Consider the following 45360-nt stretch of genomic DNA (forward strand, 5'->3'; position numbering starts at 1 on the left):
GGACAGGCGCGATCCGGGCAGGGCGGAGGTCAGGCGCGCGACCGCCTCGCTCGGCCTTAGGCGCTGGTCGCCGATCTGGCGCAGGCTGTCGTCGCCGGCGGGAAGGATCAGGTCGACATCCGGCTCAAGCGTTTCGAACGCGCGACCGGTCTCGACCGCGGCGTCCACCGGGTTGGGCATGAAGGCCGCGAACGCCCCGGGTCCCGCCAGGCCGCGCAGGCCCTCGCCAGCGGTGGTGAGGAACAGGGCGTCCACCACCCCGCGTCGGCTCGCCAGCCGCGCCTGGGTCTTGGGATCGGGCAGGGGATCGATGTTGATGTCGGCGACCACCACGCCGGGGCTCAGGCGACGCGCCTGCGTCAGGCTGGCGTTGGAGATATCGTCGGCGAAGTTGAGCAGGATCAGGTCCGGGCGCACTTCGTCGACCATGTTCAGGAAGGCGTGGTTGCTGGCCTTCACGCCCAAGCTGCGCAGGCCCAGCGGCGCCGAGGTGCGGCTGACCGCCCGGTCGGAGAACTCCACCACCATGTGGCCGGCGCGGATAGCGGCGCGGCTCAGCTTCTGGCGGATGGCGAACAGGTCGACATTGGCGGTGTCGCGCTCGCGCCCCGTCATCCAGTTGAAATCGCCGACGTTGAGAATGCGCATGGACGTGGAGCGGCTCCGGGGCTTTACCCGATCAACCACGGCCCGCGGATGGGCTCAAGGCGGCCCGGCATGGAAGGACGCGCGATGGCGCTGAAGGTTCTCGCGGCTTTGGCGGCGGCGCTATCGCTGTGCGGCATGTCGGTGGCTGCGGCCGAGCCCGCATCGCCGGCCTGGGTGCAGATGGTGCAGGGCGGGGCCGAAGTGCGCGCAGTCAGCGCCGACGGCCATTGCCCAGCCCTGGCGTTCGACGGCGAGCCTGTCGCAATGACATTGCGCATCGCGGCCGATGACGCCTTCCCGGCCGTCTGCCAGGCGTCCGTGCCTAAGGTCGCGCGCCACGCCACGCTCGACGGGACGCCCCTGGCGCTGCCGTTAAGGCGTGAGGTGCGGCGGATCGTGGTGTTCGGCGACACCGGGTGCCGGATCAAGGGGCCGCTGGTCCAGGCCTGCAACGATCCCGAGCAGTGGCCCCTGGCCGAGGTCGCCCGCCGCGCCGCCGAGCGCCACCCCGACCTGGTGATCCATGTGGGCGACTACTACTACCGTGAATCCCCGTGCCCGGTGGGCGACGCACGCTGCGCCGGCAGCCCTTCCGGCGACCGCTGGCCGGCGTGGGAGGCCGACTTCTTCGCGCCGGCCGGGCCTCTGCTGCGCGCGGCGCCGTGGGTGTTCGCGCGCGGCAACCACGAGAGCTGCAAGCGGGGCGGGCTGGGGTGGTTCCGCCTGCTGGACGCAGCCCCTGAGGCCAAGGCCTGTCCCGCCGAGGCCGACGCTTTCGCCGTCCCTCTTGGCGGGCTGAACCTCTATATCGTCGACAGCGCCGACACCGAGGATCGCGACACGCCGCCCAAGCAGGTCGCCGCCTTTTCCCACCAGCTCGACATGCTGGGCGCGGGGCTGGCCAAGTCGCCGGGCTGGATCGTCACCCACCGCCCGGTCTGGGGCCTGACGCCGGTGGTGCGGGTGGGCCCGATCGGCCCGTTGAACGTGTCGCTGAACCTGACCGAGCAAGAGGCGGTCAAGGGCCACGACCTGAACGCCGTACGCATGGTGGTGTCGGGCCATGTCCACGACTTCTCCAGCTTCGACTTCGGCCCGACCCGGCCGGCCCAGCTGCTGGTGGGCACTGGCGGCGATGTGGGCGAGCCGGCCGACTCGCCGAAGATCACCCGCGATGTGGTGGTGATGGACGGCAAGACGGCGCGCAGGCTGGAATTCGACCGCTTCGGCTATCTGGTGCTGGATCGCCAGGGCGAAGGCGCCGACGACTGGGCCGGGGTGTTCTACGACGCCAAGGACCATCCGGTGGTGCGCTGCAGGCTCTACAAGCGGGCCCTGCGCTGCGCGCCCGCGGCCTGATCCCGCGCCTGAGGCCGCGCCGTTCAGCGGGCCGCCTATCGAATAAACAGCCCCGACCGGTATGGACGCCGGTCGGGGCCGCCTGCCTATCCCGCTAGCGGGAGGGCGCGCCTATCGATGGTGACCGCCGCCGCCATGACCGCCGCCACCGCCATGGAAGCCGCCACCGCCATGGCCGCCGCCATGGAACCCGCCGCGATAGCCGCCGCCACGGAAGCCGCGACCGCCGCCCCAGCCGCGCCAGCCATAGCCGCCGCCCCAGCCGAAGCCGCGCCGCCAGGCGTAGCCGCACCAGTAATAGCCAGGGCCGCGCCAGGCGCTGGGGTACCAGCAGTAGTTCCGGCCGCCGAAGACGTACTGGGCGTCGACGAGGGGCGCCGGCTGTCCGACCCGATCCGTTCCGATCACCAGCGGCGCTGTGGGCGCGGCTTCGGCGATGGTGGAAACAGGTAGCGTTCCAAGCATGGAAACCGCCAATGCGGCTCCCGTCACCAGCCTATGCATAGGTTCTCCTCCGATCAAAAGCGCGGCGCGTCTGCCGCTGCATCCTCGCGCCCCGAGGCGCACACCCAAACTTTTCAGTTTCGAAATGAACCGAACCTGAAAGTGGCGATCGGAAACCCGTCAGCTTTGGAAGGCGATCTTTTGGACGAAAGCCGGGCGCTCTTTTTAGGCCTTCGGCTCGAACCCTACCGCGCGTCCCCCGCATAGGGTTTGCCGTCGCTGGACAGCAGCACCGCGATCGGCCGACCGCCCTTGAACTCGGCCAGGATGGCCATGGCGATCACCGTAAGCGGGGTCGACAGGAAGGCGCCCGTCAGTCCCCAGATCGCGCCCCAGAAGGCCAGCGCCAGCAGCACCACCAGCGGGTCGAGGTTTAGGTTCTTCCCCTGCATGCGCGGCTGCAGCACGTGGCTGACGCCGAAGTGGATCGCCTCCATGCCCACCAGCAGCGTGATCGGCTTCCACAGCTCGGGGAACTGGACCAGGGCGAACACCGGGGGGAACAGCACGCCCACGGCCGCCCCGATGGCGGGGATGTAGTTGGCCAGGAAGATGATGAAGGTCCAGAACAGCACGTGCTGCAGCCCCATGGCGTACATCAGCGCCGCCGAGGCCGCGCCGATGATCAGCCCGACGATGGTCTGCACCCAGATGTAGCTCTCCACGCCCTTGCGGACCCGCTCGAACACCCGGTTGGCCTCGGCCATCTCGGCGGGGTCGTTGAACAGCTCGGCGGTCTTGCGCGCGAACCCTTGGCGCGAGGCGATCAGGAAGCCGAGATAGATCAGCACGAACACCGCCTGCTCGCCGGTGAGCTTCAGGGCGCCTGCGATTTTGCCGGCGTAACTGGCCGGGTTCAGGCGGTGGATCAGCTGGTCCACCGTGGGCGTCACCGCCAGGCCCAGTTTGCGCGACCCCTGCTCCAGCAGGATGTTCAGCCGGGCGGCGTAGTCGTGGGACTGGGCCAGGAAGTCCGAGGCGTTGTCGGCGATCATCCAGATGGCGAAGGCGAACAGGGCCACGATCAGCACGATGGCGGTGGGCAGGGCGGCCTTCTTGGGAAAACCCTTGATCCGGTCCTGCAGCACGCGCGCCAGCCCGTCGACCATCAGCAGCAGGAACACCGCCAGCATGAAGGGCGTCAGGATGTGGCGCAGCGCCCAGAAGGCGAATCCGGTCAGGATCACCGCCATCACCACGACGGCGGCCTTGACGGTGGAAAGCTCCCGGGTCGCGGGGCCCATGGCGCGTTTGAGGGTCACGGCGTCCTCGATTCTGACTTAATCATGGCAAGCATGGCACAGAACCATTGCGGCGCGGACAGTTTCGTCCGGGGCTAGCTAAAGCCGCGCGCCGCCGCCGCGTTCCCTCAGGCGGCCGCCGAAACCGCAGCCGCCACCGCGTCCGCCAGCCATTCGGGCGTATCCAAGCAGACCGGTTCGCCATCGACCGTGAGCCCCGCCCCCGCGGCCCGGTCGAGCCGCAGCAGCGCCAGCGCGCGGCCGGCGCCGGTGGAGCGGACTTCGCCCGCCCGCAGCGTCCCCGCCAGCACCTCGGCCCCCGGGGCCGGCGGCGGTCCTTCGAAGGTGATCGGAACCAGACGGGACTTCACCACGCTTCGCCTCTTCATCCGCGAGGTGGTCTCCTGCCCGACGAAACAGCCCTTCCTGAAGTCCACCGCATGCAGCAGGTCCAGGTTGGCCTCCAGCGCGTAGTCCTTGTCCGACAGGGCGTCGCGCAGGATGTCGGGGACGCCGAGCCTCAGGCGGTGGGCGTCGTAGTCCTCCGCCGCTCCCGTGCGCAGGCCGGCCGGGGGCGACGCTTCGCCGACCGTGCGCCACCCAAGCTCCGGAAGGCGCGGATCAAGCCGCCAGCCGGGACCGGGGGCTGGCGTCCCGTCGCCGCCGAACAAGACGTGGATGTCGCCATCCGGGGCCGAGAGCTCGACCTTGGCGCGCAGCCGATACAGCTTCAGCTTGGCCAGCAGGGAGTCGCGGAAGGCGCTGGGGACGTCCAGCGTCGCGCCCTCCGCGTGGCCGAACAGGAACAGGTCGTAGAGCAGCCGCCCCTGCGGCGTCAGCAGGGCGGCGTAGCGAAGCTCTCCGTCCGCCAGGGTTTCCACGTCCTGAGTGATCAAGCCTTGCAGGAAGCTGCGCCACTCGGGGCCCGCCACCGCGATCAGGGCGCGCTCAGGCAGCACGGCGCAGAGGGTCTCGCTGGAGGACGGCGGGTTCATGACGCAGACTTGGGTGTCGAGGCGTCGCCGCGCCAGGGTCATTCGGTGTGGGTGGCGCGCGGCGGAATGCGCTATTAGGACAGGTGTGATGGCGACCGCACGTTTTCCTGTCCTGTTCATCACCGCCAGCCGGGTGGGCGACGCCGTGCTGACCTCAGGTCTGATCCGCCGGCTGTCCGACGAAATCCCGCACGCGCGCTTCACCGTGGTGGCGGCCCCGCTGACCGCCCCGCTGTTTCGCGACCTCCCCAACCTGGACCGGCTGATCCCGCTGGAAAAGGAGAAGGCGAGCCTGCACTGGTTCAAGCTCTGGCGGATGGTGCGCGGGCGCCGATGGGGCCTGATCGTGGACATGCGCGGCTCGGCCCTGTCGCGTTTCCTGAATGCGCGCCGGCGCGCAGTCCGCAAGTCCCTGCCGCCGGGCATGGAGCCGGTCCACAAGGTGATCGAGGCCGCCCGGGTGCTGAGGGTGGAGGACGAACCGCCTGCGCCCTTCCTCTACACCAGCGCCGAGACCGAAGCCGCCGCGCTTGCCATGCTGGCGAGCGGGCAGGGGCCGATCCTGGCCATGGCGCCGGCCGCCAACTGGGTGGGCAAGACCTGGCCGGCGGAGCGTTTCGCCGTGGTCGCCGCCGAGCTGCTGGCCCAAAGCGGCCCGTTGCCCAATGGGCGGCTGCTGCTGCTGGGCGGTCCCAGCGACAGGTTCGCCGCGGAGGCGGTGCGCCGGGTGATCCCTCGGGCCCGGCTGATCGACGCGGTCGGCAAGGTGGACCTGCTCACCGCCTATGCGCTGCTGAAGCACGCGCGCCTGTTCATTGGCAACGACAGCGGCCTGATGCACCTGTCGGCGGCGGCGGGCGCGCCGACCCTGGGTCTGTTCGGCCCGTCGGACGAACGCCTCTATGCGCCGTGGGGCCGCAAGACCCGCGCCTTGCGCGGTCCGCGGGAGTTCGAGGTGTTCAAGCGGATCGACCCGCAGCTGAACCAGGTCGTCTGCCACATGTTCGACCTGCCCACCGCCTGGGTCACGGCGGCGGCGCGGAAACTTCTGGCGGAGACGGAGGAAGACGGGTTGGAAGCGCCGGCCGTGCTTCCCGAACCGTCCGAGGGGGCGATCGTGCTCCCACTTCCCGAAAGGCAAGCGGTGTTGGAAGCCCCGGCCGAGGCCGACGCCATCGAGCCCGGTTCGGATATGGACGAGCCGAGCGCTCCCGCATCTTCCTCTAGCTGAAACTTCAGCCCGTCGGGCGCATCTCCAGCGCGGCGGCGGCGCGCTCCAGCGCCCGGCCCGCCGTTTCGCCGGGACGCAGTTGGGCGGCCCCGGTCTCGAACTCCACCGTGAACGGACGCTCCGCGTCGCCGCCCGGGAAGGCGGTGCAGGCGATCACCGCGGCGATGCGGCTGGCGGCGCTGCGGGCGGCGGTCTCGTCGGCGCCGGGAAGCGCCAGGGCGAACATCTCTGGCCCGATGCGGGCGGCGGTGTCCTCGGCCCGCACCAGGCGGCCGATCATCGATCCGATCTGGGGCAGGGCCTTGTCCATCCAGCCTTCGGCCCGCGCCCGCCGCACCGCCAGCGTATCGCCGACCCGCAGCATGGCCAGCGCCATGGGACGGCGCAGGGTGGTCGCCCGTTCGGTCAGCCGCAGCACGTGGCTGGCGAACAGCGCCTCGGTGAACAGGCCGGTCGCCGGATCGATCAGGCCGGGTCCGCGCACCGATTCGAGCGCCCGCCGGATCGCGCCTTCGCGGCGATAGGCGTGGGCCAGGGCCACCGTGCGGCGGGCGGTCTCGGTTTCCGGGGTGTCGGCGCTGGCGATGTCGGTGAGGCCGCGGCGATAGGCGCTGGCCAGGTCGATCTGGTCCTGCGAGCGCAGGTAGAGCAGGGTCGGCAGGTGGTACAGGCGGCTGTTCCGCCGCATGCCGCCCGCAATCGAAAGCGCTTCGCCCTGGGTCTCGCCGGCCCACAGCACCACCGCGTCGAACGCGCGCTCATGCAGGTAGTCGAAGGCGGTGTAGGCGGTGAAGGCGCCGGTGGTCTCCGCGCCGAGCTGACGCAGGGCGTGGGTCAGGGCCAGGAACTTGGGCGCCGGTTCGCCTACTGTCAGCACCCTGAGCGGCCCGGCCTCGGCCTGCGGGCGAGGTGCGTCGAAGCCGTGCTCGGCGAAGGTGCGTCGGCGTAGCTCGAACTCTTCTTCGGCCGCTGCGATCCGCATCAGCTGTTTCAGGCGCAGCGCGAGTTGGGTGGGGTGGCAGGCGCGCGACAGGCTGAGGTCGAACACGCCCAGGTCGCCGAGATTGTTTCCGGTGGGCACGCTGATGACCGGCAGCAGGCCTGGGGCGCGGATGGCGCGCAGTCGCTCGGCGGTGGCCAGGGCGTCGCGGGGGTCCTCCTCGATCACGATCGCCGCTTCTATGGGCAAGTCTTCCAAGGCCACGGCGGCGGAATGGGCGCCGCGGGCGGTCACGGTGCGCCAACCCAACTCGTCCAGTCCACGGGCGAGCGGCGTCGCAAGCGCTTCGTCGCGCGTTACGATAAGGATGCGGACGTCAGTCGACACAGCTCATCTCGAACCTCACGCGCCGAAACGCCTTTACGCGGCCAGTATGGCGCTGGAATCGTTTATGGATCATACCCCTGAATGAACGGATCGGGTGGATTGACGTCGGCGGCCTCCATTATGAGGCGGCTCGGCGTGTTTCGCCTGGCCGACGCCGGCGGGCGTCCAGCCCTTTCTTGTCGAGGCCCGCTATTTCGAGGCAGCACCTGATCGTTCCGGGACTTGGCGTGCTGCGGCGCGCCCTGTCGCGGCTGTGGGGCCGCGACGTGATGCTGTACGTGGGCGGGGTGTCGTTCTTCGCCCTGCTGGCGGTGTTCCCGGCCCTGACGATTCTCGTCGGCCTCTACAGTCTCCTGGTCGCGCCGGATCAGATCGAGTCCCAGGCCGCCGCCCTGTCCAACCTGATGCCGCCTCAGGCGCAGGACCTGGTGCAGAACGAGCTCGGCCGATTGGTGGGGGCTTCGCGTTCGGCGGTTTCGGTGCAGAGCGCCTTCGCCCTGTGCATCGGCCTGTACGCCGCCCACCGGGGCTTCAAGGCCCTGCTGGCGGGGCTGTCCTTCATTTACGAGGAGGACAATCCGCGCGGGTTCGTACGCTTCAACGTACTGGCCCTGCTGGTGGCGATCGGCGCCTTCGCCATCCTGATCGCCTCGTCCGGCGCCTTCCTGGCGGTGCGGGTGCTGGCCACCACCTTCAAGCTTGAGCTGCTCGGCCAGTCCTGGCTGAACAACGAGTGGATCTGGGAGGCGGCCGGCCTGATGCTCGGCTTCCTGCTGCTGTACCGCTACGCCATGGCCAGCCACGCCCTGGGTTGGCGTTCCTCGGCCATGGGCGGGGTGGTGGCGGCGGCGATGTCGATCCTCGCCTCGTGGGCCTGCGCCTTCTACGTCGGACGGATCGCCAACTATGGGGCCACCTATGGCTCGATCGGAGCGGTCGTGGTGTTCCTGGTCTGGCTGTCGTGGAACGTGAACGCGGTGTTCTTCGGCGGTGCGGTGGCGACCGAGATGGAGCTGGCGCTCAAGCCTGGGACGGCGCACGGGCGGCGTCATCCGCTCGCTTCCGCACCCAGAACCGCAGCACCGGACCTTCCGACGCCATAGCCGTCACCTCGTGGCCGGCTCCGGCGGCGAAATGGGGCACGTCGATCCGGGCCATCGGGTCGTCGGCCACCAGCTCGATTGTTTCACCGGCTGCGAGGGTCTCCAGGGCGCGCCGCAGCCGTAGCGTAGGCGTGGGACAGCGATGGCCGCGCGCGTCCACCACCCGGGCCGTCTCGACGCCGATCGGGTCCGTCATGAAGGCCGCGCCTATTCCGGCGGCGTGCGCGGCTGGCCCATCGGCGCGCTTCCCAGCGGCTCCACCGGATTGGAGACGTTGGTCAGGGCCTTGTCGGCCTTCATGGCGTCGGCCAGGGTGCGGATCGGCTCCTCGTCGGCGGTGGTGAACGTGAGCTGGTAGGGGATGGCCGAACGCCGGCTGTAATTGCTGAAGTCCACCAACGGTGGCTGGTTGAACCAGACGGAATAGGTCTTGCCCGGCAGGGTGCGGCAGATCAGGACGAAGCTGCGCTGGTCGTCCAGCAGGCGCGGGGTCTGGGCGCAGTCCGGATACAGGCCCTTGGGGCTGGGGACGTACGACCAGCCGTCGACCCTCATCTTCTCGCTGAAGGTGACCCGCAGCACCAGCAAGCCGGGCGTCACCTTGGCGTTCAGCGCCGGGAAGGTGCTCTCCACGTGCGGTGTGGTTCGGGTGGCCCGAACCGTGATGTCTTGAGTTCGGGTGTTGAGCTCGGCCGCCGAAGGGGCGTCGGCCGGCGCATGTGAAGTCCCCTTCGGCGCGTCCGCGGCGATCGCCCCTAAGGCGCAGAGGGCGACGGCCAGAAGTGGGAAGGCGCACGGCGCGTGCGCCTCAGCCGTTCGGGGTAGATTGAAAAGACGGGCGAAAATGGCGGCTACCCCAGGTTCCGTGCGAACTGATCAAGCGCGCTCGGAACGGTTTTATCAAGGCCGCCGCCCTTTTGCGTATCTGCGTCGTCTTAGCCGCTCCGAGAAGCGAAAAACCACCAACCTCGGAGCGCGGTCAGAAGTTTCGACCCGATCTCAAAGACCGAGATCGCTTAGGCTCGGATGATCCGCGGGCCGCGGGCCGCTGCGGTCCCAATGGTATTTCCGTTCGTCCGGCCGGATCGACAGGTCGTTGATGCTGGCGTGGCGCGCGCGCATCAGGCCGTTCTCGTCGAACTCCCAGTTCTCGTTGCCGTAGGCGCGGAACCACTGGCCGCCTTCATCGTGGTACTCGTAGGCGAAGCGCACGGCGATGCGGTTTTCCGTGTACGCCCACAGCTCCTTGATCAGCCGGTAATCCAGTTCGCGCGCCCACTTGCGGGTGAGGAACGTCACGATGTCGGCCCGCCCGTTCAGGAACTCCGAGCGGTTGCGCCAGCGGCTGTCCACCGTATAGGCCAACGACACGCGCTCGGGGTTGCAGGTGTTCCAGCCGTCCTCCGCGCCTCGGACCTTCTGGATCGCCGTCTCCCGCGTGAACGGCGGCAGGGGCGGGCGGGATTGGACCGTGTCGTTCATAGGTCTGTTCCTCGGCTTTGCGCGGACTTGCGCGTCTTAGTCTCGCCGCGCGAACTTTCCAATGCGTGCGAGGCGAAGGACGCGATAACGATAATTCATTCGGCCGCTGATTTCCGGGTTGCGTGCATCGACGGCTCATGTCGCGCCTGATAAAATCTCACATGTGTAGATTTGGATCGATCACGTGTCGGCGCAGCTTCGTCTAAGCCTTCAGCGTTCGCCCTCCTACGCGCGTGCGGCTTTCACTGTGTCGCAGTCGAACAGCGCCGCGACGCGGGTGCTGGACGCATGGCCGGACTGGCGCGGCGGCGCCTTGGTGCTGGTGGGGCCGCCCGGGTCGGGCAAGACCCACCTCGCCGCGATCTGGGCCAGGCGCGTCGGCGCCCAAATGATCTCGCCCAATGGCCCCGAACCCGAAGGCCTGGATCGGCCGATCCTGGTGGACGACGCCGATCAACACCTGCAGGGCGAGGCCCTGTTTCATCTGATCAACCTGGCCGCCCAGCACGGGTCCAGCCTGCTGATGACTGCGCGCGCGCCGCCCAGCCAGTGGCCGGCGGACCTGCCAGACCTGCGTTCGCGCCTCAACGCCCTGCCGGTTGCCGAACTGCTGGAGCCCGACGATGCGGTGCTGACCGCCATGCTGGCCAAGTTCTTCCGTGAGCGGAGCATTCGCCCATCCGACGAGCTTCTGGCCTACCTGTTGCGCCGGATCGAGCGTTCCGCTGTCCACGCCCAAGAGATCGTGGTCAAGTTGGATGAAGCCGCCGACGCCGCCCAGCGTCCGTTGACCCGGGCGCTGGCGCGGCAGGTCCTGGAAGACATGAGTGAGGACGACGATGAGAACGCCGATCATGCCCAGCCGGTCTGAGCGCCCTTGACCCGCCGCCCGAAGCTCGCGGTCATCAAACGGTCGCCGCCCGATGTCTATGATGAGAGTATGAGCGAGATCGTCCACCTCGAACCCGAGGCCGCGCCTGCGCCCTCTTTGCCGCCGTCCGACAAGCTCAAGCTTGATCCGGTTCTGCTGCATTCGCCCGAGCGGTTCTTCAACCGGGAACTCTCGTGGTTGCGCTTCAACGAGCGCGTGCTGGAGGAGAGCGAGAACCGCGGCCATCCGCTCTTGGAACGGCTGCGCTTCCTGTCGATCTCGGCCAACAACCTCGATGAATTCTACATGGTGCGCATCGCCGGCCTTAAGGGTCAGGTGCGTGAAGGCGTGCGCGTGGTCAGCCAGGACGGCATGAGCCCCGTCGAACAACTCACCCGCGTCAGCAGCGCCGCCACCGAACTGATGACCGCCCAGCAGCGTATCTGGAAAACCCTCAGGGGCGAGCTGGCCAAGGAGAAGATCCTGGTCGTGGACGCTACCACGGTCACGCCGGCGGAGCGCAAGGCGCTGGAGGCGACATTCCTGGCCGAGCTGTTCCCGGTGCTGACGCCGCTGGCCGTCGATCCGGCCCACCCGTTCCCGTTCATGCCCAACCTGGCCTTCGCCCTGGCGCTGAAGCTGAAGCGGCGCTCGGACGGCAAGTCGTTCTACGCGCTCGCGCCCGTGCCCAACCAGGTGAAGCGGTTCTGGCCGCTACGCTACGAGGACCCCCGCAAGTCGCCGCGCGCCGAGCGCCGCTACATTGCGCTGGAAAGCCTGCTGGCCATGTTCCTGGACCGGCTGTTCCCCGACTGCGAGGTGCAGGCCCAGGGCCTGTTCCAGATCATCCGCGACAGCGACGTGGAGCTGGAGGAAGAGGCCGAAGACCTGGTGCGCGAGTTCGAGGCCCTGCTGCGCCAGCGTCGCCGGGGTTCGGTGGTGCGCATCGCGCTCGAAGCCTCGATGCCGGAAGAGCTGCAGGACCTGATCCTGCGCAACCTGCACTGCCACCCCGAAGAGGTGGTGCGCACCGACGGTCTGCTCGGCCTGTCGCAGCTGAACGAACTGATCCCGTCCAACCGGCCGGACCTGAAGTTCCCGCCCTACGAGCCGCGCTTCCCGGAGCGGGTGCTGGAGCATGGCGGGGACTGTTTCGCCGCCATCCAGGAAAAGGACATCCTGGTCCACCACCCCTATGAGAGCTTCGACGTGGTGGTGCAGTTCCTGCGCCAGGCGGCCGCCGACCCCAACGTGCTGGCGATCAAGCAGACCCTGTACCGCACCAGCCACGACAGCCCCATCGTCGCCGCCCTGATCGATGCGGCCGACCGGGGCAAGAACGTCACCGCCCTGGTGGAGATCAAGGCCCGCTTCGACGAGGCCGCCAACCTGAAATGGGCGCGCGACCTGGAACGCGCGGGCGTCCACGTCGTGTTCGGCTTCATCGAGTACAAGACCCACGCCAAGATCTCGGTGGTGGTGCGGCGCGAGGCGGCAGGCCTGAAGACCTACTGCCACTTCGGCACCGGCAACTACCATCCGATCACCGCCAAGATCTACACCGACCTGTCGCTGTTCACCTGCGATCCCGACCTCGGTCGCGACGCCAGCAAGGTGTTCAACTACATCACCGGCTACGCCCCGCCGGATCATCTGGACAAGCTGGCGATCTCGCCGATCTCGCTCAAGCCGTCGCTGCTGGATCAGATCGGGCGCGAGGCCGACCACGCCCGCGCCGGCAAGCCCGCCGCCATCTGGGCCAAGCTCAATTCCCTGGTCGACCCCGAGGTGATCGACGCCCTGTACGCCGCCAGCCAGGCGGGGGTGCGGATCGACCTGGTGGTGCGCGGCATCTGCTGCCTGCGGCCTGGCCTGGCCGGCCTGTCGGAGAACATCCACGTCAAGAGCATCGTCGGCCGCTTCCTGGAGCATGGCCGGGTGATCTGTTTCGCCAACGGTTGCGAGATGCCGAGCCCGCAGACTCGGGTGTTCATCTCTTCGGCCGACTGGATGCCGCGCAACCTCGACCGCCGGATCGAGACCCTGGTCCCGGTGGAGAACCCCACCGTCCATCAGCAGGTGCTGGACCAGATCATGGTCGCCAACCTCAACGACGAGGCCCAGACCTGGACGCTGGCCGCCGACGGCGTCTACAAGCGCTACGACACCAGCGAAATCCGCAAGCCTTTCTCGGCGCACGAATACTTCATGACCAATCCCAGCCTGTCCGGCCGCGGCCGCAACGTGAAGATCCTGCCGCGCGCGTTCGAGCACGTGGGGCCGAGGCGATAGTCCCAGCCGCTCCCACGCGTTCGGACATGTGGGCCTCGGGCGATCGGCCGAGTCGCGACGTCGCGGTCCTGGACGTGGGATCGAACTCGGTCCGCCTGGTGATGTATCGCCTGGAAGGCCGGGCGATCTGGACGGTGTTCAACGAAAAGGTGCTGGCGGGTCTTGGCCGTAGCGTCGGTGAGACCGGCGCCCTGTCGCCCGAGGGGGTGACGGCGGCGATGTCGGCGCTGCGCCGATTCCATGCGGTGCTCGACGGCTCCAGCTCCATCCAGGTGTTCAGCGCCGCCACCGCCGCCGTGCGCCAAGCCAAGGACGGCCCGGCCTTCGTCGCCCGCGTGCGCGCCGAGACCGGCCTGGATATCCGCGTCCTGTCCGGCGAGGAGGAGGCGCACTTCTCCGCCCTCGGCGTCGCCGCCGGCCAGCCCGATGCGAACGGGGTGGTGGGCGATCTGGGCGGCTCCAGCCTGGAACTGGTGCGCATCGCGGAAGGTCTTCCCGGCCCTGGCGTGACCCTGCCGCTCGGTCCCTTCGCCCTGGGAGCACCGGCGCCGATCGAGCCGTTGGCGACCGCCCGCGCCATCCGCGCCCGGTTGGCCAGATGCGCCGACGCCTACACCAGCGACACCTTCTATGCGGTCGGCGGGGCCTGGCGGAACATCGCCCTGATCCACATGGAGGCGACCGGCTATCCGCTGCGGATCGTGCACCAGTACGAGATGGGGGCCCGCGACGCGCTGGATGCGGCGCGCTTCGTCGCCCAGCAGTCCCGCGCCTCGCTGGAGCGGATGCCCGGCGTCTCCAAGAAGCGGGCCGAGACGCTGCCCTACGCCGCCCTGGTGCTGGAGGCGCTGGTCGAGACCCTGCAACTTCAGCGCGTCTGCTTCTCCGCCTATGGCCTGCGCGAGGGTCTGCTGCTCGACGCCATGTCCCCGGAACTGCGAGCCCAGGACCCGCTGGTCGAGGGTTGCGCCGCGCTCGGCGCGCGCATGGGCGCCAGCGACAGCCTCGGTCCGGCGCTGGAGGACTGGCTGCGTCCGTTGTGGACCGCGTTGCCGCCCCTGTTCGAGGGATCGCCGCCGCGCGACGCCCTGCTGCTCGCCGCCGCTTGCCGGCTGGCCGACCTGGGCGCGCGCCTGCATCCCGATCACCGTGCCGATCTCGCCTTCGACCAGGTGCTGCGCGCGCCGATCGCGGGGCAGAGCCACCCCGAGCGCGCCTACCTGGCCGCCGCGGTGTTCTCGCGCCATACCTCCCAAGTGGCGATCCGGCCGGACAGCGGATTGGCCCGGGTGCTGACCCCCGAGCGGCTGACCCGTGCGCGGGCGCTGGGTGCGGCGATGCGGCTGGCCTGCGACCTGTCGGGCCGCAGCGAGACCCTGCTCGCCGTCTGCAGCCTCGAACTTCGCGACGGCGTGCTGACGCTCACGCTCAAGCCGGGCGCGGCCGACCTGCTGCTGGGCGAGCAGACCCGCAAGCGCCTGTCCGCCCTAGCCGGCGTGCTGGGCTGCGGCCACCGGATCGAGTCGCCGGGCGCCTGAACCTTCTTCCGCATTGACGTCGCCTGGAAACCGACTCGATTGTGCAAAATGTTCATGTTATGTTCCGTTTCCATTGCTACCGGAGATCGACATGGCGCTTCCCTTCCTGCGCAAGTTCACCACCGCCGGGCCGGAGGGCGATGGGCGCTAGGCCTATGTCAACGCCGACGGCGCCTTCATCGGCTGTGGCACGCCCCTGCTGGAACGCGACGCCTACGGGCGCTGGACGCCGCGCGACACCGCCGTGCTCGAAGGGCTGCTGACCAAGGGCTACGGCGTCCCGGTTGCGCTCGGCGGGCGGGCGGGCAGGGCGGCTGCGCAGCATCGCCGAGGCGCTGAACAAGGGCGACCTTGCCCTGGCCGAAATCTCCCTGGTCTATCTGGAGCTGCCGCCCCTGCCGAGCGACGCCCACGCCCAGGCCATGGCGAAGGCCAACGACCTGCTGTCCAAATACAACCGCGATCAGCCGCGCGCGCCCAAGGGCGACCCGGACGGCGGCCAGTGGGTCGGCGGCGGCGACGCCGGAGGCGGTCACGCCTCTGGCGCACACGAGGGTGGCGCTCATGCGGGGATCATCCTGGCTGTCGATCGGGAAGACCCGACCCACGCCAAGAAGCGTCGCTTCATCGAGGCGCATCTGGCCGACGCGCAGAAGGGAGCCGCCGAATTGCATGTCCCAGTGGAAAATATTCTTGGGATAACCGCACTAGAATCGGGATGGGGCACAGGGGATTTTGTTCAAGGCGGAAAGAATAATTATTTTGGAGCAGAATGGCCCGCTCCATTTTCTGGAAAACCTGTTTCAGCGGCGGGCAATCCCAAAAGGCTTATGGCGACCTTTTCCAGCTACAAGCAAAGTTTAGATAGTTTTATACGGAAAAATAAATCTCACCTATTTGGTGTTTCTGATCCAAGTTCTTTTGCAAAAATTGCACAGGAAATTGGAAAATTCAGGATAAATACCGAAACTGGAGAGCCGGAGCCACACTACACCAATAGTGTGGTTGCGACCATCCGTAGTGTCCGCCGTATGCTCGGCGAGAAGATCGCTTAGGAGCCGTGCCATGAGATTTCAAAAAAAGGTGTGGTGTGCGTTGAGCATATTCATCTGGGCATGCTCAAGTACGGTTCGGGCCGAAATCCCAAAGAAATTAACAGAACCGCAAGCTTATAAGCTTCTTAGAGGACTTTACGGAAATCTTCATGGGGGATTTTTTGATTACAGTCCTGATGTAGATAAGATTTTCTATGCATATCAAGGTATAGGTCGCCCTGGAACCGAAGGTGGATTCGGATTTTTTTCCGTCAATCCTTGGACGGGAGATGTTTGGGCGCTTTGGGGATGTTATAAGCTGAAGATGCCGGAGCTGCGGGCAGCGAAAGCCGAAATCCGCCGCCGCTTTACGGCTGCGGAGCTGAAACAGTACGATCGCCTGAGCCGTTTGAAGCCGGATTGCATCGTCGAGGACTGAAAGGCGGTTCAGCCCCCGCTCGCCGCCTTCGCCGTGGGCTGCGGCGCGATCTCGGCCACGCGCACCCGCGCGCCGTCGAGCACCAGGGCCAGTTCGCCGCGCTTGAGGCGCAGGGCGTCCTCGCCGAACACCTCGCGCCGCCAGCCGGTCAGGGCGCCGACGCCGGCGTTGTCGTCGGCGGCGATCTTCTCCAGGTCCGAGACGGTCGCGATCAACTTGGACGCCACGCCCGCATCCTCGGCCCGCGCCTTCAGCAGCACCTTGAGCAGCTCCACCGTCGCCCCGGCCGATTGCGGCGGCGGGGGCGGGCGCTCGACCACGGGGGCGTAGGCCTCCGGGTCCCGCAGCGCCTCGCGGATGGCGGCCAGCAGGTCCGGCCCGAACTTGGAGCCGGCGAATCCCTTGGGCACCGAGCGCAGGCGGTTGAGCCCGTCGGCGTCCAGCGGCGCCTGGGTGGCGATCTCGTCCATCGCCTCGTCCTTGAGGATGCGGCCGCGCGGCTGGTCGCGGGTCTGGGCGGTGCGCTCGCGCCACGCCGCCACGCCCTTGAACACCGCCAGGTATTTGGGGGTGAACTTGCGCGGTTTCAGCCGCCGCCAGGCCTTTTCCGGATCGACGTCGTAGAAGGACGGGTCGGTCAAGGCCGCCATCTCCTCCGCCACCCAGACCAGCCGTCCGGCCTTCTCCAGCCGTTCGCGCAGCTTGGGGAAGAACTTGGCCAGGTGCGTCACGTCCGCCAGGGCGTAGTCGAGCTGGGCCTCCGATAGCGGCCGGCGGCTCCAGTCGGTGAAGCGGCTGGACTTGTCCAGGTCGATGCGCAGCATCTGGCGCACCAGCGCGTCGTACGCGATCTGCTCGCCGAATCCCGCCGCCATCGCCGCCACCTGGGTGTCGAACAACGGGCGCGGGATCGCCTTGAGATTGTTGAAGATTTCCACGTCCTGGCGGGCGGCGTGGAACACCTTGAGGATGCGTTCGTCGCGCATCAGCTCCAGGAACGGCTCCAGGTCCAGGTCCGGCGCCAGGGGGTCGATCACCCCGCCGTGCTCGGGTCCGGCGGCCTGGATCAGGCACAGATTGGGCCAGTAGGTGGTCTCGCGCATGAACTCCGTGTCCACGGCGATGAAGGGCTGGTCGGCGAGATAGGCGCAAAATGCCTCTAGCTCGGCGTTGGAAGTGATCGGCGTCATGGGCTAGCTATAGCTCGCTTCGCCCCGGCTCCAAGGGAATCGTGGCGAATACGTGTTCCGATGGAAAGTGTTGCATGACGGACCAGCCCAACGGCCTAACCTACGCGCAGGCTGGCGTGGATATCGACGCCGGCGAGGCGCTGGTCGACGCCATCAAGCCGCTGGCGCGCTCCACCCGGCGTCCGGGGGCGGATGCGAGCCTGGGCGGTTTCGGCGCCCTGTTCGACCTGAAGGCGGCGGGATTCAAAGACCCGCTGCTGGTTGTCACCACCGACGGGGTCGGCACCAAGCTGAAGATCGCCATCGAGACCGGCCGCCACGACACCGTGGGGATCGACCTGGTCGGTATGTGCGTCAACGACCTGTTGGCTCAGGGCGCCGAGCCGCTGCTGTTCCTGGACTACTACGCCACCGGCAAGCTGGACGTGGCCGCCGCCAAGGCCGTGGTCTCCGGCATCGCCGAGGGCTGCCGCCAGGCCGGCTGCGCGCTGGTGGGCGGCGAGACGGCCGAGATGCCCGGCATGTACGGCGATGGGGACTACGACCTAGCCGGGTTCTCGGTCGGCGCGGTCGAGCGGGGCCATGTGCTGCCCGACCTGAACGGCCAGCGTGTGGGCGACCTGCTGATCGGGCTGGGCTCGTCGGGGCCGCACTCCAACGGCTATTCGCTGATCCGCCGTATCGTCGAGCGTTCGGGGCTGGGCTGGGATGCGCCGGCGCCGTTCGAGCCGGGCGTCAGCCTGGTGGAGGCGCTGATGCGCCCGACCCGCATCTATGTGAAGAGCGTGCTCCCGCTGCTGAAGTCCGGCGCGATCAAGGGCTGCGCCCACATCACCGGCGGCGGCCTGATCGAGAACCCGCCGCGCGCCATCGCCGAGACCCTGCGTCCGCGCTTCGACTGGAACGCCTGGGAGTTGCCGCCGGTGTTCGCCTGGCTGAAGGAGACGGGCGGGGTGTCGGACACCGAGATGCGGCGCACCTTCAACTGCGGCGTCGGCCTGGTGCTGATCGTCGCCCCGGCCGAGGCCGAACCGGTGATGGCCGCCCTGCTCAACGCGGGCGAGAGCGCCTTCGTCATGGGTGAGCTCGCCGCAGCATGAGTCGTGTTCGTGTCGCCGTCCTGGTCTCCGGCCGGGGCAGCAATCTCGCCTCGCTGATCGCGGCGGCGAAGGCCGAGGACTATCCGGCCGAGATCGTCCTGGTGTTGTCCAACAATCCCGAAGCCGGCGGCCTGGAGCTGGCGCGGGCGGCGGGGATCGCGGCGCTGGCCATCGACCATCGCCCGTTCAAGAAGGACCGCGCGGCCCACGAGGCGCTGATCCAGTCGACCCTGGAGGCGGCCGGCGTGGAGCTGGTGGCGCTGGCCGGCTACATGCGGGTGCTGACCGGCGCCTTCACCCGCGCCTGGGAAGGCCGGATGATCAACATCCACCCCAGCCTGCTGCCCCACTTCCCCGGCCTGCATACCCACGAACGGGCGCTGGAAGCCGGCCACGACCGCCATGGCTGCACCGTGCATTGGGTGGTGGAGGGGGTCGATGAAGGCCCGGTGATCGGCCAGGCCGAGGTTCCGGTGCTGGCCGGCGACACGCCCGACGTCCTGGCTGCGCGCGTGCTGGAAGCCGAGCACCGGCTGTACCCGGAATGCCTGGCGAAGGCGGTGCGCTCTCTTTCCTCCCCTGTGTAGCGGGGGAGGGGACCAGCCGCAGGCTGGTGGAGGGCGCTCGTCGAGCGCAGCGGATTGTAGCCCCCTCCGTCGGCTTCGCCGCCACCTCCCCGCTGCGCAGGGGAGGAGAAGATTTATCCCCGCCCAACACCCCCCGGCGTGAACGCGCCGCCGCCGGTCTGGGCGCGGTGGCGGAGCATGGCGTCGGCTAGCACGCACGCCGTCATCGCCTCGGCCACAGGGGCGGCGCGCAGGCCGACGCAGGGGTCGTGGCGGCCGGTGGTGCGCACCTCGACCTCCTCCCCGGCTTCGTTCAGCGAGCGGCGCGGGGTCAGGATCGAGGAGGTGGGTTTCAGCGCCATGCGGGCGACCACGGTTTGGCCGGTCGAGATTCCGCCCAGCACGCCGCCGGCGTTGTTGGAGTGGAACAGCACCCCGTCGTTGCCCATCGTCATCTCGTCGGCGTTCTCTTCACCGCTGAGCGCCGCCGCCGCGAACCCAGCCCCGATCTCCACGCCCTTGACCGCGTTGATCGACATCAGGGCGCCGGCCAGTTCGGCGTCGAGCTTGCCGTAGATCGGCGCGCCCCAGCCGGCGGGCACCCCCTCGGCATGTACCTCGACGACGGCGCCGGTGGACGAGCCCGCCTTGCGCACGGTCTCCAGGTAGTCGGTCCATAGCGGAACGGACTGTGCGTCCGGGCACCAGAAGGGGTTGGCCTCGGTCTCGGCCCAGTCCCAGCGGCCTGGGTCGATGCGGTGGGGGCCGATCTGCACCAGGACGGCGCGGATCACGACGCCCGCGCCCAGCACCTTGCGCGCCACCGCCCCCGCCGCCACCCGCGCGGCCGTCTCACGCGCCGAGGACCGGCCGCCGCCGCGATAGTCGCGCACGCCGTACTTGGCGAAGTAGGGGTAGTCGGCATGGCCGGGGCGGAACTGGGTGGCGATGTCGCCATAGTCCTTGGAGCGCTGGTCCACGTTCTCGATCATCAGCGAGATCGGCGTGCCGGTGGTGACCGGACCCCCCGTGCGCGCGTCCTCGAACACGCCGGACAGGATGCGCACGGCGTCGGGTTCGCGGCGCTGGGTGACGAAGCGGCTGGTGCCCGGTTTACGCCGGTCTAGCCAGTGCTGCACCTCGGCCTCGGTCAGCGGCAGGCCGGGAGGACAGCCGTCGACCACGCAACCGAGCGCTGGCCCATGGCTTTCACCCCAGGTGGTGACGCGGAACAGATGGCCGAAGCTGTTGTGCGACATGGCTTGGCCTTCTATCGAACCGCTCAACTCATCACAAATCCGGCGTGCGGTGAATTCGGAGGGTGTCCATGCAATCGGCTGAGCAACTCGAGGCCGAACAGGTGGACGAACGCCTGTTCCAGGGCGACGAGCCCTTCGCCCTGTTCGATCGCTGGTTCGCGGACGCCAAGGCGGGCGAGCCGAACGACCCCAACGCCATGGCGCTGGGAACCGCCGACGCGGACGGCCTGCCGGACGTGCGCATGGTGCTGCTGAAGGGCCACGATGCGCGGGGCTTCGTCTTCTACACCAACATCGACAGCGCCAAGGGGCTGGAGCTGGCCGCCAATCCCAAGGCGTCGCTGCTGTTCCATTGGAAGTCGCTGCGTCGCCAGGTGCGGGTGCGCGGGCCGGTCGAGCCGGTCTCCGACGCGGAAAGCGACGCCTATTTCGCCAGCCGGCCGCGTGGCAGCCAGGTCGGCGCCTGGGCCTCGGCCCAGTCGCGACCGCTGCAATCGCGCGCGGAGCTGGAGCAGGCGGTGGAGCAGGTCGAGGCGCGCTTCGGCGACGCCCCGCCGCCGCGTCCGGACTTCTGGCGCGGCTATCGCGTGCAGCCGCTGGCCATCGAGTTCTGGCGCGACCGGCGCTCTCGCCTGCACGACCGCATGGTGTTCCGCCGCGAGGGACTGGACGCGCCCTGGACCACGCTCAGGCTCTATCCGTGAGCGGCTGGACGCGCGGGGAGGTCGATCCCGAGCTCGACGCCTGGATGGCGGCTGGCGCGGGGGGCGACGAGGCGTGTTGTGCGCGCCACGAGACCCCGATCGCCAAGGTCTACGTCTTCGCCGAGCGTGTGTTGAAGCTGAAGAAGCCGGTGGACTTCGGTTTCCTGGACTTCAGCACGCTGGACAAGCGCGAGTGGGCGACCCGGCGCGAACTGGATTTCAACCGCCGTATTGCGCCTGACGTCTACCGCGCCGTCCATGCGGTGACCCGCGGCGCGGATGGCGCGTTGAGTCTCGGCGGGCGGGGCGAGACACAGGAGTGGGTGATCGAGATGCGGCCTTTCGACAGCGACGCGATCCTGGCCAAGCATCCGGAGCGGATCGACGGCCCTCTGGCCGAGCGGCTGGGACGCGAGATCGCCCGCGTGCAGGCCGAGGCGCCGCTGACGCCGGAAGGGCGCGGCGCGGCGGGGCTGGAATATGTGACCGGCTCCAACGCCGAGCAGCTGCGTAGCCTGAGCCAGGAACTCGGGGCCGAGGCGGTGGAGAAGCTGATCGCCGACACCCAGGCGGCCTTCGTCCGCCACGCCGGCCTGCTGGATCGCCGCCGCGATGCGGGTCTGGTGCGACGCTGCCATGGCGACTTGCATCTGGGCAACATCGTCGTGGAGGACGGCCAGCCGATCCTGTTCGACTGCATCGAGTTCAGCGACGTGCTGAGCGAGATCGACGTGATGTACGACGTCGCCTTCCTGCTGATGGACCTGGGCTTCCGGGGCTGCGCGGAGGCCGCCAACCGGGTGCTGAACGGTTGGCTGGACGAGGGGGCGCGCAGCTTCGACGCCACCCAGATGGAGGGTCTGGTCGCGCTGCCGCTGTTCCTGTCGGTGCGTGCGGCGGTGCGGGCGCACGTGACCGGCCACGCGGGCGAGCTGGGGGCGGCGCGCAAATATATCGAAGCGGCGCAGCGTTACCTGGAGCCGCCCAAGCCCGGCCTGTGCGCCATCGGCGGCCTCTCGGGATCGGGCAAGTCGACCTTCGCGCGGGCTCTGGCCGTGCGCCGGTGGGGCGCACCGGGGGCGGTGGTGCTGCGCTCCGACGAGGTTCGCAAGCGTATGGCTGGGGTCGCGTCCACCGACCGCCTGCCTAAGGAGAGCTATACCGAGGAACAGGCCCAGAAGGTCTACGACCAGATGTTCGCCGAGACCCGCCCGGCGCTGGACGCCGGCTGGCCGGTGATCCTGGACGCCACCTTCCTGAAGCTGGAGGAGCGGGTGGCGGCACGCACCCTGACCCTTTCCGCTGGCATGGGCTTCCAAGGGCTCTGGATGGAGGGGCCGCCCGAGGTGCTGCGCAAGCGGGTGAGCGAGCGCCGCGGCGACGCCTCGGATGCGGACGAGCCGGTGCTGGACATCCAGCTCGCCCAGAACCTCGGGAACATCGACTGGGAACGTATTGACGCGACGGCTCCCAAGGAGGCGCAGTTGGCTGCTGCGGAAAAGGACCAGACATGACTTCGACGGGGGGAAGCGTTTCACACGGCCTGACGGGGCGGGTGGTGCGGCTGCGGCGCTGGATCGGTATCGCGGCGGTGGTCTGCGCGGTCGCCGCGCCCTTGCTGGTGCTGCTGGGCGCCGTGGGCTCCAAGTCCGGCTGGTTCGACATCCATGTGGGCTTCGACTGGATGGCGGTGCGTATCGCCCCGGCGCTGGCCATCGTCGGCGCTGCCCTAGGCGCATTGGCCCTGATCGGCGCGCTCGTCCCCCCGCGCGGGGGTGTGGTGATAGCCCTGGTCGCCGTAGCCCTGGGCGCGCTGGTGGCGGGGAGCGCGGCCTGGTGGCGGGCCGCTGCCGTGCGCAGTCCTCCGGTGCACGACACCGCCACCGACTGGAACGATCCGCTGATGTTCTCGGCCGCGATGATGATCGCGCGCGGACCCGACACCAATCCGATCGGCAGCGACCCCCTGGTGCCCTTTAGCCGGTTCACCGCTCTGCTGGCCGGCCAGAGGGTGGCTGTGGTCAACGCCAAGACCTGCCCGGCCGCCACGCCCATCACCCTGACCTCGCCGCCGGACCAGGCCTACGCCCGGTTGAAGGCGGCGGCGCTGCGGGTGGGATTGAAGCTGGTGGGCGACGACTCCGCGCCGGACGCCTCTGGGCGACGGAGGCTGGAGGGAACGGCGACCGGCTTCTGGTTCGGGTTCAAGGACGACCTGGCGGCCCGGCTGACGGCGGCGGGGTCGGGGACGCGCATCGACCTGCGGGTCTCAAGCCGGATTGGCCTGACCGACTTCGGACGCGGATGCCGGCTGATCGGGCGGGTCAGGCGGGCTGTGGGTGGGTAGGGCGAAGGACGCTTCGCCCGTTCGTCACCGGAAGCTGTCGTCTGGCACGATCTGCACGGGCGCGCCGTAGAGGCGGCGGGGATGCTGGAAGCGGTTGTCCGGGCGCTCGAGGAAGGAGCGGTGCTCCAGCACTGCGCGCCACTCCGATGGGGTCAGTCTCAGGGGCGCCGGTTCTCGGGCGCCCCTGCCGGTCGCGGCTTGATCGAGCACGGGATGTCCCTCGTCATCTGGGGTAATGGCGCCCATCGAACGTATCCCTCTGAATCTCGTTGCGGCTTATGAGGGGTAAATCCGCCGAGATAGCGTCCGACACTTGACGAATTGAGGCGATCTGTTGCCAAATCAAATAGTTGTGTGATCGGAGAGGCCCGGCAGGCGATAGCTCGCCTCCATTGTCGCCGCCCCGTCGACGGCGATCTGGCCGCCCGCCGCCATGTGGATCAGGTGCGCCCACACCGAGCGGCGCGCGGCGGGGAACAGCCGCTTGTCGATGCCCGCATAGAGGCGCGGCGTCAGTTCGGCGATGGTGCGCGGGCCCGCCGTCAGCTCCTTCAGGATTTGCCGTTCTCGGCGCAGGCGGTGGTCGCGATAGGCGTCGATGAAGGACGAGACTTCCCGCACCGGCGGCCCGTGGGTGGGCCACAGCACGTCGAACCCGCGGGCTTGAACCTTGTCGAGGCTGGCGTAGTAGGCGCCCATGTCCCCATCCGGCGGGCTGATCACCGTGGTGGACCAGCCCATGATGTGGTCGCCGCAGAACAGGGCGTTCTCTTCCGTCAGCGCATAGCAGACATGGTTGGAGGCGTGGCCGGGGGTGGCGATCGCCTGTAGCGTCCAGCCGGGACCGGCTATGGTCTGACCATCCTCCACCTCCATATCGGGCCGGAAGGCGACCTCGTCCGCTTCGCCCTCGCTCGAGGGCTCGGGGGGCGAAGACCGCCCGACGATCACCCCACCGGCCAGTTCCTGCAGCGGATGGGCGAGGGGGGAGTGGTCGGCGTGGGTGTGGGTGGTCAGGATGTGGGTGAGCCTGCGCCCTTCCAGCGCCTTCATCAGCGCGGCGAGGTGTTCGTCCAGCAGCGGCCCGGGGTCGATCACCGCCACTTCGTCGCCGCCCACCAGGTAGGTGCCGGTGCCCAGATAGGTGAACGGGCCTGGATTGTTGGCCACGATCCGCTGGATGCGCGGCGAGACCTGGTCCGGCCGCCCGTACTCGAACGTCATCTCGCGCTGGAAAGGGATCATCGCGCGCGGCCCGCCGTTTGCCCCTGGGGTCTCGAATATGGGGTTCGGGAGGCGGTCATGGCGGTTGCAGCGATGCTTTTCGTCTCGAAACGGCTCACCCTGGTGGCGGCGGCCCTGTTGTGTCTCATGGCGGGGCGCCTCCTGGCCGATGTGAGTTCAGCTTCCGCCGCTTCCCCGACCGAGGTGCGGGTGGCGATCACGCGCTAGCGCCTAGCGCAGCAAGGGCGAGAGGTCGTAGCCGGCTTCCCCCGCCAACTCCACGATCTCGGTCTTGGGCCGCCTGCCGAGCGTGGCTTCCCCCATCGCCCAGATCGTCACCGACCGCGTGCCCGAACGGCAGAAGGCCAGCACCGGGCCTGCCGCGCCGCTGACGGCTGTGTGCATCGCCTCTATCTGGGCTGGGGCGGCCATGCCGCTCACCGGAATGTGAACATAGCTCATGCCGGCCGCTTCGGCGGCCTTGGCCATCTGTGCGCCGGTCGGTTGGCCGGGGGCTTCGCCGTCCGGGCGGTTGTTGACGATCAGCTTGAAGCCAAGGGCCGACGCCGTCGCCATCTCCTCCGGAAGCAGTTGCGGGGCGACGGAGAAGTCGTCGGTCACGCGGCGGATGTCGGCCATGATGTCGGGTCCTTGGTCGGTCGGGCGGTGGTCCTAGCATATAGCTGCGGCCGCTTCGAAACCCAGGGGCCGCGCGCAGCTTGACCCCGGGGTTGAAACCCCGACGCAAGCGCGTACCACTTCCAACCGCAGGACACCTCGCGTTTCGAGGGGCCGCGAGGAGCCGGACGCGTGAGCGATCCCGACCCACATTGCGGATCGTTCGCGTCGCTGCTATCTGCGTGTCACGGTTGACGTATAGGTAAACCAAAAGACGTTAGCGAAGCCTCGGCCGACCAACGGCCGGGCTGAGGCTTAGGGAGCTTTATTCGATGAAGAACGTGGTCATCGCGGGCTATGCGCGCTCGCCGTTCCATTTCGCCGGCAAGGGCGAGCTGACGCGGGTGCGCCCCGACGACCTGGCGGCCCAGGTGGTGCGCGAACTGGTCGCCCGCACCAAGGTGAACCCCGCCGACATCGAGGACCTGATCATCGGCTGCGCCTTCCCAGAGGGCGAGCAGGGCTTCAACGTCGGCCGGCTGGTGGCCCAGCTCGCCGGCCTGTCCGTGACCGTCGCGGGCGTGACGGTGAACCGCTTCTGCGGCTCGTCGATGCAGTCGGTGCACATGGCCGCTGGCCAGATCGCGCTCGGCGCCGGGGAGGTGTTCATCTGCGCGGGCGTAGAGAGCATGAGCCGCGTGCCCATGGGCGGCTACAACCCGCTGCCCAACCCGGAACTGGCCAAGACCACCGCCGCCTATATCAGCATGGGCGAGACGGCCGAGAACGTCGCGCGCAAGTACCAGATCCCCCGCGCCGTCCAGGAAGCCTTCGCCGTGCGTAGCCAGAGGCTCGCCTCCGAGGCCCAGGCCGGCGGTCGGCTCGACGCCGAGATCGTGCCGATCAAGACCAAGGCCGGGGTCGTGGACAAGGACGGCTGCATCCGCTCCGGCACCACCGCCGAAGCGTTGGCCGGCCTGAAGCCCGCCTTCGAACAGGACGGCACCGTCACCGCCGGCACCGCCTCGCCGCTGACCGACGGCGCCTCCGCGGTGCTGGTGACCAGCGAGGACTACGCTCGCGCCCACGGCCTGGAAATCCTTGCCCGCATCAAGAGCGTCGGCGTGTCGGGCTGCGCGCCCGAGATCATGGGCATCGGCCCGGTCGCCGCCAGCCGCAAGGCGCTGGAGCGTGGCGGTGTCTCGGTTGGCGAACTCAGCATCGTCGAATTGAACGAGGCCTTCGCCAGCCAGGCCCTCGCCTGCGCGGGCGAACTCGGTCTGAAGGAAGAGATCATCAACATCGACGGCGGGGCCATCGCGCTGGGCCACCCGCTCGGCGCCACCGGCGCACGCATCGTCGGCAAGGCGGCGTCCCTGCTCAAGCGCGAGGGCGGCAAGTATGCGCTCGCCACCCAGTGCATCGGCGGCGGCCAGGGCATCGCCACCCTGCTGGAGGCCGTCTGAGCCATGGCTGACCAGAACAAGTCCGAGGGGATCAAGAAGGTCTGCGTCATCGGCGCAGGCGTGATGGGGGCGGGCATCGCCGCCCAGGTGGCCAATGGCGGGACGCCGGTGCTGCTGCTCGACATCGTCAAGGTCGGCGAGGCCGATCGCGACGCGGTGGCCAAGGGCGCGGTGGCCAAGCTGCTGAAGACCGATCCGGCGGCCTTCATGTCCAAGGCCGCCGCCAAGCTGGTCGAGACCGGCAATATCGAGGACCACCTCGAGCGCATCGCCGAGTGCGACTGGGTGGTCGAGGCGATCATCGAACGGCTGGACCTGAAGCAGTCGCTCTACAAGCGCATCGACGCGGAGCGGAAGCCCGGGACCGCGATCAGCTCCAACACCTCCACCATCCCGCTGGGCCAGCTGGTGGAGGGCCTGCCGGACAGCTTCCAGCGGGACTTCCTGATCACCCACTTCTTCAACCCGCCGCGCTACATGCGCCTGCTGGAGATCGTCACCGGGCCGAAGACCGACGCGGCGCTCGCCGCCAAGGTTGGATCGTTCTGCGACCTGACGCTGGGCAAGACCGTGGTGCGGGCCAAGGACACCCCCGGCTTCATCGCCAATCGCATCGGCACCTACTGGATGCAGCAGGCGGTCAACCAAGCCATGGACCTGGGCCTGACGGTCGAGGAAGCGGATGCGGTGCTCGGCAAGCCGCTGGGCTTCCCCAAGACCGGCGTGTTCGGCCTGCTCGATTTGGTCGGGCTCGACCTGATGCCGCACATCAACGCCAGCATGAAGGCCACCCTGCCGCCGGGCGACGCCTTCCACGCGACCAACCGCGACGTGCCGCTGATCGCCAAGATGATCACCGACGGCTACACCGGCCGCAAGGGCAAGGGCGGCTTCTATCGGTTGAACAAGGCCGCCGGTAAGGTGAAGGAGTCCATCGGGCTGACCACTGGCGAATACGCCCCGTCCAAGCCCGTGACCCTGCCGTCCGCCCTGGCCAAAGACGCCCGTGCGCTGTTGGCGTCGGACGACAAGCTCGGCCAGTTCGCCTGGAAGACCATGGCCCCGACCCTGGCCTACGCCGCCAGCCTGGTTCCCGAGATCAGCGACGACATCGTCGGCGCCGACACGGCGATGAAGCTGGGCTTCAACTGGAAGTTCGGACCCTTCGAGCTGCTCGACAAGCTCGGCCCCAAGGCCGTGGCCGAGCGGCTGGAGAAGGACGGCGCGGCCGTGCCAGACCTGCTCCGCAAGCTGGGCGAGGGGACCTTCTACAAGATCGAGGCGGGCAAGCGCCTGTTCTTCGGGACCGACGGCCAGTACCACGAGGTCAAGGTCCCCGAGGGCGTGCTCAAGCTGGAGGACGTCAAGCGCGTCTCCCAGCCGCTGCTGAAGAGCGGCTCGGCCGCGGCCTGGGACATCGGCGACGGCGTGGTCTGCTTCGAATTCACTGGCAAGATGAACGCGCTCGACGAGGGGGTGATCGGCCTGCTCGGCAAGACGCTGTCCCTGGTCAAGGCCAAGCACAAGGCGCTGGTGGTCTATACCGACGCCGACAACTTCTCGGTCGGGGCCAACCTGGGGCTGGCCCTGTTCGCCGCCAACATCGCCGCCTGGGGTGAGATCGAGCGCTCGATCAGCGGCGGCCAGCAGGCCTACAAGGCGCTGAAATACGCGCCCTTCCCGGTGGTCGCGGCGCCGGCAGGCATGGCGCTCGGCGGCGGCTGCGAGATCTGCCTGCACTCGGATGCGATCCAGGCTCACGCCGAGACCTATATGGGCCTGGTCGAGTGCGGCGTGGGCGTGATCCCCGGCTGGGGTGGCTGCGGCGAGATGATCGACCGCTGGAAGTCCGCGCCCGGCATGCCCAAGGGCCCGATGCCGGCGGTGACCAAGGTGTTCGAGACCATCTCGACCGCCACGGTGTCTAAGTCGGCGGCCGAGGCCAAGGAGCTGATGTTCCTGCGCCCGACCGACGGGATCACCATGAACCGCGACCGCCTGCTGGCCGACGCCAAGGCCAAGGCGCTGGCCCTGGTGGAGAACTACGCCCCGCCGCCCAAGCCCGAGTTCCGCCTGCCCAGCGCCGGCGGAAAGACGGCGATGGATATGGCGGTGGACGGCTTCCACAAGCAGGGCAAGGCCACCGACCATGATGTGACGGTCGCCGACGCGCTGGCCACCGTCCTGTCCGGCGGCGACTACGACCTGGTCGACGTCGTCACCGAGCAGCAGGTGCTCGACCTGGAACGCGCCGCCTTCCTGCGCCTGCTGAAAACCCCCCAGACCCTGGCCCGTGTCGAGCACATGCTCGAGACCGGCAAGCCGTTGAGGAACTGAGACGATGCAGACCTACAATGCACCGCTCCGCGACATGCGCTTCGTGCTGCACGAGCTGCACGGCCTGGAGAAGCTCAACGCCTTTCCGAAATACGCCGACTTCACCCCCGACGTGGTCGACAGCGTGCTGGAGGAAGCGGCCAAGATCGCCTCCGAGGTGCTGCTGCCCCTGAACGCCACGGGCGATCAGGAAGGCTGCGTGCTCGAGAATGGCGTCGTGCGCACCCCCAAGGGCTTCAAGGAAGCCTACAACGTGTTCCGCGAAGGCGGCTGGGCCTCGCTGGCGTCCGATCCCGAATGGGGCGGCCAGGGCCTGCCGGAAAGTGTGAATAAGCTGGTGGAGGAGATGATCTCCGCCACCAACTGCGCCTTCGGCCTCTATCCGGGCCTGACCCACGGCGCCACCCGCGCGTTGGAGGGCCACGGCTCCGAGGAGCTGAAGCAGACCTACCTGCCGAAGATGATCGAGGGGACCTGGTCCGGCTCGATGTGTTTGACCGAGGCGCACTGCGGCACCGACCTGGGCCTGCTGCGCACCCGCGCCACGCCCAACGAGGACGGCAGCTATCGCATCGACGGCTCGAAGATCTTCATCTCGGCCGGCGAGCACGACCTGACCGAGAACATCGTCCACCTGGTGCTGGCCAAGATCCCCGGCGGCCCGTCGGGCGTGAAGGGTATCAGCCTGTTCCTGGTGCCCAAGTTCCTGCCGAATGCGGATGGCACGGTGGGGCCGCGCAACGGCGTGGTCTGCACCGGCATCGAGCACAAGATGGGCCTGAAGGGCTCGGCCACCTGCCAACTCACCTTCGAGGACGCCCAGGGCTGGCTGATCGGCCAGCCGCACAAGGGCATGCAGGCCATGTTCACGATGATGAACGTAGAGCGCCTGTCGGTCGGCGTGCAGGGCCTGGGCATCGGCGAGGCCGCCTACCAGGCCGGCGTGGCCTACGCCAAGGACCGGCTGCAAGGCCGTTCGCTCTCCGGCGCCAAGCGGCCCGATCTGGCTGCCGACCCGATCATCGTCCATCCCGACGTGCGCCGGATGCTGATGACCATGCGGGTCTATGCCGAGGGTTCGCGCGCGGTCGGCGGTTGGGTCGCTCACGCCATGGATGTGAGCGAGGCCACCGACGATCCGGCGCTGAAGGAGGAGATGGAGGACTTCATCGCCCTGATGACCCCGGTGGTGAAGGCGCTATTCACCGACCTCGGATTCGAGGCGTCGAACCTCGCGGTGCAGGTCTATGGCGGCCACGGCTACATCCGCGAGCACGGGGTGGAGCAGTACGTTCGCGACTGCCGCATCTCGCAGCTCTATGAGGGCACCAACGGCATCCAGGCGCTCGACCTGGTCGGGCGTAAGCTGCCCGCCCACATGGGCCGCTATCTGCGCCGCTTCTTCCATCCGGTCTCGGAGTTCATCGAGGCCAACCGCGACGACGCCGCCGTCGGCAAACTGGTCGAGCAGCTGGAGCGCGCCTTCGGGGCGTTGCAGCTCTCCACCGGCCAGATCGCCCAGGCCTCGCTGAAGGACCCGGAGGAGGCCGGCGCCGCGGCGACCGACTACCTGCGCCTGATCGGGCTGGTGGCCATGGGCTACATGTTCGTCAAGTCGGCCAAGATCGCCGCGGAGAAGGCGCCGACCGCCAACGGCGACGCAGGCTTCTACGCCGATAAGATCACCAGCGCCCGCTTCTTCGTCGACCGCATCCTGCCTCAGGCCACCGCCCTGTTCTTGGCCATCAAGTCGGGCAAGGCCTCGATGATGGCGCTCGAGGAGGCTGCGTTCTGAGCGTGGCTCCAAGTCCGGCCCCGGCTTCGACCCCGGCGGCAGCGGCCGAGCCGCCACCGGGGTTCGTGGAACTTCCCGCCCTGGGGCTCGGCGGTTTCGACGCCCTGGCCCGGCCGTGGTTCCTCAAGGACGAGGACGGATCGCTGGTCGGCGGCTTCCGGGTCATGCCGCACATGGCCAACCCCAACGGGGTCTGCCACGGCGGGATGCTGGCGACCTTCTGCGACGTGCACATGTCGGTGGCGACGGTCTACCGGCATGCCGAGCTCGCGCCGCGCCTGCTGCCCACCGTCAGCCTGTCGCTGGACTACCTCCAGCCGATCCCGCTGGGCGCCTGGGTGCAGGGACGGGCGCAACTGTTGAGGGCGGGCCGTCGGCTAGCCTTCATCCAGGAGCTGCTGACCGTGGACGGCGTCCCCGCCGTGCGCGCCAGCGGCACGTTCAGCGTGCCCTCCGCCGATACGGGCGGGGACGAGATGCGTAGGCGGTTACGGGGTTTGCTGGGCACGTGAGGCTCCTTCTCCCCTTGCGGGAGAAGGAAGGGGCCCGCGTCGCGGAGCGGCGTGGGAAGGTTGAGGGGTCTTGCTGCGTTTTCAGCCGGAAGCCGAACATCGACCCCTCATCCTCCCAGCAAAAGCTGGGCCCCTCCCTCCCCGCAAGGGGAGAGGCGTTAAGCGAGCGCCCCATCCGCCCGATACCGCACGTCCTGCACCCCATGCCCGGCGTCCAGCGCGATCACCGCATCCGCCCGCGCCGGCATCTCCGCCAGGATGTGGCGGGTCAGGCGCTCGTAGTGCTGGATGAAGCGGGCGATCTGCGCGTCGCTCATCACCCGGTCGCCGCCCTGCGATCCCAGCCGGGCGCGCAGCTTGTGTTCCTGCAGAGTGCGCCAGGCCAGCACCTGCCCGAAGCCCGGCGCCTGGATCAGCACCAGGGCGTCCAGCCGGCCGAACAGGCGTTGGTACTCCGCCCCCAGCCGCGCATCGACCTCGCGCCGCCACGCGCCGCTAGCATCCTCGTCGCGTTCCAGGGCGTTGATCGGCGTGTCCAGGACGGCGGCCTCTTCGGGCTTCGCACCAATGCACCAGCCCTCGAACAGCACCACGTCCACCGGCGCCTGCACACGGGGCCAGGTCTCCAGCGGCGCGCGAGTGTCGACCGACTTGTCGAAGCGGGGCAGGGCGACGGGGCCGACGGCGCCCGAGGTCAGGGCGTCCAGCACCCGTTCGCCCAGCGCCACATCGTGGGTGCCCGGAACCCCGCGCGTGGCGAATAGCGGGTGACGGCTTTCGGCCAGCGCCGCGCGCGCCTCTCGGGTCAGGTAGAGGTCGTCCAACGACAACACGGCGACCGTCCGCCCTTGCAGCTCCAGCAGGCCCTGGACGAAGGCGGCCATGGTCGACTTGCCGCTACCTTGTGAGCCGCAGACCCCCACGATCACTGGTCGCGCCAGCTTCCCGCGCAGGTGTTCGATCCGCAGGGCGAGCGGGGCGAGCACCTCGCGCGCCGTCCGCGCGTAGCTGTCGGGCAGGGCGTGCTCGGCGATCAGACCGGCGATCGCGGTCTCGGTGCGCGGGTCCATGCGGGTCGGCTCAGCCGAGCTTGGCGATCCGCCCGCTGCGGCGGACGGCGGTGTCGTACAGCACCGGATTGGTGAACACCGAGACTTCGCACAGGATGTCGCCGCCCTCCGCGTCCGCCCACAGGTAGTTCCGTTCCACCTGCACCGGCCGGCCCGACGGCGCGAAGCCTTCATAGGTGTCGCCCCAGGGCAGGATGGCCTTCAGCTCGCGCCACGACAGGGTCATGGCCCGCGTCAGCTCGTCGTCGGCCATCTGTGCGAATTCGGCTAGCTGTTCGAATTGCGGAGGAGCAGGCACGGCGGTTTCCCGGATTTTTTAACGGTGGCGGCGTGATGACGCTTCGTGAACGCGACCGATCCCTGTTAGCAGCGCCCACAGCCTGAGAGAAACCACCCTTATGCTCCGTCGTCTCTACGAACGCATCCTGGCGCTGGCCGGCAGCCGCTGGGCCCTGCCCGCGCTTGCGGCGGTGGCCTTCGCCGAGAGCTCCTTCTTGCCGATCCCGCCCGACGCCCTGCTGGGGCCGATGGTGCTGGCGCGGCGCGACCGGGCGTGGCTCTACGCCTTCGTGGCCACGGCGGGCTCGGTGCTGGGCGGCATCCTGGGCTACGCCATCGGCTATTATCTGGCGCCCTTAGGCATCAAGCTGCTCTCGATGATGGGCCATAGCGGGGGGCTCGAGAGCTTCCACGTCTGGTACGCTAAGTTCGGCCTGTGGGTGATCCTGATCAAGGGCTTGACGCCCATCCCCTACAAGCTGGTGACCATCGCCTCGGGCCTGGCCAAGTTCAACCTGCCGATGTTCATCGCCGCCTCGATCGCCACGCGCGGCGCCCGCTTCTTCCTGGAGGCGGCCCTGCTCCAGCATCCCAAGGCCAAGGCCATCGTCGACCGGCACCTGATCCTGCTGCTGGCGCTGGGCGTGCTGCTGGTGGTGATCGCCTTCGTCGCGGTGAAGCTTATCGGCTGAGGCGCCTTCCACAGGGCCAGGGCTCCGATTAGATATCGCGCCATGGCATGGCAGTCGAAATACAAGAACGTCAAACCGACCACCCCCACGTGGTTCATCCTGGCCGCGATCGCCTCGGCGGCGATGCTGGCCATCGCCCACGGCTTCGAGACCTTCGGCCATCTGGCCCCGTGCGAGCTGTGCCTGCACCAGCGCGAGGGCTACTGGGCCGAGCTCTGGGTCAGCGTCATCGGCTACGGCGTCGCGCGGTGGCGCCACACGCTCGCCAAGCCCCTGCTGCTGCTGGTGGCCCTGGTGTTCCTGGGCGAGACGGTGATGGCCGCCTATCACGCCGGGGTGGAGTGGAAGTGGTGGCCCGGCCCCGCCCGCTGCACCGGCGGTCGCCAGTCGACGGCGGACCTGTCGGCCAGCATGGCGTTGCTGCTGAGCGGGGCCAAGACCCACATCGTGCGCTGTGACGAGGCCGCGTGGCGGATGCTGGGCGTATCGATGGCCGGCTGGAACGCCCTGGTCGCGCTGGCGCTGACGGTCGCCAGCGTCGTGGCGGCGATGCGGGTTAGGCGCCGGCGATGAGCGCCAAGCCTCCCGCCCGTCCGGGTCCCGGCGCGGCCAGCGCGCGGTTGGCGGAAATCCTGCGGGTGGATCACGCGGGCGAGTTGGGCGCGGTGTCGATCTATCGCGGCCAGCAGGCTGTGTTCGGCTCGGCCCGGCGCGACATGCCCATCGCCGAACAGCTCGGTGAGATGCAGGCGCACGAGGCCGCCCATTTGGAGGCCTTCGACAAGCTGCTGACCGCGCGGCGGGTGCGCCCGACCTTGCTGGCGCCGCTGTGGCGGATGGCGGGCTTTGCGCTCGGCGCCGGAACGGCCCTGCTGGGCGAGAAGGCCGCCCACGCCTGCACCGAGGCGGTGGAGTCGGTGATCGAGCAGCACTACGCCGACCAGATCGAGGAGCTGCGGGTCCGCGAACCCAAGCTGGCCGAGGACCTCGTCCGCTATCGCGACGACGAACTGGCCCACCGCGACCAGGCGGTGGAGAACGGCGCCCGCCAAGCCCCCGGCTACGCCTTGCTGTCCTCGGTGATCCGCAGCGGGTGTAGGGCGGCGATCAAGCTGGCGGAGAAGGTCTAGGGCTAGTTCGGCGCCAGGATTGGGCGGTTCGTTCAATCCGCTGAGGGCGGCGCCGTCGTGCAGCCCAGCCGGAAAGATGAAATTCGGCCACCCCGCCGGTCACGGTGGGCGGAGAGCGAGTGGGATGATCGACTTGTCCGAAGGCCCCGACTGCCCAATCTGCCAGACGCCGGGGCAAGGTCCGCTGATGTCCCTGGCCTTCCGGCGCAAGGTGCACCTGCCGGACCAGACCCGTCTCTATGCCTGCCGCGACTGCGACTTGGCGTTCTCATGGCCGAGGGACCCGGACAGCTACAAGCGCCATTACGGACAGGTGGCCAACGACTTCACCACGGGCGTGGAGACGTTCCGGAACCTGGAACAACTGGAGCGTCTGTCGCGTGTCATCGCCAGACGTGGGCTGAGGCGAATCCTGGACTTTGGCTGCGGCGGCGGCGGCCTGGTATCGGGCCTGGCGGGCCGCCATCCGGACGCGGACTTCGTCGGATATGACGTGAACGGAGGGTTTCCTCCTGCTTCCGCCAACCTGGCCTTCACCCAGACCCTACCGGAGGGCGCTTTCGATCTGGTCATTCTCAGCCACGTGCTGGAACACGCGCCCGATCCCGTAGGCATGGTTCGCCACATCGAATCCAGGCTGCAGCCGCGTCATCTGTACGTCGAGACGCCCGATCCGCAGGGCTACGCATCCCGCGATCAGCCCCAGCATCTTTATTATGTGGACCGGCTGCACATCAATCACTTCGGCCTCAACTCTCTGACCCGGACGTTGGGCGGGGGCTACGGACTGGTCGAATACGGGCGATACGACATGCCCTATGAGGTCGGACCGGTTTATCCGGCTCAGTACGCCCTGTTCACCGTGGCCCAGCGCGATGTCGAGGGTTCGCTGATGGACTATCTGGCCGATCAGGCCCGCAGGGCGGCGACCCTGAGAACCCGGATCGAGGACCAGCGGTTCTACATCTACGGGTTCGGCGACAACTTCTTCCGCAACCGCTCGCCCAGCGGGCCCCTCGCGGGCCTGGACGCCAACATCCTGGGCGTCATCGACCGCAACATCGAGGCTCTGCGCACCGAGCTTCCGGAGAGTTGGGCCGCCGTGCATCCCAACGATCTGGGCTCGATAAACGGCAAACTGATCGTCTGCACCGTCACCCAGTCGGGTGGGCTCGCGGCCCTATTCGCAGCGCTCTGCCCGGACAGCGAAGTGATCCACCTCTAGGGGATCGCTCTCCGCGTCCTCAAGCGGCTACCGATCAACGCCTGAGGGTCGAAAGCCGCCCTCTGCATCCCCGACTGCCGCTCACCCCTTCGCCAGCGGGTGCGCCTTTTCCACGGTCTGGCGCAGGCGTTCGGTGGTGACGTGGGTGTAGATCTGGGTAGTGGCGATGTCGGCGTGGCCGAGCAGGGTCTGCACCGCGCGCAGGTCCGCCCCGCCCTCCAGCAGGTGAGTGGCGAAGGCGTGGCGAAGCACGTGAGGGCTGATCCGCACCGGATCGATTCCCGCCCGCGCCGCCGCCTCGTCCAGCAGCTGCCCCACCCGCCGGGGTGTCATCCGCTTGGATGCGCCGTGCGAGCAGAACAGCCAGGGATTGGCCTTGTCGCCCCTGGGCAGGAAGCCCCGCCGGTAGTCGAGATAGGTCTTCAGCGCGATGCGCGCCGGTCCGTTCAGGGGCGCTAGCCGTTCCTTGCCGCCCTTGCCCTTGACGATCAGATAGGCCGGATCGCGCGCCACCGCCTGTAGGGTCAGCCCCGTCAGCTCCGACACCCGCAGGCCCGCCGCGTAGAGCACCTCCACCATGCAGGCCAGCCGCGCGGCCTCGGGCGGCTCCAGGGCTTCGGCTGAGGCGATCAGCCGTTCGATTTCCTCGCGCGAGACCAGCTTGGGCAGGGCGCGGGGCTTCTTGGGCGCATCGACCCGGCGCGAGGGGTCGTCCTTGCGCCAGCCCTCCTCCAGGGCGAAGCGGAAGAATTGGCGCACCGCCGCGCGCCGTCGCGAGGCGGTGGCCGCCGACAGGCCGCGCGCGCCGAGATCGGCGAAATAGGCCTCAACCTGCTCCATCGAGGCCTTTTCCAGCGTCGCGCCGCATGTGCGGACGAAGGCGTCGGCGTCGGCGAGGTCGCGGCCATAGGCGAGCAGGGTGTTGCGGGCCGCCGCGCGCTCGGCCGACATCATCTCCAGGAAGGTCTCGATGTGGGGTGTCGGCATGGTTGGCTGTCGGTGGGCGAACAGGGTTGGCGAGCTGAGGGCGGGGACGTGGCGCAGGTTGGGCCGTTCGTGTTAAGTCCTGGTGTCTTATGGCGGAGCTGCAACACGCTTACCCGGAGACGGAGGCTTCCTCCGCAGTCCGGCCCCACCCGCGCCTGGCGGCGCGGTCCATCGTGCTTGTCGGGCTGATGGGCGCGGGCAAGACCACGGTGGGTCGGGCCCTGGCCGGCGCGCTCAGGATGCCGTTCCGCGACGCCGACCATGAGATCGAAGACGCCTACCGCGGCGCCATCGCCGAAATCTTCGCCGAGCGTGGCGAGGCCGAGTTCCGCGACGGCGAGCGCCGGGTGATCAGCCGCCTGCTGAGCCAGGAGCCGCCCCACGTGCTGGCCACCGGCGGAGGGGCCTTCATGCAGGCCGACACCCGCGCGGTGGTCCAGGCCCATGCGCTTTCGGTCTGGCTGAAGGTCGATCTCGACGTGCTGGTGCGCCGCGTCTCGCGCAAGTCCAACCGGCCGCTGCTCAAGGGTCGCGATCCGCGCCAGGTCTTGAGCACCTTGGCCGAGCAGCGCTATCCCCACTATGCCGAGGCGACGCTGACGGTGGAGGCCGGCGACGCCAGTTGCGCCGCCTCGGTGAACGCGGTGATCGACGCCATCAACGCCCACCTGTACGCCGCCGACGCCAGCACGGCCGCCGGAGAAGGTCTGTCTTGAACGCCACCGAACATCCGCGCCGCGTGCGTGTCGGCCTGGGCGAGCGCGACTACGAGGTGGTGATCGGGCCGGGCCTGATCGACCGCGCTGGTCGCTTGCTGACGCCATTTCTGCCCAGGCGCCGCACGGTGATCGTCACCGACGCCAATGTCGCCGCCCACCATGGCGAACGGCTGGCCTCGGCCTTGGAGGCGGGTGGGATCGCGGTCGACATGATCGCCCTGCCGCCGGGCGAGGAGACCAAGAGCTTCGCCGGGCTGGAAGATCTCTGCGCGCGCCTGCTGGCGCTGAAGCTGGACCGGGGCGACGTGCTGACCGTGTTTGGCGGCGGGGTGGTGGGCGACCTCGCCGGGTTCGCGGCCGCCATCTACAAGCGCGGCATCGATTTCGTGCAGATCCCGACCACCCTGCTGGCCCAGGTCGACAGCTCCGTCGGCGGCAAGACAGCCATCGACACGCCTGCCGGCAAGAACCTGATCGGCGCCTTCCACCAGCCCCGCGCGGTGCTGGCCGACCTCGACGTCCTGGCCACCCTGCCGGCGCGCGAGGTGCGGGCCGGTTACGCCGAGGTGCTCAAGTACGGCCTGTTGGGCGACGCGGACTTCTTCGACTGGCTGGAGGCCAATGGCGAGGCGGTGCTGCGGCTGGAGACCGGCCCGCTGGCCTACGCCATCGCCCGCTCGGTGGAGATGAAGGCGGAGATCGTGGTCGAGGACGAGCGCGAGGTCGGCCGCCGCGCCCTGCTCAACCTCGGCCACACCTTCGCCCACGCGCTGGAGAGCGAGACCGGATTCGGCTCGGCCCTGCTGCACGGCGAGGCGGTGGGGATCGGCTGCGCGCTGGCCTTCCGCCTGTCGGCCGAACTCGGCCTCTGCTCGCCCGAGGACGCCCAGCGCGCCGAATGCACCATCGCCAAGGCCGGCCTGCCGACCCGCCTGCACGCCCTGTCCAGCGCGCCGTTCCAGGCCGACCGCCTGCTCGACCACATGCAGCAGGACAAGAAGGCCGAGGGGGGCCGGCTGGTGTTCGTGCTGGCGCGCGCCATCGGCCAGGCCTTCACCGCCAAGGACGTGGATCGCGACGCGGTCCTGCGCTTCCTGATCGCCGAAGGCGCGCGGCCCTGACGCGCCCAGCCCAGCTGTTGCAGCCCTCATGATCGCCATCTTCCTCGTCGGCTTCCTGGTGCTGGGGCTGCTCTGCGTCTCGGGCCTGTTCTCGGCGGCCGAGACCGCCCTGACCGCCGCCAGCAAGCCGCGCATGCACCAGCTCGAACGCGACGGCGACAAGGCGGCCCGGCGGGTCAACCTGCTGATCGACGACCAGGAGCGGATGATCGGCTCGGTCCTGCTCGGCAACAACGTGCTGAACATCCTGCTGTCGTCGCTGGTCACCGAGCTGCTGGCCCATTCGATTCCCGGCGCGGAGGGGGTGGCGATCGCCACGGGCCTGGTGACGGTGCTGGTGCTGGTGTTCGCCGAGGTGTTGCCCAAGACCCTGGCCATCGGACGTCCCGACGAGGTGGCGCGCGGCCTATCCTGGCCGACCCTGGTGGTGGTGCGGGTGTTCGGTCCGGTCATCGCCGCGATCCAGGTCTGCATCCGTGCGGTGATGAAGCTGTTCGGCGTGGACCTATCGGACCTGTCCGACGCCGCCTTCGCCCAGGCCGAGATCCGCGGCGCCATCGACTACCACCACGACGAGGGCCTGGTGGAGAGCCGCGACCGTCGGATGCTGGGCGGGGTGCTGGACCTGGCCGACATGGACGTCTCCCAGGTCATGGTCCACCGCAAGAACATCGTCATGCTGGACGCCGACGAACCCGCGCGGATGGTGGTCGCCCAGGCGCTGGAGGCGCCCTACACCCGCATGCCGCTGTATCGGGGCGAGACCGAGAACATCGTCGGGGTGCTGCACGCCAAGGACCTCGCCCGGGCCATGGAGGCGTCGGGCGGCGACCTGGACTCCATCGACATCGCCAAGGTCGCCACCGAGCCCTGGTTCATCCCCGACACCACCAACCTGAAGGACCAGCTCAACGCCTTCCTCAAGCAGCGCAACCACTTCGCCCTGATCGTGGACGAATACGGCGCGCTGCGGGGGCTGGTGACGCTGGAGGACATCCTCGAGGAGATCGTCGGCGAGATCGAGGACGAGCACGACTTCGTGGTGGAGGGCGTGCGCCGCCAGGCCGACGGCTCGGTGAACCTGGACGGCTCGGTGGCGATCCGCGACCTGAACCGCGCGCTCGACTGGGACCTGCCCGACGACGACTGGGTGACGGTGGCGGGCCTGGTGATCCACGAGGCCCAGACCATCCCGGAGCCCGGCCAGACCTTCATCTTCCACGGACACCGCTTCCAGGTGCTCCGTCGGCAGAGGAACCAGATCACCGCGCTCAGGGTCAGTCCGCCGTTGGAAGAGGCGGGGTGAGGGGCTGCCTGCGATGGAGCGACGGTCGGACCGAAGCGGCGCATTGACGCAAAGCGACCGATGGCTTCCTCATCCGCCTATCCCCGCAAAGGCGGGGATCCAGGTGAAGGCCGCCGGCGTTTGTGGGTGGATTTGAAGCCTCGCCTTCGCGGGGGTGCGCGGTTTAAAAGTTAAGCGCTTCGCTTCCCTTCCGGCTTTCGCGCCAGAGGTCTCGACGCCAGCTCTACGATGCGATCTCCGCCATCTAGCCGCCTTCTCCCGGTGCGAAAGCCTGTACGGACAAGGCGTGGACCGGGCCGGCGAGTTCGGCGGCCAGGACCGCGTAGACCTGCCGCTGACGTTGAAGCCGGCCGACGCCGGTGAACGCCGAGGTGGTTATCTTAACGGTGAAGTGGCTTTCTCCACCCGCGCGGGCTCCGGAGTGGCCAGCGTGTTTATCGCTGTCGTCGACGACCTCCAGCCGTTCGGGGGCGAAGGCGGCGGTCAGCTTTGTGGTAATCTCTTGGGCCATGGTCGTCATAATGATCCCGTCAATGCTTGAACGTGAAAAGTTCAGCCGCATACTTCGCGCATGAGCGGCGCGTTCGAATACCGGCCCAAGTTCGTGGACATCCGCATCCGGCCCCCCAAGGCCGCGGCGGAGGCCAAAGCCGAACGTGAGGACGTAAACCATCTCAAGCCCGGAGAGCGGCGCTGCGAATGGCCGGACTGCCCGTCCAAGGCCATCTCACGCGCGCCGAAGTCGCGGGAGATGATGAACGAGCACTACTGGTTCTGCCAGCCCCACGCGGCCGAGTACAATCGCAACTGGGACTTCTTCGCCGGCATGAGCGAAGGCCAGGTCGCCGCCGCCCAGGCCTCGCGCCTCACCGGCGACCGGCCGACCTGGGAATTCAAGGCGTCGCGGATGTCGCGCGAGGCGGCGTCGATCGCCGCCAAGATGGGTACCGCGAACGGCAAGGGCGCGGGCGCCTATTCCGATCCGCTGGGCGTCTTCCAAGGCGTCCACACGCACAAGCCGGAAGCCACCACCCGCCAGCTTGGGCGGCTGGAGCGGCGGGCGCTGGAGGAGATGGACCTGGACGAGCGCGCCGACAGCGCCGCGATCCGGATCCGCTATCTGGAGCTGGTCAAGCGTTTCCACCCCGATTCAAACGGTGGCGACCGTTCCACCGAGCAGAAGCTCGCCAAGGTGCTGCGGGCCTACAAGACGCTGAAGGCCTCGAAGCTGGTCTGAGGAGGCCCGCATGGGACCGATCCTGATCGTGGGCGCGGGTCCGACCGGGCTGGCCGCCGCCCTTTTCCTCTCCGTCGCCGGCGTCGCCTGCCGCATCGTCGACCGGGCCGACGAACCCGCGCAGCTTTCCAAGGCGTTGGCGGTCAATCCCCGCACCCTGGAGCTGCTGGAGCCGACCGGGGTCAGCGCCAGGATCATGGCCGAGGGTCGCCCGATCCATCACTTCCAATTGCGCCGGGGCGGTGCGGTGGTGCTGACCATGGACCTGGACGAACTGGGCGCGGCCTATCCCATGACCGCCTTGCCGCAGGCCCGCACCGAGGCGCTGCTGGCCGAAGCGCTGGCGGCCTATGGCGTGCATGCCGAACGCGGCGTGTCCTTGAGCGACCTGTCCCAGACGGTCGACAAGGTGGTCGCGGTCCTGGCCCATCCCGGCGGCCGGGTCGAGACGGCGGAGACGCCGCTGCTGTTCGCCGCCGACGGCGCCCACAGCCGGGTGCGCCACGTGCTGGACATCGGTTTCCCGGGCTCGGCCTTCCCCGAGCCCTGGCGGCTGGTCGACGTCCGTTTCGAGGCCCCGGTCGAGGGGGCGGAAGGCTATGTCGAGTTGCATCCCCACGGCCTGGTCTTCGCCCTGGCGTTCGACCCGGCGCACTGGCGCATCATCTCCACCGTCGGCGATCCGTTGAATCATCTGCCCGCCGGGGCGGTGGTCAAGGACGTGCCCTGGGCGTCGGACTTCCACATTTCCCACCGCATCGCCGACACCCTGGCCGTCGGGCGGGTGGCGTTGGGCGGCGACGCGGCGCACCTGCATTCCCCGGTCGGCGCGCGCGGCATGAACCTCGGCATCGAGGACGCCTATGTCTTCGCCCATATCGCCAAGGAGGTGCTCGACGGTGCGCCGGAGCGGCTGCAGGACTATGGCCGCCTGCGCCACGTGGTGGACAAGGGCGTGGTGCAGCGGATCGAAGCGATCAGCCGGATGGCGCGCGGGGAAGGGCTATGGAGCGTGGTGCGCGAGGTCGCCCCGCACCTCGCCGGCTCGCTGCCGCCCCTGCGCCGGATGATGGAACAGACAGTCTGCGGGCTGGACCACGCCGTGCAGCTTTCCTAAGTGGTCTGTGTTGATTAGACAGGCCCGGCCATGGCGTTAGACACAGCTCCCCACGACACGCTCCTTTCCGTCACACCGGATCGTCAGGTCTCCCTGCGCGACGCGTTCGGCGTCGACTCCGACATGATGGTCCCCGCGTTCAGCGAGGCCGACTCGCACGTGCCGGACCTGGACCCGAATTATCGCTTCGATCCCCAGACGACGCTGGCGATCTGCGCGGGCTTCGCCTTCGACCGGCGGGTGATGGTCCAGGGCTATCACGGCACCGGCAAGTCGACCCACATCGAGCAGGTGGCGGCCCGGCTGAACTGGCCGCTGGTGCGGGTGAACCTGGACGCTCACGTCTCGCGCATCGACTTGGTCGGCAAGGACGCCATCGTCCTGAAGGACGGCAAGCAGGTCACCGAATTTCGGGAAGGCATGCTGCCTTGGGCGATCCAGCGGCCCATCGCCCTGGTGTTCGACGAGTACGACGCGGGCCGCCCGGATGTGATGTTCGTGATCCAGCGGGTGCTGGAGGCCCAGGGTAAGCTGACCCTGCTGGACCAGAACCGCGTGATCCGGCCTAATCCCTATTTCCGCCTGTTCGCCACCACCAACACCATCGGGCTGGGCGACACCACGGGCCTGTACCACGGCACCCAGCAGATCAATCAGGGCCAGATGGACCGCTGGTCGATCGTCACCACCCTGAACTACCTCGCTCACGAGGTGGAGGCCGAGATCGTGCTGGCCAAGTCGCCGGGCTACGACACGCCCGAGGGCCGGCGCGAGATCAACGCCATGGTCCGCGTCGCCGACATGACCCGCAACGCCTTCATGAATGGCGACATCTCCACCGTCATGAGCCCGCGCACGGTGATTACCTGGGCCCAGAACACCACCATCTTCGGGGATGTGGGCCTGGCCTTCCGTCTGACCTTCCTGAACAAGTGCGACGAGCTGGAGCGGGCCACGGTGGCGGAGTTCTACCAGCGCGCCTTCGGGACCGACCTGCCGGAATCGGCGCTTCGGGTGAAGGTCGCCTAGGCCGGCGCGCTGCGGACATCCGTCGCACCCATCTTACAATCCTGTGGGTTGAAGGTCAGAATCCAAGGCGCGATACCTAGGTCATGCCGCACAGACGGCTGACCGATCGGGAGTTCGGCTATGGACATCATCATCTACAGCCTCGAGACCGCGCGTGTGATCCACGAAGCGCCCGTCGCGACCCCGGTGGAAGCCCCCGCCAAGGCGGCCTGAGTCGGCGATGGCCCATGGCCGCTGGACTCCGAGTGAACAAAGCTTAATCGAACAGCGTTGCGGGCGGTCTGGAACCGTCCGTTCGGCTCGCCAAATAAGGGGCGGGCGGCGGAACGCCCGCCTTCGAGGATGATCGACTAATGACCCCGGAAGAACGCTCCCTTCTGGCCCACTTCCTTCAGGACCTGACCCAGACCCGTGGCGGGTTGAAGGACGCCGAGGCGTCCGACCTGATCGAGCGCACCGTCCGCGCCAATCCGGATGCCGCCTATGTGCTGGTCCAGCACGCCATCATCGCCGATCAGGCGCTGCACGCGGCGCAGGCGCGCGTGGTCGAGCTGGAGAGCCAACTGCGTTCCGGGTCGCAGCCCCAGGGCGGCGGCGCCAGCTTCCTCGGCGGCGGTCAGCCCGCCCAGCCGCAGTACGCGCAACAACCTTATGGCCAGCAAGGATACGCCCAGCAACAGCCCTATCCGCAGCAGGGCTATCCTCAACAAGCCTATGGGCAGCAGCCCTACGGCGCCCAGCCGCAGGCGCCGCCGCAACAGGCGGGCGGTCTGCTCGGCGGCCTGTTCGGTGGCGGTGGCGGCGGCCAGCCGGCCCAGCCTGGCGGCTTCGGCAGCTTCCTACGCACGGCGGGCACCACCGCGGCGGGTGTGGCCGGCGGCGAGATGCTGTTCAGCGGCCTGTCCAACATGTTCGGCGGCGGCCATCATGGCGGCGGCGGATGGGGCGGCGGCCAGCCCGTGGAGAACGTCACCATCAACGAGTATGGCGACGGCGACAGGGGCGGTGGTTATGACGACGGCGGCTACGACGACGGCGACACCTACTGAGCCCCGCCAGGCGGGACGGGTTTTTAACGAACGCGGCGTAGGCTGATCATCGATGAGCAGCCGAAACCGCCCGCCTTCCGTAGCCGATGACGACGCGCCGGCCGGCAAGTCGCTGGTCCCTGTCGACGAGCCTCCTGCTCCGAAGCGGGAAGGCGTACGGAGAGCCATCATGTCCGCCGCCGAGGCGCATCTCCTGGCCCAGGCCGAGCGCCGGCGAGGTCTGAAGGCCGGGCCGCAGGCCGTGGCGGCGGCGAAGTCGGCCTACACCGAGGCGGAATGGTCCGGCGAAGCCGACCGGCGTCGCCCGCTGGGCGCGATCACACGCAAGCGCGTCTGACGGAGGCGACCGCGCCGTCCACCTCTGGCGCGGGTCTTGCTGGGGCCTTCGGATACGATCCGGGGCGCCCATGTTCAGATACCTGTCTTTCGGGAGTTCGGCGTTCGGCGCCACGGCCTTGCGGACCTTCGACGTCCTGTTGGCGACCCTGATCTTCACCGCCCTGACCTAAGCCTGCGCCTCCGGCGGACCGGCGCCGCGGTGCGGGCAAAAAAAAGCCGCACCCGAAGGCGCGGCTAAAGTTCATAGGGAGGAAACGCCCAGGAAGGGCGACAACGTCGAAACGTTGGTGAGGACTATCTACTTCGCACCGCAGCATAAGGCAAGGGGAAATGTCGTTTTTCCGCGCAAAGGCGCATGGAATTGCCGGATTGTAAGGCCTGCGGCGGAAAAGTGGCCGCCGCGCCTAGTTTTTGCTTTGTTGCGTCGCACCATTTCCGGGTTCGGCATCGCCGTACAACCAGTCCAAATGTGCAGCTGAGCCGTCGGCGCCGGGGGCGCTGGCTCTCGCCGCAAAGAAGGTGGCGCGACGTAATGGGCGCGGCAGGTGGAACAGGCGGCCATTACGCCTCGCCCAGTTGCGGACGCGGGCGGTGCGGGGCCGCCGCTCGGCGCCATAGCTGGCCAGGGCGCTAATCGGATCGTCCCCGCCGTCCAGCCAACGCGCGAGCGCGCAGGCGTCCTCGATCGCCATGCCCGCGCCTTGCGCCAGGAATGGAACGGTCGGGTGGGCGGCGTCGCCGAGCAGGGCGATGCGGCCGAGACTCCAATGGGTCAGGGGCGGGCGGTCATGGATCGCCCAGCGCCAGCAGGTCTTGGTTTCCGCGATAAGCGCCGAGACCGGCTCGGGCCAGCCGATGAAATCGGCGGCGAGCCGGTC

General features: G+C 68.6%; 48 protein-coding genes. 30 read left to right on the top strand and 18 right to left on the bottom strand.

Annotated features, from left to right (window positions below; genetic code table 11):
• On the bottom strand, window positions 1-648 hold a 648-nt coding region (locus GSQ87_RS20505; RefSeq protein WP_216839506.1), incomplete at its 3' end, for a hypothetical protein.
• 84 nt (window positions 649-732) lie between these two features.
• On the opposite strand from GSQ87_RS20505, the gene GSQ87_RS20510 reads away from it, so the two are divergent.
• A complete protein-coding gene (locus GSQ87_RS20510; RefSeq protein WP_158918236.1) occupies window positions 733-2007 on the top strand; it encodes a metallophosphoesterase in 1275 nt (424 codons plus the stop codon).
• 111 nt (window positions 2008-2118) lie between these two features.
• Here GSQ87_RS20510 and GSQ87_RS23010 read toward each other — a convergent pair whose 3' ends face one another.
• The 3 genes from GSQ87_RS23010 to GSQ87_RS20525 all read right to left on the bottom strand — a co-directional run bounded on the left by GSQ87_RS23010 (window position 2119) and on the right by GSQ87_RS20525 (window position 4747).
• On the bottom strand, window positions 2119-2511 hold the full coding sequence (locus tag GSQ87_RS23010) for a hypothetical protein (RefSeq protein WP_158918238.1): 393 nt from the start codon (window positions 2509-2511) through the stop codon (window positions 2119-2121).
• Window positions 2512-2696: 185 nt separating this feature from the next.
• Window positions 2697-3773, bottom strand: coding sequence for an AI-2E family transporter (locus GSQ87_RS20520; protein WP_254063182.1), 1077 nt, complete (start codon window positions 3771-3773; stop codon window positions 2697-2699).
• 107 nt (window positions 3774-3880) lie between these two features.
• On the bottom strand, window positions 3881-4747 hold the full coding sequence (locus GSQ87_RS20525) for a folate-binding protein YgfZ (RefSeq protein WP_158918240.1): 867 nt from the start codon (window positions 4745-4747) through the stop codon (window positions 3881-3883).
• A gap of 88 nt (window positions 4748-4835) precedes the next feature.
• On the opposite strand from GSQ87_RS20525, the gene GSQ87_RS20530 reads away from it, so the two are divergent.
• Window positions 4836-5978 (top strand): glycosyltransferase family 9 protein, encoded by a 1143-nt coding sequence (locus tag GSQ87_RS20530; RefSeq protein WP_158918242.1) that lies wholly within the window; start codon window positions 4836-4838, stop codon window positions 5976-5978.
• A 4-nt stretch (window positions 5979-5982) separates the two neighbouring features.
• Here the strand turns inward: GSQ87_RS20530 and GSQ87_RS20535 are convergent, their stop codons facing one another.
• A complete protein-coding gene (locus tag GSQ87_RS20535; RefSeq protein ID WP_158918244.1) occupies window positions 5983-7305 on the bottom strand; it encodes a diguanylate cyclase domain-containing protein in 1323 nt (440 codons plus the stop codon).
• A 227-nt stretch (window positions 7306-7532) separates the two neighbouring features.
• Between GSQ87_RS20535 and GSQ87_RS20540 the strand changes: the two genes are divergently transcribed.
• A complete protein-coding gene (locus GSQ87_RS20540; protein WP_254063183.1) occupies window positions 7533-8408 on the top strand; it encodes a YihY/virulence factor BrkB family protein in 876 nt (291 codons plus the stop codon).
• Here the strand turns inward: GSQ87_RS20540 and GSQ87_RS20545 are convergent.
• The 3 genes from GSQ87_RS20545 to GSQ87_RS20555 form a co-directional block, all read right to left on the bottom strand.
• The gene (locus GSQ87_RS20545; RefSeq protein WP_158918246.1) at window positions 8326-8604 is read right to left on the bottom strand and encodes a sulfurtransferase TusA family protein; all 279 of its coding nucleotides are present in this window, start codon (window positions 8602-8604) and stop codon (window positions 8326-8328) included. The two genes, GSQ87_RS20540 and GSQ87_RS20545, sit on opposite strands and share 83 nt — an antisense overlap.
• A gap of 11 nt (window positions 8605-8615) precedes the next feature.
• A complete protein-coding gene (locus GSQ87_RS20550; protein ID WP_158918248.1) occupies window positions 8616-9041 on the bottom strand; it encodes a hypothetical protein in 426 nt (141 codons plus the stop codon).
• Between the two features lie 366 nt (window positions 9042-9407).
• A complete protein-coding gene (locus GSQ87_RS20555; protein ID WP_158918250.1) occupies window positions 9408-9890 on the bottom strand; it encodes a nuclear transport factor 2 family protein in 483 nt (160 codons plus the stop codon).
• 184 nt (window positions 9891-10074) lie between these two features.
• Between GSQ87_RS20555 and GSQ87_RS20560 the strand changes: the two genes are divergently transcribed.
• The 5 genes from GSQ87_RS20560 (at window position 10075) to GSQ87_RS20580 (ending at window position 16064) form a co-directional block, all read left to right on the top strand.
• On the top strand, window positions 10075-10761 hold the full coding sequence (locus GSQ87_RS20560; protein WP_158918252.1) for an AAA family ATPase: 687 nt from the start codon (window positions 10075-10077) through the stop codon (window positions 10759-10761).
• Between the two features lie 69 nt (window positions 10762-10830).
• Window positions 10831-13053 carry an RNA degradosome polyphosphate kinase gene (locus GSQ87_RS20565; RefSeq protein ID WP_158918254.1) on the top strand — a complete coding sequence of 741 codons (2223 nt, stop codon included), beginning with the start codon at window positions 10831-10833 and terminating at the stop codon, window positions 13051-13053.
• A 26-nt stretch (window positions 13054-13079) separates the two neighbouring features.
• A complete protein-coding gene (locus tag GSQ87_RS20570) occupies window positions 13080-14591 on the top strand; it encodes a Ppx/GppA family phosphatase (protein WP_158918256.1) in 1512 nt (503 codons plus the stop codon).
• Between the two features lie 284 nt (window positions 14592-14875).
• Window positions 14876-15646 carry a glucosaminidase domain-containing protein gene (locus GSQ87_RS20575; protein WP_158918258.1) on the top strand — a complete coding sequence of 257 codons (771 nt, stop codon included), beginning with the start codon at window positions 14876-14878 and terminating at the stop codon, window positions 15644-15646.
• A gap of 10 nt (window positions 15647-15656) precedes the next feature.
• Window positions 15657-16064, top strand: coding sequence for a hypothetical protein (locus tag GSQ87_RS20580; RefSeq protein ID WP_158918259.1), 408 nt, complete (start codon window positions 15657-15659; stop codon window positions 16062-16064).
• Between the two features lie 8 nt (window positions 16065-16072).
• Here the strand turns inward: GSQ87_RS20580 and rnd are convergent, their stop codons facing one another.
• A complete protein-coding gene (rnd, locus tag GSQ87_RS20585) occupies window positions 16073-17254 on the bottom strand; it encodes a ribonuclease D (RefSeq protein WP_158918261.1) in 1182 nt (393 codons plus the stop codon).
• 74 nt (window positions 17255-17328) lie between these two features.
• On the opposite strand from rnd, the gene purM reads away from it, so the two are divergent.
• Together purM and purN are read left to right on the top strand one after the other, a co-directional pair.
• Entirely contained in the window at window positions 17329-18354 is a 1026-nt protein-coding gene (gene purM / locus GSQ87_RS20590) for a phosphoribosylformylglycinamidine cyclo-ligase (RefSeq protein ID WP_158918263.1), read from the top strand.
• Window positions 18351-18941, top strand: coding sequence for a phosphoribosylglycinamide formyltransferase (gene purN / locus GSQ87_RS20595; RefSeq protein WP_158918265.1), 591 nt, complete (start codon window positions 18351-18353; stop codon window positions 18939-18941). The genes purM and purN overlap by 4 nt, the downstream gene beginning before the upstream one ends.
• Before the next feature lie 113 nt (window positions 18942-19054).
• Here the strand turns inward: purN and aroC are convergent, their stop codons facing one another.
• Window positions 19055-20179: a chorismate synthase gene (aroC, locus tag GSQ87_RS20600; RefSeq protein WP_158918267.1), complete on the bottom strand. Its 1125-nt coding sequence runs from the start codon at window positions 20177-20179 to the stop codon at window positions 19055-19057.
• A 68-nt stretch (window positions 20180-20247) separates the two neighbouring features.
• Between aroC and pdxH the strand changes: the two genes are divergently transcribed.
• The 3 genes from pdxH to GSQ87_RS20615 are packed head-to-tail and all read left to right on the top strand — an operon-like array spanning window position 20248 to window position 23230.
• Window positions 20248-20883 carry a pyridoxamine 5'-phosphate oxidase gene (gene pdxH, locus GSQ87_RS20605; RefSeq protein WP_158918269.1) on the top strand — a complete coding sequence of 212 codons (636 nt, stop codon included), beginning with the start codon at window positions 20248-20250 and terminating at the stop codon, window positions 20881-20883.
• Window positions 20880-22397: a bifunctional aminoglycoside phosphotransferase/ATP-binding protein gene (locus GSQ87_RS20610; protein ID WP_158918271.1), complete on the top strand. Its 1518-nt coding sequence runs from the start codon at window positions 20880-20882 to the stop codon at window positions 22395-22397. The genes pdxH and GSQ87_RS20610 overlap by 4 nt, the downstream gene beginning before the upstream one ends.
• On the top strand, window positions 22394-23230 hold the full coding sequence (locus tag GSQ87_RS20615) for a DUF1499 domain-containing protein (RefSeq protein WP_158918273.1): 837 nt from the start codon (window positions 22394-22396) through the stop codon (window positions 23228-23230). The genes GSQ87_RS20610 and GSQ87_RS20615 overlap by 4 nt, the downstream gene beginning before the upstream one ends.
• Before the next feature lie 24 nt (window positions 23231-23254).
• Here the strand turns inward: GSQ87_RS20615 and GSQ87_RS20620 are convergent, their stop codons facing one another.
• On the bottom strand, window positions 23255-23476 hold the full coding sequence (locus tag GSQ87_RS20620; protein ID WP_158918275.1) for a hypothetical protein: 222 nt from the start codon (window positions 23474-23476) through the stop codon (window positions 23255-23257).
• A 96-nt stretch (window positions 23477-23572) separates the two neighbouring features.
• A complete protein-coding gene (locus tag GSQ87_RS20625; RefSeq protein WP_158918277.1) occupies window positions 23573-24475 on the bottom strand; it encodes an MBL fold metallo-hydrolase in 903 nt (300 codons plus the stop codon).
• A 57-nt stretch (window positions 24476-24532) separates the two neighbouring features.
• Here GSQ87_RS20625 and GSQ87_RS20630 point away from each other — a divergent pair, with 57 nt between their 5' ends.
• Window positions 24533-24682: a hypothetical protein gene (locus GSQ87_RS20630; protein ID WP_158918279.1), complete on the top strand. Its 150-nt coding sequence runs from the start codon at window positions 24533-24535 to the stop codon at window positions 24680-24682.
• Window positions 24683-24685: 3 nt separating this feature from the next.
• Here the strand turns inward: GSQ87_RS20630 and GSQ87_RS20635 are convergent, their stop codons facing one another.
• Window positions 24686-25093, bottom strand: a complete 408-nt coding sequence (locus GSQ87_RS20635) for a TIGR01244 family sulfur transferase (protein ID WP_158918281.1) — start codon at window positions 25091-25093, stop codon at window positions 24686-24688.
• 311 nt (window positions 25094-25404) lie between these two features.
• On the opposite strand from GSQ87_RS20635, the gene GSQ87_RS20640 reads away from it, so the two are divergent.
• The 4 genes from GSQ87_RS20640 to GSQ87_RS20655 all read left to right on the top strand — a co-directional run bounded on the left by GSQ87_RS20640 (window position 25405) and on the right by GSQ87_RS20655 (window position 31182).
• Complete coding sequence (locus GSQ87_RS20640; protein ID WP_158918284.1) at window positions 25405-26538, top strand: thiolase family protein; 1134 nt, start codon at window positions 25405-25407, stop codon at window positions 26536-26538.
• Between the two features lie 3 nt (window positions 26539-26541).
• The gene (locus tag GSQ87_RS20645; RefSeq protein WP_158918286.1) at window positions 26542-28875 is read left to right on the top strand and encodes a 3-hydroxyacyl-CoA dehydrogenase/enoyl-CoA hydratase family protein; all 2334 of its coding nucleotides are present in this window, start codon (window positions 26542-26544) and stop codon (window positions 28873-28875) included.
• Window positions 28876-28879: 4 nt separating this feature from the next.
• Complete coding sequence (locus GSQ87_RS20650; protein WP_158918288.1) at window positions 28880-30670, top strand: acyl-CoA dehydrogenase C-terminal domain-containing protein; 1791 nt, start codon at window positions 28880-28882, stop codon at window positions 30668-30670.
• Window positions 30671-30735: 65 nt separating this feature from the next.
• Window positions 30736-31182 (top strand): PaaI family thioesterase, encoded by a 447-nt coding sequence (locus GSQ87_RS20655; protein ID WP_158918290.1) that lies wholly within the window; start codon window positions 30736-30738, stop codon window positions 31180-31182.
• A gap of 158 nt (window positions 31183-31340) precedes the next feature.
• Here GSQ87_RS20655 and GSQ87_RS20660 read toward each other — a convergent pair whose 3' ends face one another.
• Both GSQ87_RS20660 and GSQ87_RS20665 read right to left on the bottom strand, forming a co-directional pair.
• Window positions 31341-32252 carry a kinase gene (locus GSQ87_RS20660; protein WP_158918292.1) on the bottom strand — a complete coding sequence of 304 codons (912 nt, stop codon included), beginning with the start codon at window positions 32250-32252 and terminating at the stop codon, window positions 31341-31343.
• Window positions 32253-32262: 10 nt separating this feature from the next.
• Window positions 32263-32505, bottom strand: a complete 243-nt coding sequence (locus GSQ87_RS20665) for a hypothetical protein (protein ID WP_254063184.1) — start codon at window positions 32503-32505, stop codon at window positions 32263-32265.
• 145 nt (window positions 32506-32650) lie between these two features.
• Between GSQ87_RS20665 and GSQ87_RS20670 the strand changes: the two genes are divergently transcribed.
• The 4 genes from GSQ87_RS20670 (at window position 32651) to GSQ87_RS20685 (ending at window position 35578) form a co-directional block, all read left to right on the top strand.
• Window positions 32651-33223: a YqaA family protein gene (locus GSQ87_RS20670; protein WP_158918294.1), complete on the top strand. Its 573-nt coding sequence runs from the start codon at window positions 32651-32653 to the stop codon at window positions 33221-33223.
• Between the two features lie 42 nt (window positions 33224-33265).
• Window positions 33266-33796: a disulfide bond formation protein B gene (locus GSQ87_RS20675; protein WP_158918296.1), complete on the top strand. Its 531-nt coding sequence runs from the start codon at window positions 33266-33268 to the stop codon at window positions 33794-33796.
• Entirely contained in the window at window positions 33793-34353 is a 561-nt protein-coding gene (locus GSQ87_RS20680; RefSeq protein WP_158918298.1) for a demethoxyubiquinone hydroxylase family protein, read from the top strand. The genes GSQ87_RS20675 and GSQ87_RS20680 overlap by 4 nt, the downstream gene beginning before the upstream one ends.
• 124 nt (window positions 34354-34477) lie before the next feature.
• A complete protein-coding gene (locus GSQ87_RS20685) occupies window positions 34478-35578 on the top strand; it encodes a bifunctional 2-polyprenyl-6-hydroxyphenol methylase/3-demethylubiquinol 3-O-methyltransferase UbiG (RefSeq protein ID WP_158918300.1) in 1101 nt (366 codons plus the stop codon).
• Between the two features lie 81 nt (window positions 35579-35659).
• Here the strand turns inward: GSQ87_RS20685 and GSQ87_RS20690 are convergent, their stop codons facing one another.
• Window positions 35660-36565: a site-specific tyrosine recombinase XerD gene (locus tag GSQ87_RS20690; RefSeq protein WP_158918302.1), complete on the bottom strand. Its 906-nt coding sequence runs from the start codon at window positions 36563-36565 to the stop codon at window positions 35660-35662.
• Window positions 36566-36654: 89 nt separating this feature from the next.
• Here GSQ87_RS20690 and GSQ87_RS20695 point away from each other — a divergent pair, with 89 nt between their 5' ends.
• From GSQ87_RS20695 to GSQ87_RS20705, 3 genes are read left to right on the top strand one after another with little or no spacing between them, the layout of a single operon-like run.
• A complete protein-coding gene (locus GSQ87_RS20695; RefSeq protein ID WP_158918304.1) occupies window positions 36655-37281 on the top strand; it encodes a shikimate kinase in 627 nt (208 codons plus the stop codon).
• Window positions 37278-38405, top strand: coding sequence for a 3-dehydroquinate synthase (aroB, locus tag GSQ87_RS20700; protein WP_158918306.1), 1128 nt, complete (start codon window positions 37278-37280; stop codon window positions 38403-38405). The genes GSQ87_RS20695 and aroB overlap by 4 nt, the downstream gene beginning before the upstream one ends.
• A 28-nt stretch (window positions 38406-38433) precedes the next feature.
• Window positions 38434-39711, top strand: coding sequence for an HlyC/CorC family transporter (locus GSQ87_RS20705; RefSeq protein ID WP_158918308.1), 1278 nt, complete (start codon window positions 38434-38436; stop codon window positions 39709-39711).
• A gap of 244 nt (window positions 39712-39955) precedes the next feature.
• Here GSQ87_RS20705 and GSQ87_RS20710 read toward each other — a convergent pair whose 3' ends face one another.
• Window positions 39956-40273 carry a BolA family protein gene (locus GSQ87_RS20710; protein WP_371416711.1) on the bottom strand — a complete coding sequence of 106 codons (318 nt, stop codon included), beginning with the start codon at window positions 40271-40273 and terminating at the stop codon, window positions 39956-39958.
• A 9-nt stretch (window positions 40274-40282) separates the two neighbouring features.
• On the opposite strand from GSQ87_RS20710, the gene GSQ87_RS20715 reads away from it, so the two are divergent.
• From GSQ87_RS20715 to GSQ87_RS20735, 5 genes are all read left to right on the top strand, one after another.
• Window positions 40283-40948 carry a J domain-containing protein gene (locus GSQ87_RS20715; protein ID WP_158918310.1) on the top strand — a complete coding sequence of 222 codons (666 nt, stop codon included), beginning with the start codon at window positions 40283-40285 and terminating at the stop codon, window positions 40946-40948.
• Window positions 40949-40958: 10 nt separating this feature from the next.
• Window positions 40959-42065: an FAD-dependent monooxygenase gene (locus tag GSQ87_RS20720; RefSeq protein ID WP_158918312.1), complete on the top strand. Its 1107-nt coding sequence runs from the start codon at window positions 40959-40961 to the stop codon at window positions 42063-42065.
• A gap of 30 nt (window positions 42066-42095) precedes the next feature.
• Window positions 42096-43094, top strand: a complete 999-nt coding sequence (gene cobS / locus GSQ87_RS20725; protein WP_158918314.1) for a cobaltochelatase subunit CobS — start codon at window positions 42096-42098, stop codon at window positions 43092-43094.
• Window positions 43095-43447: 353 nt separating this feature from the next.
• Window positions 43448-44143: a DUF2076 domain-containing protein gene (locus tag GSQ87_RS20730; RefSeq protein WP_158918316.1), complete on the top strand. Its 696-nt coding sequence runs from the start codon at window positions 43448-43450 to the stop codon at window positions 44141-44143.
• Between the two features lie 169 nt (window positions 44144-44312).
• Window positions 44313-44480 (top strand): hypothetical protein, encoded by a 168-nt coding sequence (locus tag GSQ87_RS20735; protein ID WP_158918318.1) that lies wholly within the window; start codon window positions 44313-44315, stop codon window positions 44478-44480.
• Between the two features lie 406 nt (window positions 44481-44886).
• Here GSQ87_RS20735 and GSQ87_RS20740 read toward each other — a convergent pair.
• The coding region (locus GSQ87_RS20740) for an FAD-dependent monooxygenase (protein ID WP_174241480.1) at window positions 44887-45360 on the bottom strand (474 nt) is incomplete at its 5' end.

This window comes from Caulobacter sp. S45, assembly GCF_009765965.1.
GTDB lineage: Bacteria > Pseudomonadota > Alphaproteobacteria > Caulobacterales > Caulobacteraceae > CAHJWH01.

Coding starts and splice junctions, on each gene's coding strand:
- GSQ87_RS20510 (WP_158918236.1), top strand. CDS start 733: ATGGCGCTGAAGGTTCTCGCGGCTTTGGCGGCGGCGCTATCGCTGTGC.
- GSQ87_RS23010 (WP_158918238.1), bottom strand. CDS start 2,511: ATGCATAGGCTGGTGACGGGAGCCGCATTGGCGGTTTCCATGCTTGGA.
- GSQ87_RS20525 (WP_158918240.1), bottom strand. CDS start 4,747: ATGAACCCGCCGTCCTCCAGCGAGACCCTCTGCGCCGTGCTGCCTGAG.
- GSQ87_RS20530 (WP_158918242.1), top strand. CDS start 4,836: ATGGCGACCGCACGTTTTCCTGTCCTGTTCATCACCGCCAGCCGGGTG.
- GSQ87_RS20545 (WP_158918246.1), bottom strand. CDS start 8,604: ATGACGGACCCGATCGGCGTCGAGACGGCCCGGGTGGTGGACGCGCGC.
- GSQ87_RS20555 (WP_158918250.1), bottom strand. CDS start 9,890: ATGAACGACACGGTCCAATCCCGCCCGCCCCTGCCGCCGTTCACGCGG.
- GSQ87_RS20565 (WP_158918254.1), top strand. CDS start 10,831: ATGAGCGAGATCGTCCACCTCGAACCCGAGGCCGCGCCTGCGCCCTCT.
- GSQ87_RS20570 (WP_158918256.1), top strand. CDS start 13,080: ATGTGGGCCTCGGGCGATCGGCCGAGTCGCGACGTCGCGGTCCTGGAC.
- GSQ87_RS20580 (WP_158918259.1), top strand. CDS start 15,657: ATGAGATTTCAAAAAAAGGTGTGGTGTGCGTTGAGCATATTCATCTGG.
- rnd (WP_158918261.1), bottom strand. CDS start 17,254: ATGACGCCGATCACTTCCAACGCCGAGCTAGAGGCATTTTGCGCCTAT.
- purM (WP_158918263.1), top strand. CDS start 17,329: ATGACGGACCAGCCCAACGGCCTAACCTACGCGCAGGCTGGCGTGGAT.
- purN (WP_158918265.1), top strand. CDS start 18,351: ATGAGTCGTGTTCGTGTCGCCGTCCTGGTCTCCGGCCGGGGCAGCAAT.
- aroC (WP_158918267.1), bottom strand. CDS start 20,179: ATGTCGCACAACAGCTTCGGCCATCTGTTCCGCGTCACCACCTGGGGT.
- pdxH (WP_158918269.1), top strand. CDS start 20,248: ATGCAATCGGCTGAGCAACTCGAGGCCGAACAGGTGGACGAACGCCTG.
- GSQ87_RS20615 (WP_158918273.1), top strand. CDS start 22,394: ATGACTTCGACGGGGGGAAGCGTTTCACACGGCCTGACGGGGCGGGTG.
- GSQ87_RS20620 (WP_158918275.1), bottom strand. CDS start 23,476: ATGGGCGCCATTACCCCAGATGACGAGGGACATCCCGTGCTCGATCAA.
- GSQ87_RS20625 (WP_158918277.1), bottom strand. CDS start 24,475: ATGATCCCTTTCCAGCGCGAGATGACGTTCGAGTACGGGCGGCCGGAC.
- GSQ87_RS20630 (WP_158918279.1), top strand. CDS start 24,533: ATGGCGGTTGCAGCGATGCTTTTCGTCTCGAAACGGCTCACCCTGGTG.
- GSQ87_RS20635 (WP_158918281.1), bottom strand. CDS start 25,093: ATGGCCGACATCCGCCGCGTGACCGACGACTTCTCCGTCGCCCCGCAA.
- GSQ87_RS20640 (WP_158918284.1), top strand. CDS start 25,405: ATGAAGAACGTGGTCATCGCGGGCTATGCGCGCTCGCCGTTCCATTTC.
- GSQ87_RS20645 (WP_158918286.1), top strand. CDS start 26,542: ATGGCTGACCAGAACAAGTCCGAGGGGATCAAGAAGGTCTGCGTCATC.
- GSQ87_RS20650 (WP_158918288.1), top strand. CDS start 28,880: ATGCAGACCTACAATGCACCGCTCCGCGACATGCGCTTCGTGCTGCAC.
- GSQ87_RS20660 (WP_158918292.1), bottom strand. CDS start 32,252: ATGGACCCGCGCACCGAGACCGCGATCGCCGGTCTGATCGCCGAGCAC.
- GSQ87_RS20665 (WP_254063184.1), bottom strand. CDS start 32,505: ATGGCCGACGACGAGCTGACGCGGGCCATGACCCTGTCGTGGCGCGAG.
- GSQ87_RS20670 (WP_158918294.1), top strand. CDS start 32,651: ATGCTCCGTCGTCTCTACGAACGCATCCTGGCGCTGGCCGGCAGCCGC.
- GSQ87_RS20675 (WP_158918296.1), top strand. CDS start 33,266: ATGGCATGGCAGTCGAAATACAAGAACGTCAAACCGACCACCCCCACG.
- GSQ87_RS20680 (WP_158918298.1), top strand. CDS start 33,793: ATGAGCGCCAAGCCTCCCGCCCGTCCGGGTCCCGGCGCGGCCAGCGCG.
- GSQ87_RS20685 (WP_158918300.1), top strand. CDS start 34,478: ATGATCGACTTGTCCGAAGGCCCCGACTGCCCAATCTGCCAGACGCCG.
- GSQ87_RS20690 (WP_158918302.1), bottom strand. CDS start 36,565: ATGCCGACACCCCACATCGAGACCTTCCTGGAGATGATGTCGGCCGAG.
- GSQ87_RS20695 (WP_158918304.1), top strand. CDS start 36,655: ATGGCGGAGCTGCAACACGCTTACCCGGAGACGGAGGCTTCCTCCGCA.
- GSQ87_RS20705 (WP_158918308.1), top strand. CDS start 38,434: ATGATCGCCATCTTCCTCGTCGGCTTCCTGGTGCTGGGGCTGCTCTGC.
- GSQ87_RS20710 (WP_371416711.1), bottom strand. CDS start 40,273: ATGCGGCTGAACTTTTCACGTTCAAGCATTGACGGGATCATTATGACG.
- GSQ87_RS20715 (WP_158918310.1), top strand. CDS start 40,283: ATGAGCGGCGCGTTCGAATACCGGCCCAAGTTCGTGGACATCCGCATC.
- GSQ87_RS20720 (WP_158918312.1), top strand. CDS start 40,959: ATGGGACCGATCCTGATCGTGGGCGCGGGTCCGACCGGGCTGGCCGCC.
- cobS (WP_158918314.1), top strand. CDS start 42,096: ATGGCGTTAGACACAGCTCCCCACGACACGCTCCTTTCCGTCACACCG.
- GSQ87_RS20730 (WP_158918316.1), top strand. CDS start 43,448: ATGACCCCGGAAGAACGCTCCCTTCTGGCCCACTTCCTTCAGGACCTG.
- GSQ87_RS20735 (WP_158918318.1), top strand. CDS start 44,313: ATGTCCGCCGCCGAGGCGCATCTCCTGGCCCAGGCCGAGCGCCGGCGA.